Annotated in this window: 54 protein-coding genes and 4 tRNA genes (1 of these 58 cut by a window edge); 19 read left to right on the forward strand and 39 right to left on the reverse strand. The window is 62.8% G+C overall.

What is annotated here, in order from left to right:
• The 7 genes from ED21_RS12190 to efp all read right to left on the reverse strand — a co-directional run bounded on the left by ED21_RS12190 (position 1) and on the right by efp (position 5,882).
• On the reverse strand, positions 1-1,338 hold the full coding sequence (locus tag ED21_RS12190; RefSeq protein WP_034922662.1) for an amidohydrolase: 1,338 nt from the start codon (positions 1,336-1,338) through the stop codon (positions 1-3).
• 124 nt (positions 1,339-1,462) lie between these two features.
• Positions 1,463-3,262 carry an SLC13 family permease gene (locus ED21_RS12195; protein WP_006834220.1) on the reverse strand — a complete coding sequence of 600 codons (1,800 nt, stop codon included), beginning with the start codon at positions 3,260-3,262 and terminating at the stop codon, positions 1,463-1,465.
• 54 nt (positions 3,263-3,316) lie between these two features.
• Positions 3,317-3,898, reverse strand: a complete 582-nt coding sequence (locus tag ED21_RS12200; protein WP_006834221.1) for a hypothetical protein — start codon at positions 3,896-3,898, stop codon at positions 3,317-3,319.
• Between the two features lie 98 nt (positions 3,899-3,996).
• A tRNA-Leu gene (locus ED21_RS12205) sits at positions 3,997-4,081 on the reverse strand.
• Positions 4,082-4,121: 40 nt separating this feature from the next.
• Positions 4,122-4,943 (reverse strand): inositol monophosphatase family protein, encoded by an 822-nt coding sequence (locus ED21_RS12210; RefSeq protein ID WP_006834222.1) that lies wholly within the window; start codon positions 4,941-4,943, stop codon positions 4,122-4,124.
• Positions 4,944-4,952: 9 nt separating this feature from the next.
• Complete coding sequence (locus ED21_RS12215; RefSeq protein WP_006834223.1) at positions 4,953-5,306, reverse strand: hypothetical protein; 354 nt, start codon at positions 5,304-5,306, stop codon at positions 4,953-4,955.
• Positions 5,307-5,318: 12 nt separating this feature from the next.
• Positions 5,319-5,882 (reverse strand): elongation factor P, encoded by a 564-nt coding sequence (gene efp / locus ED21_RS12220; protein ID WP_006834224.1) that lies wholly within the window; start codon positions 5,880-5,882, stop codon positions 5,319-5,321.
• A gap of 142 nt (positions 5,883-6,024) precedes the next feature.
• Between efp and ED21_RS12225 the strand changes: the two genes are divergently transcribed.
• The gene (locus tag ED21_RS12225) at positions 6,025-6,387 is read left to right on the forward strand and encodes a hypothetical protein (RefSeq protein WP_006834225.1); all 363 of its coding nucleotides are present in this window, start codon (positions 6,025-6,027) and stop codon (positions 6,385-6,387) included.
• Between the two features lie 12 nt (positions 6,388-6,399).
• On the opposite strand, the gene ED21_RS12230 is transcribed toward ED21_RS12225, so the two are convergent.
• The 3 genes from ED21_RS12230 to thiE are packed head-to-tail and all read right to left on the reverse strand — an operon-like array spanning position 6,400 to position 9,084.
• Entirely contained in the window at positions 6,400-7,101 is a 702-nt protein-coding gene (locus ED21_RS12230) for a M23 family metallopeptidase (RefSeq protein ID WP_006834226.1), read from the reverse strand.
• A gap of 17 nt (positions 7,102-7,118) precedes the next feature.
• A complete protein-coding gene (locus tag ED21_RS12235) occupies positions 7,119-8,393 on the reverse strand; it encodes a L,D-transpeptidase family protein (protein WP_034922645.1) in 1,275 nt (424 codons plus the stop codon).
• A gap of 58 nt (positions 8,394-8,451) precedes the next feature.
• Entirely contained in the window at positions 8,452-9,084 is a 633-nt protein-coding gene (gene thiE, locus ED21_RS12240; protein WP_006834228.1) for a thiamine phosphate synthase, read from the reverse strand.
• Between the two features lie 77 nt (positions 9,085-9,161).
• Between thiE and ED21_RS12245 the strand changes: the two genes are divergently transcribed.
• The gene (locus ED21_RS12245) at positions 9,162-9,551 is read left to right on the forward strand and encodes a hypothetical protein (protein ID WP_006834229.1); all 390 of its coding nucleotides are present in this window, start codon (positions 9,162-9,164) and stop codon (positions 9,549-9,551) included.
• A 6-nt stretch (positions 9,552-9,557) separates the two neighbouring features.
• Here ED21_RS12245 and ED21_RS12250 read toward each other — a convergent pair whose 3' ends face one another.
• Entirely contained in the window at positions 9,558-10,445 is an 888-nt protein-coding gene (locus tag ED21_RS12250) for a fructose bisphosphate aldolase (protein ID WP_006834230.1), read from the reverse strand.
• Between the two features lie 124 nt (positions 10,446-10,569).
• Here ED21_RS12250 and ED21_RS12255 point away from each other — a divergent pair, with 124 nt between their 5' ends.
• Complete coding sequence (locus tag ED21_RS12255) at positions 10,570-11,328, forward strand: flavodoxin family protein (RefSeq protein ID WP_006834231.1); 759 nt, start codon at positions 10,570-10,572, stop codon at positions 11,326-11,328.
• Here ED21_RS12255 and ED21_RS12260 read toward each other — a convergent pair.
• From ED21_RS12260 to tkt, 5 genes are read right to left on the reverse strand one after another with little or no spacing between them, the layout of a single operon-like run.
• On the reverse strand, positions 11,325-11,963 hold the full coding sequence (locus ED21_RS12260) for a 2OG-Fe(II) oxygenase family protein (RefSeq protein WP_006834232.1): 639 nt from the start codon (positions 11,961-11,963) through the stop codon (positions 11,325-11,327). The two genes, ED21_RS12255 and ED21_RS12260, sit on opposite strands and share 4 nt — an antisense overlap.
• Before the next feature lie 3 nt (positions 11,964-11,966).
• Positions 11,967-13,037: a serine hydrolase gene (locus ED21_RS12265; protein ID WP_006834233.1), complete on the reverse strand. Its 1,071-nt coding sequence runs from the start codon at positions 13,035-13,037 to the stop codon at positions 11,967-11,969.
• Positions 13,034-14,230 (reverse strand): phosphoglycerate kinase, encoded by a 1,197-nt coding sequence (gene pgk / locus ED21_RS12270; RefSeq protein ID WP_006834234.1) that lies wholly within the window; start codon positions 14,228-14,230, stop codon positions 13,034-13,036. Before pgk ends, ED21_RS12265 begins: the two co-directional genes overlap by 4 nt.
• Positions 14,231-14,243: 13 nt before the next feature.
• Positions 14,244-15,251: a type I glyceraldehyde-3-phosphate dehydrogenase gene (gene gap, locus ED21_RS12275; protein WP_006834235.1), complete on the reverse strand. Its 1,008-nt coding sequence runs from the start codon at positions 15,249-15,251 to the stop codon at positions 14,244-14,246.
• Positions 15,252-15,266: 15 nt separating this feature from the next.
• Positions 15,267-17,246, reverse strand: coding sequence for a transketolase (gene tkt / locus ED21_RS12280; RefSeq protein ID WP_006834236.1), 1,980 nt, complete (start codon positions 17,244-17,246; stop codon positions 15,267-15,269).
• A gap of 178 nt (positions 17,247-17,424) precedes the next feature.
• Between tkt and ED21_RS12285 the strand changes: the two genes are divergently transcribed.
• The 6 genes from ED21_RS12285 to ED21_RS12310 all read left to right on the forward strand — a co-directional run bounded on the left by ED21_RS12285 (position 17,425) and on the right by ED21_RS12310 (position 21,362).
• Positions 17,425-17,607 carry a hypothetical protein gene (locus ED21_RS12285; protein WP_006834238.1) on the forward strand — a complete coding sequence of 61 codons (183 nt, stop codon included), beginning with the start codon at positions 17,425-17,427 and terminating at the stop codon, positions 17,605-17,607.
• A complete protein-coding gene (locus ED21_RS12290) occupies positions 17,604-17,948 on the forward strand; it encodes a cell division protein ZapA (RefSeq protein WP_006834239.1) in 345 nt (114 codons plus the stop codon). Before ED21_RS12285 ends, ED21_RS12290 begins: the two co-directional genes overlap by 4 nt.
• Before the next feature lie 337 nt (positions 17,949-18,285).
• Complete coding sequence (locus ED21_RS12295; protein ID WP_006834240.1) at positions 18,286-18,858, forward strand: 5-formyltetrahydrofolate cyclo-ligase; 573 nt, start codon at positions 18,286-18,288, stop codon at positions 18,856-18,858.
• Positions 18,855-19,070: a DUF2842 domain-containing protein gene (locus ED21_RS12300; protein ID WP_006834241.1), complete on the forward strand. Its 216-nt coding sequence runs from the start codon at positions 18,855-18,857 to the stop codon at positions 19,068-19,070. Before ED21_RS12295 ends, ED21_RS12300 begins: the two co-directional genes overlap by 4 nt.
• Positions 19,071-19,118: 48 nt before the next feature.
• Positions 19,119-20,543 (forward strand): MFS transporter, encoded by a 1,425-nt coding sequence (locus ED21_RS12305; protein WP_006834242.1) that lies wholly within the window; start codon positions 19,119-19,121, stop codon positions 20,541-20,543.
• A 36-nt stretch (positions 20,544-20,579) separates the two neighbouring features.
• Positions 20,580-21,362: a DNA-formamidopyrimidine glycosylase family protein gene (locus tag ED21_RS12310; RefSeq protein WP_006834243.1), complete on the forward strand. Its 783-nt coding sequence runs from the start codon at positions 20,580-20,582 to the stop codon at positions 21,360-21,362.
• A 16-nt stretch (positions 21,363-21,378) separates the two neighbouring features.
• On the opposite strand, the gene ED21_RS12315 is transcribed toward ED21_RS12310, so the two are convergent.
• A tRNA-Asp gene (locus ED21_RS12315) sits at positions 21,379-21,455 on the reverse strand.
• Positions 21,456-21,644: 189 nt separating this feature from the next.
• Here ED21_RS12315 and ED21_RS15485 point away from each other — a divergent pair.
• On the forward strand, positions 21,645-21,794 hold the full coding sequence (locus ED21_RS15485) for a hypothetical protein (RefSeq protein WP_006834244.1): 150 nt from the start codon (positions 21,645-21,647) through the stop codon (positions 21,792-21,794).
• Positions 21,795-21,806: 12 nt separating this feature from the next.
• Here the strand turns inward: ED21_RS15485 and ED21_RS12320 are convergent, their stop codons facing one another.
• The 5 genes from ED21_RS12320 to thyA all read right to left on the reverse strand — a co-directional run bounded on the left by ED21_RS12320 (position 21,807) and on the right by thyA (position 27,127).
• A complete protein-coding gene (locus ED21_RS12320; protein WP_006834245.1) occupies positions 21,807-22,385 on the reverse strand; it encodes a YdeI/OmpD-associated family protein in 579 nt (192 codons plus the stop codon).
• A gap of 18 nt (positions 22,386-22,403) precedes the next feature.
• Entirely contained in the window at positions 22,404-23,714 is a 1,311-nt protein-coding gene (locus tag ED21_RS12325; protein ID WP_006834246.1) for a dihydrolipoamide acetyltransferase family protein, read from the reverse strand.
• A gap of 5 nt (positions 23,715-23,719) precedes the next feature.
• Positions 23,720-24,781: an alpha-ketoacid dehydrogenase subunit beta gene (locus ED21_RS12330; RefSeq protein WP_006834247.1), complete on the reverse strand. Its 1,062-nt coding sequence runs from the start codon at positions 24,779-24,781 to the stop codon at positions 23,720-23,722.
• On the reverse strand, positions 24,778-26,094 hold the full coding sequence (locus ED21_RS12335) for a 3-methyl-2-oxobutanoate dehydrogenase (2-methylpropanoyl-transferring) subunit alpha (protein WP_006834248.1): 1,317 nt from the start codon (positions 26,092-26,094) through the stop codon (positions 24,778-24,780). Before ED21_RS12335 ends, ED21_RS12330 begins: the two co-directional genes overlap by 4 nt.
• Positions 26,095-26,185: 91 nt before the next feature.
• Complete coding sequence (gene thyA / locus ED21_RS12340) at positions 26,186-27,127, reverse strand: thymidylate synthase (protein ID WP_006834249.1); 942 nt, start codon at positions 27,125-27,127, stop codon at positions 26,186-26,188.
• Between the two features lie 133 nt (positions 27,128-27,260).
• Between thyA and ED21_RS12345 the strand changes: the two genes are divergently transcribed.
• From ED21_RS12345 to ED21_RS12360, 4 genes are all read left to right on the forward strand, one after another.
• A tRNA-Pro gene (locus ED21_RS12345) sits at positions 27,261-27,337 on the forward strand.
• A gap of 72 nt (positions 27,338-27,409) precedes the next feature.
• A complete protein-coding gene (locus ED21_RS12350) occupies positions 27,410-27,883 on the forward strand; it encodes a low molecular weight protein-tyrosine-phosphatase (protein ID WP_006834250.1) in 474 nt (157 codons plus the stop codon).
• Entirely contained in the window at positions 27,876-29,210 is a 1,335-nt protein-coding gene (locus tag ED21_RS12355) for an AarF/ABC1/UbiB kinase family protein (RefSeq protein ID WP_006834251.1), read from the forward strand. The genes ED21_RS12350 and ED21_RS12355 overlap by 8 nt, the downstream gene beginning before the upstream one ends.
• Positions 29,207-30,016 carry a fructosamine kinase family protein gene (locus ED21_RS12360; protein WP_006834252.1) on the forward strand — a complete coding sequence of 270 codons (810 nt, stop codon included), beginning with the start codon at positions 29,207-29,209 and terminating at the stop codon, positions 30,014-30,016. The genes ED21_RS12355 and ED21_RS12360 overlap by 4 nt, the downstream gene beginning before the upstream one ends.
• A 185-nt stretch (positions 30,017-30,201) precedes the next feature.
• Here ED21_RS12360 and recG read toward each other — a convergent pair whose 3' ends face one another.
• Positions 30,202-32,265 (reverse strand): ATP-dependent DNA helicase RecG, encoded by a 2,064-nt coding sequence (gene recG, locus ED21_RS12365; RefSeq protein ID WP_006834254.1) that lies wholly within the window; start codon positions 32,263-32,265, stop codon positions 30,202-30,204.
• A gap of 55 nt (positions 32,266-32,320) precedes the next feature.
• On the opposite strand from recG, the gene ED21_RS12370 reads away from it, so the two are divergent.
• Positions 32,321-32,599 carry a succinate dehydrogenase assembly factor 2 gene (locus ED21_RS12370; protein WP_006834255.1) on the forward strand — a complete coding sequence of 93 codons (279 nt, stop codon included), beginning with the start codon at positions 32,321-32,323 and terminating at the stop codon, positions 32,597-32,599.
• 56 nt (positions 32,600-32,655) lie between these two features.
• Positions 32,656-36,147 carry a transcription-repair coupling factor gene (mfd, locus tag ED21_RS12375; RefSeq protein ID WP_006834256.1) on the forward strand — a complete coding sequence of 1,164 codons (3,492 nt, stop codon included), beginning with the start codon at positions 32,656-32,658 and terminating at the stop codon, positions 36,145-36,147.
• Positions 36,148-36,156: 9 nt separating this feature from the next.
• Here mfd and ED21_RS12380 read toward each other — a convergent pair whose 3' ends face one another.
• The gene (locus ED21_RS12380) at positions 36,157-37,476 is read right to left on the reverse strand and encodes a GGDEF domain-containing phosphodiesterase (protein WP_006834257.1); all 1,320 of its coding nucleotides are present in this window, start codon (positions 37,474-37,476) and stop codon (positions 36,157-36,159) included.
• A 109-nt stretch (positions 37,477-37,585) separates the two neighbouring features.
• On the opposite strand from ED21_RS12380, the gene ED21_RS12385 reads away from it, so the two are divergent.
• Both ED21_RS12385 and ED21_RS12390 read left to right on the forward strand, forming a co-directional pair.
• Positions 37,586-38,383 (forward strand): NAD kinase, encoded by a 798-nt coding sequence (locus tag ED21_RS12385; protein ID WP_156787464.1) that lies wholly within the window; start codon positions 37,586-37,588, stop codon positions 38,381-38,383.
• A gap of 96 nt (positions 38,384-38,479) precedes the next feature.
• Positions 38,480-38,554: transfer RNA gene (locus ED21_RS12390), tRNA-Asn, on the forward strand.
• 70 nt (positions 38,555-38,624) lie between these two features.
• Here the strand turns inward: ED21_RS12390 and ED21_RS12395 are convergent.
• The 13 genes from ED21_RS12395 to ED21_RS15500 all read right to left on the reverse strand — a co-directional run bounded on the left by ED21_RS12395 (position 38,625) and on the right by ED21_RS15500 (position 54,422).
• A complete protein-coding gene (locus ED21_RS12395; RefSeq protein WP_006834259.1) occupies positions 38,625-39,392 on the reverse strand; it encodes a site-specific integrase in 768 nt (255 codons plus the stop codon).
• A gap of 650 nt (positions 39,393-40,042) precedes the next feature.
• Positions 40,043-40,213 carry a hypothetical protein gene (locus ED21_RS15495; protein ID WP_006834261.1) on the reverse strand — a complete coding sequence of 57 codons (171 nt, stop codon included), beginning with the start codon at positions 40,211-40,213 and terminating at the stop codon, positions 40,043-40,045.
• 162 nt (positions 40,214-40,375) lie between these two features.
• Entirely contained in the window at positions 40,376-41,119 is a 744-nt protein-coding gene (locus ED21_RS12405) for a ZIP family metal transporter (protein ID WP_006834262.1), read from the reverse strand.
• A 4-nt stretch (positions 41,120-41,123) separates the two neighbouring features.
• Positions 41,124-43,604 carry an NAD-dependent epimerase/dehydratase family protein gene (locus ED21_RS12410; protein WP_034922648.1) on the reverse strand — a complete coding sequence of 827 codons (2,481 nt, stop codon included), beginning with the start codon at positions 43,602-43,604 and terminating at the stop codon, positions 41,124-41,126.
• A gap of 99 nt (positions 43,605-43,703) precedes the next feature.
• Positions 43,704-45,098: a class II fumarate hydratase gene (gene fumC, locus ED21_RS12415; RefSeq protein WP_034922670.1), complete on the reverse strand. Its 1,395-nt coding sequence runs from the start codon at positions 45,096-45,098 to the stop codon at positions 43,704-43,706.
• A gap of 36 nt (positions 45,099-45,134) precedes the next feature.
• Positions 45,135-47,102: a protein-L-isoaspartate(D-aspartate) O-methyltransferase gene (locus ED21_RS12420; protein WP_006834266.1), complete on the reverse strand. Its 1,968-nt coding sequence runs from the start codon at positions 47,100-47,102 to the stop codon at positions 45,135-45,137.
• Positions 47,099-48,106, reverse strand: coding sequence for a L,D-transpeptidase (locus tag ED21_RS12425; protein WP_233995759.1), 1,008 nt, complete (start codon positions 48,104-48,106; stop codon positions 47,099-47,101). Before ED21_RS12425 ends, ED21_RS12420 begins: the two co-directional genes overlap by 4 nt.
• A gap of 226 nt (positions 48,107-48,332) precedes the next feature.
• Positions 48,333-49,661 (reverse strand): sorbosone dehydrogenase family protein, encoded by a 1,329-nt coding sequence (locus ED21_RS12430; protein WP_006834268.1) that lies wholly within the window; start codon positions 49,659-49,661, stop codon positions 48,333-48,335.
• Positions 49,658-50,092: a DUF2231 domain-containing protein gene (locus ED21_RS12435; RefSeq protein WP_034922650.1), complete on the reverse strand. Its 435-nt coding sequence runs from the start codon at positions 50,090-50,092 to the stop codon at positions 49,658-49,660. Before ED21_RS12435 ends, ED21_RS12430 begins: the two co-directional genes overlap by 4 nt.
• Positions 50,093-50,128: 36 nt before the next feature.
• On the reverse strand, positions 50,129-50,431 hold the full coding sequence (locus ED21_RS12440) for a hypothetical protein (protein WP_006834270.1): 303 nt from the start codon (positions 50,429-50,431) through the stop codon (positions 50,129-50,131).
• Positions 50,424-52,961: a cbb3-type cytochrome c oxidase subunit I gene (locus tag ED21_RS12445; RefSeq protein WP_006834271.1), complete on the reverse strand. Its 2,538-nt coding sequence runs from the start codon at positions 52,959-52,961 to the stop codon at positions 50,424-50,426. Before ED21_RS12445 ends, ED21_RS12440 begins: the two co-directional genes overlap by 8 nt.
• A complete protein-coding gene (locus ED21_RS12450) occupies positions 52,958-54,004 on the reverse strand; it encodes a cytochrome c oxidase subunit II (RefSeq protein ID WP_156787466.1) in 1,047 nt (348 codons plus the stop codon). The genes ED21_RS12445 and ED21_RS12450 overlap by 4 nt, the downstream gene beginning before the upstream one ends.
• Positions 53,997-54,422, reverse strand: coding sequence for a cytochrome c family protein (locus ED21_RS15500; RefSeq protein ID WP_369765980.1), 426 nt, complete (start codon positions 54,420-54,422; stop codon positions 53,997-53,999). Before ED21_RS15500 ends, ED21_RS12450 begins: the two co-directional genes overlap by 8 nt.
• A gap of 77 nt (positions 54,423-54,499) precedes the next feature.
• Here ED21_RS15500 and ED21_RS16005 point away from each other — a divergent pair, with 77 nt between their 5' ends.
• Positions 54,500-55,162, forward strand: a complete 663-nt coding sequence (locus ED21_RS16005; RefSeq protein ID WP_369766012.1) for a cytochrome c — start codon at positions 54,500-54,502, stop codon at positions 55,160-55,162.
• On the opposite strand, the gene ED21_RS12455 is transcribed toward ED21_RS16005, so the two are convergent.
• On the reverse strand, positions 55,086-55,736 hold the full coding sequence (locus tag ED21_RS12455) for a cytochrome b (RefSeq protein ID WP_006834273.1): 651 nt from the start codon (positions 55,734-55,736) through the stop codon (positions 55,086-55,088). The two genes, ED21_RS16005 and ED21_RS12455, sit on opposite strands and share 77 nt — an antisense overlap.
• On the reverse strand, positions 55,733-55,861 hold the final stretch of the coding sequence (locus ED21_RS12460) for a cytochrome c oxidase assembly protein (protein WP_233995755.1). Its footprint extends 627 nt past the window's final position; the window shows 129 of its 756 coding nt (coding positions 628-756); its start codon lies beyond the right edge, outside the window; its stop codon occupies positions 55,733-55,735. Before ED21_RS12460 ends, ED21_RS12455 begins: the two co-directional genes overlap by 4 nt.

Genomic DNA, 55,861 nt, shown 5'->3' on the forward strand with positions numbered 1-55,861 from the left:
CTAAGGGGCGGGCATCAGGTCCAGCGCCGCGCTCGCCAGCGCTTCGGCCCCGGTCTTCACCACGGCTTCGGCATCGGGCGCCCAGAATGGCGAATGAAGCGAAGGCAGCGGCTTGCCCTCTTCCTTGAGCGCCTTGAGCATGGGCGCGGGCGTGCCGCTGATCCAGAAGATCATGCTCTTCACATCTTCAGGCGCGGCGCGGCGGAACTGGCTGAAATCCTCGCCCCCCATCACTGCCGGCCATTGCATGACGCGCGCCTCGCCGAACCGCTCGCGGAAACCGGCGGCGAGCTGCTCGCTGAAGTCGGGATCGTTGAAGGTCGAGGGCGTATAGGGCTCTTCCACCGTCACCACGGGATAGAGCTCTTCCGGCAGGCCCGCGGTGATCGCCTCCCCCCGTGCCACGCGGCGGATCCCGTCGAGCAGCAGCTTGCGGCTCTCGTCCGAATAGCTGCGTACCGTAAGCTGCAGCTTGGCCTCGTCCGAGATGATGTTGTGCTTGGCACCGGCGTGGAAACTGCCGACCGTGATCACGGCCGGATCGAGCGGTGAGGAATTGCGGCTGACAATCGTCTGCAGCTTCATCACGATCGCGCTGGCGAGCACGACCGGGTCCCTGGTGGTGTGCGGATAGGCCCCGTGGCCGCCCACGCCCTTCACCAGGATATCGACGCTGTCGACATTGGCCAGCGCATAGCCCGGCGTGAAGCCGATCGTCCCCGCCGGCGCGGGCGCGGCGGCATCGTGGAAAGCGATGGCGTAGTCGGGCTTGGGGAAGCGGGTGTAGAGGCCGTCCTCCAGCATGGCGAGCGCGCCAAGCCCCAGCTCCTCCGCCGGTTGCAGGATCATTACCAGCGTGCCCTGCCACTCATCCTTGCGCTCGGCCAGGAGCTGCGCTGCACCGATGAAGCCCGCCATATGCGTATCGTGCCCGCAGGCGTGCATTACGCCCGTGGTGACGCCGCTGGCCGGAGTCGCCGTTTCCTTGCTCGCATAGGGCAAGCCGGTCTGTTCGATCACAGGCAGCCCGTCCATGTCGGCGCGCAGCAGCACGGTCGGCCCCTCGCCGTTCTTCATCACCGAGACCACGCCGGTCTGCCCGACCCCCTCGGTCACTTCGAAGCCGAGCGCGCGCATCCGCGCGGCAAGCTTGGCGGCGGTCTTGTGCTCTTCGAAGCTGAGTTCGGGATGGGCGTGGAGATCGCGGTAGAGCTCCATCAGGCCCGGCATGTCCTCTTCGAGGCTGGCGCGCAGATCGTTGGCCGAGGCGGGCGCGGCGAAGGCCGAAGCGGCGAGCGCGCAGGCGGTGAGGACAAATGTAGGACGCAGGTTGGACATCGGCTCGGGTTCCCCTTCAGGATGGAACAGGTGGAACACGGTCCTGGCGGGAAATTCCCCCGCCGGTCCCGGCCCCGTGATTATCCCGCGAGACTGGCAGAGCCGGGCGGGTTAGGAAAGCGCCTTACAACTGGTAGGTCAGCACCAGCCCGACGGACAGCGCGGTGACCATTATCGCCACCAGCGGCACGCCGGTCTTCACGTAATCGCCGAAATCGTAGCTGCCTTCGGCCATGATCAGCATGTTGGTCTGGTAGGCGATGGGCGTTGCGTAGCTGAGGTTGCAGCCGAACAGCACGGCCAGCACCAGCGGCTCGGGCGGCAGGCCCAGCTGGGCCGCAATGGCAAAGGCGATGGGCGTGCCCACCGTGGCCGCCGTGGCGTTGGAGGCAAAATTGGTGAGGAAGGTCACGAAGACCATGATCGCGGCCAGCACCAGTGCGGGCGAGAGATACTGGAGGCCGTAGGACAACACTTCCCCGAGCCAGCCCGCCGCCCCGCTTTCGAGGATGATCCGCCCAATGGCGATGCTGGCGGCAACCAGCACGATCACCTGCGCCGACAAGGCCCGGCCCACGCGGTCGAACTTCACGCATCCGGTCAGGAACATCAGGATCGCGCCCGCCAGCGCGGCGATGGCGATGGGCACGAGACCGAAGGATGCAAGCGCCACCGAGCCCGCCATGATGGTAGCGGCCAGCACGGCCTTCGACCGTCGGGGAAGCTCGCGCCGCCCTTCCAGCTGGAGCAGGCTGTCGGCACTTGCAAAAGCTTCCAGATCATCGGACAGGCCCATGACCAGCAGCACGTCGCCTTCGCGGATGCGAATGTCGCCGACATCGCTGAATTCGTCCTTCTGACCGATCAGCGTATCGGGCCGGTGGATGCCCACGACCGCTACACCGTAAAGGTCGGCGATGCCCGAGGTCGGCAAGGTGCGGCTGTTGAGGCGGCTGTCGGCGGTGACGGTCATTTCCACCACCTGGATGTCCTCGCCGCTTTCGTCATGCTTGCGCTTGATGCGTTCGAGCACCCAGCTGGGCGCCGCCTCGCCGCGCATGACGGCAATCGCTTCCTCGATGGCCTCGTGCGTCCCCGAGACCTTGATCCGCTGGCCTGGGCGGAAGAGGCCTGGCTTCATGTCATGGAACTCGATCCCTGCCGGAAGTCGCGAGGCGATCTGCGACAATTCGCGCCCGTTGAGGAGGCTGTTCTCGGTGACGCGCAGGCGCGTGTAGAAGCGCCGCATTTCGTGTGTCTGCTCGATCCGGTTGTCCTCGAGCATCTTGGGCATGACCAGCCAGAGGTAGGGCAGTGCCACTAGTCCGGCGGCGAGCACGATGGGGGTGTAATGGAACACGCTCATCATCGGCATGCCGAGATCGACCGCGATGGAGACGACGAGGATATTGGTCGAAGTGCCGATGGTCGTCGCAAGGCCACCAATCAGCGAGGCTGCGTTGAGCGGCATCAGCGTCTTCGATGCCGGCATGGCGCCGCGCGCAGCCAGCGTCACGAAGATCGGGATCAGCAGCACCAGAACCGGGGTGTTGTTGACGAACATCGACAGCACGAAAGCCAGTATCAGCGACACAAGGAGGCCGATCTGGAGGTTGAACTTGAAAATCCGCTCCAGCACGCGTGCCGCCGGTTCGAGCGCGCCAGTGACGATCAGCCCCCGCCCGAGGATCATCAGCGCGCAGATGGTGATAAGGGCGTAATGGCCGAAGCCGCCAAAGGCGATGGCAAGGCCATCGGTCGGCGACTGGCCTTCGAGCGGAAAGAAATAGAGCCCCACTGCGATCACCGCGATAGTCAGCAGCGAGACGATCTCGATGGACATGCGCCCGCGCGCAAAAGCGATGAACATCGCCACGGTCAAGACCATGGCGGCTATCGCGTGGTAGGACGGCATCCCGATCATGCGGGATGATGAATTCCATCCCTGCCCTTCAATATCAAGCGCTTTTGCGCGCGGTCACTCCGATCGGGCCAGCAGGAGGGCTGCCAACAAGGCGGTGACGGCGGTCCCGGATGCGCCCGCGACGAAGGTCCAGCTTTCGGCGTCGACCATGGCGAGAAGCGACAGGGGAAGCGAAACTATACCGGCAAGTGCGACAAGTCCGCCAAGCGCCTTCGCCAACCCGCTACCGGCCTTGAGCGCGCCGGCGCCGAGCAGGATCGCCGCTCCACCGAGCAGGAATTTCGCGAGGAAATAGAAGAAGAAGGCACCGGCAAGCACGGCTGCGAAAAGCTGCGGCACGGCCTCGCCCGCCTCCATCGCCGGTCCGAACATGGAAAGACCCATGGCGACCTGTATCGTGTTGAGCGTCCCTGCGAGCGCGATGGTCGCCCAGATTGGGGCTTGCTGCGGTCGGCGCGCGGCCAGAGACAGGGCGAGCACGGTGGATATGGCAAAGGCGAAAAGCTCGGTGAACCAGGTCAGCGGGCGCAGCATCTCGTTTTCCGAGCCCGAGACGACGGCGGTGTAGAAGATCTGGCTGGCAACCGTCAGCAGCAGCAGGGCGGCAAGCCCCCGGATCAGGCGGCGGTCGGTCATGGTCGGTCCTTTGCTAAGCGTGGGCGCTGGATGCGCCCTCGGGTCTCCTTTCGCGGCGGTTCGCGAAAGGTTACATGGAACCCGACTATCTCAAAGGCTGGTACCCCCGGCCGGACTCGAACCGGCACTTCGTAAGAAACTCGATTTTGAGTCGAGCGCGTCTACCAATTCCGCCACGGAGGCCCATGTGGAGCGCGGGGCTTAGCCGCGCTCCGGTAATGCTTCAAGCCTTCAGAGCGCCGGCGAGAATCTTGTGCAGGCGCGAGTGCAGCTGATCGTTGGCGGCCAGAACCTGCTTGGAATGGATCGGCTGCGAGCGACCGCGGAAGTCCGACACGAAACCGCCCGCCTCGCGCACGATCAGGCACCCTGCGGCTGTGTCCCAGTCGCTCAGGCCGCTTTCCCAGAAGCCGTCATAACGCCCGGCCGCGAGCCAGGCGAGATCGAGCGAAGCTGCTCCGAAACGGCGGATGCCCGCCACATTGGGGCCGATGGCGTTGAAGATTTTCGACCATTCGGCAAAATCGCCATGGCCCGCGAAGGGGATGCCGGTCGCGATCAACGCTTCGGACGGGCTGCGGCGCGATGAGACACGCAAGCGCGCATCGTGGAGCCATGCGCCACGGGTCTTTTCGGCCCAGAAGGTTTCGTCGGTGGTTGGATTATAAACTACACCGGCAGTCACATCGCCCCACTCGTCGCTGCCGAGCTTGCGCTCCTGCACCGCGATGCTGATCGCGTAATGCGGGATGCCGTGCAGGAAATTGCTGGTGCCGTCGAGCGGATCGACGATCCAGCGCGGGGCGCCTTCTGCGCCTTCGATCGTGCCGGCCTCTTCCATCTCGAAGCCCCAGTCGGGGCGCGCGGCGAGAAGTTCATCATAGATCGTGCGCTCGGCGCGAAGGTCGGCCTTCGACACGAAGTCGGCGGGGCCCTTGCGGCTTGCCTGCAGGTGTTCGATCTCGCCGAAGTCGCGGCGCAGGCGGCCACCCGCCTTGCGCGCGGCCTTCTCCATCACGCGGATCAGTCCGGAAATTGCGGCCATTGTGCTCTCTTATTCGGTGAGGACGCGGATCGAACGGGCGGCGAGGTGGATGTCACCCCACTCGCATTCCATGTCGAACTTCGTGCCCTCGATATTGAACTTCTGGATGGCGAAACGGCGCTGGATGCCATCCTTGTCGGTCTCGCGGCGGTCGAGCTGCAGCTTGCTGATACCTGCAAACTTGAGGAGGCCGGGGTGCCAGCAGCATTCCTCGTCCTCGCCCGGCTCCTCGTAATCGGGATGCTGGGGTTCGAGGCAGAAATCCATCTCCAGCGTTAGTTCGTCATCGTTGATGATGACGGCACGCAGAGTGCTCTTCTCGATGTCGATATGATCGAAACGGCTGGCGATGGATTTGCCCATGGACGCGACTCCCTAATTGGCCTTACCGACGTAGCTCTGCTCGTACACGTCGACCACGATCCGCGTGCCGCTTTCGATATGCGGCGGGACCATGATGCGCACGCCGTTGTCGAGCACGGCGGGCTTGTAGCTGGAAGAAGCGGTCTGGCCCTTCACCACGGCGTCGGCCTCGACGATTTCGGCTTCGATCTGCTGCGGCAGTTCGACCGAGATGGGCTTTTCTTCCCACAGTTCCAGCTTCACCTGCATGCCGTCCTGCAGGAACGGCCGGGCATCGCCCAGGAGGTCGGACGGGAGCGTGATCTGTTCATAGGTCGACTGGTCCATGAAGACGAGCATATCGCCGTCCTCGTAGAGGAACTGGTAATCCTGCGTATCGAGACGCACCTTTTCGACCGTGTCGGCGCTGCGGAAGCGCACGTTGGTCTTGCGGCCATCCTGCAGGTTCTTCATCTCGACCTGCATGTAGGCGCCGCCCTTGCCGGGCTGGGTGTGCTGAATCTTGGCGACTTTCCAGATTCCGCCTTCGTATTCGATGATGTTGCCCGGACGAATGTCCACGCCGCTGATCTTCATGGGAGTTTGCCTCGATGTGAAAGAGCGCCGCCCGGCATCGGACGGTCGTGTGGAGCGCGCCTTACAGCCAAGCGGTGCCAACGGCAAGGCGGTGGAAATTTTGGCGCGAATTCCCTATATGGAATGACCGGAGGGTATTGATTTGAAACCGCTTGGCTACACCATCCTTGCCGCCGCGGCGCTCGCCGCGACGCCGTCGCTCGCCCAGGGCCGTCTCGGCCTGTTGCAGCAGGGCGAATATGTCTGCGCGCTGCCCGGCACCGCCGATGGCGCGGCGTGGAACGAGGTCGAGGGCCACGGCTTCTCGATCACCGGCGCGTCCAGCTACAAGACCGACAAGGGTTCGGGCACCTATCTCTATGAAGGCCGCCGCGTCACCTTTACGCGCGGTCCGCTCAAGGGCCATACGATGATGCGCGTCTCGTCCGGCCTGCTCCAGGAGCTGGGGCGCGACGGGAAGCTCGGCCGCCTGCGCTGCCACCGTGCAGGGCCGGTCCGCGACTAGACCCTTTTGCGCCTATCGCCCGCTGAGCAGCGGGTAGGGATTGACCGCGTTCGCAGGCTCCCACCATGCCGCATCGGGTGTAGTCTGCAATATCGCAAAATGAAGGTGCGGCGCGTCGGGCGAGGCGTTTCCGCTCGATCCGACCGTCCCCAGACGCTGGCCGCGACGGATCTTCTGGCCTTCGCTCAATCCCGGCGCATATTCGTCCAGATGGGCATAGTAATGGACCGTCCGACCATCGTCCGAGCGTATGTAAATCGTCTGCCCGCCAGCATCCGATTGGAAGAGCTTTTCAATGGTTCCGGCTGCGGCTGCGATGACGCTGGTCCCGCGTGGTGCCATGATATCGATCGCTTCATGTAACCGCCGACCGCCTCCGCGCGAGTCGGTGTAAGTGTCCGACAGTTCGCCCGGACGGACGTTAAGCACAGGTATCATGAGATTTCCGACCTTGTCTTCATCGACCGGCTGAGCGAATTGCGTATCAAGCGCTTCCGCGTTGCGCGCTTCGTCGGAAACCGGTGTTTCTGTGCCCGGCTCGGCAGGGCCGGTACTTGTCGGCGCCGGACTGGGCGCTGCCTCGGCGGGACGCGTCGAGGCTCTTTGTCCCTCGCCGGTCGCGTTCTCGATAAGGCTTCCGCCGGCCACGATCCAGATTGCGCTGGTGATCGTGGCCGTGATGACGATGGTGAGCAGTCTGTCTACGAAACCCATATCCCTCCCCTAGCCGCTCAGGCCTCGAAAATCACCTGCGTGGACTGAGAGACCATCCGCGCCAACCGCGCAGCGTCCCAATTCGTCAAACGCACGCAACCATGGCTCTGAGCGCGACCGATAGTCTGCGGCTCTGGCGTGCCGTGGATACCATAGTGCTCCTTGGATAAGTCGATCCAGACTACGCCGACGGGACCATTGGGGCCCGGCGGCAGGGTATAGCTTTCCCCTTCGGCATCGTCGTCCCCCTCGAGCACGCGCGGATCATAGTCGAATGGCGGGTTTTGCGCGATCCCGAGAATGTCCCATTCGCCGATGGGCAAGGGGAACTCGCTGGAACCGGAACTCACCGTGAACAGCGCCACGAGCTTGTCGTCCTGATAGGCGCGCAGCGTATCTTCCGATTTGCTCACAACTATGCGGTCGACTTGGGGCTGATCGCTGCCGACCCCGAGGCTGGCAAGCGTCTGCTGCCAGCCGCGATCCTCGATCGAGCCCTTCTCGATCCGGTCCGCGCCGATATTGGGCACGCGAATCTGCTGTCCGGCAGTAAAATAACTGTCGCCGGAGGTTTCGCTGTCGGCCTGATCGGAAGTCGCACTCGAGGTTGGCGTCGGCGCAGCTGAAGAGCCTGTTGGGCCGCTGGACGTCGAATTCGAAGTCGAGTTGGCAGCCTCCATTCCCGCAGGGCGACCATTAGGATTGAGCCGTTTCAACACATCCACGGTCGTATGGAAACGCTCGGCCAGTCGCTCGTCGAGCGATTTGTAGCCCATCCGCTCCAGTTCGGCCTTCGCGCTCGTTTTCTCGGGCATGTCGACATACTCGGCATCCGACCAGCTGGCCGGTATCGTCACGACGCGCGTCGCAGGGATCGAATCCCAGTCGCTGAGCGCAGTCTTGGTCGCCTCGTCCAGCTCGCCGGTGACTTCGAGATCGTTGGCTTCCTGAAACCCGTTGAGCGCGTTCTCGGTGCTCATGCCCATTTTGCCGTCGATCACGCCGGGGCCGAAACCGATCCGGTCGAGCACGACTTGCGCCTGCATGACCGGGCGCTCTTCGCTGTCGGGAATGGCCGCATCCTCGTTCGCGACGCTGTCGCCCATGCCATTGGCATCATCGTTGGATGCCATGGAATCGGCGAGGTTGTTCTCGTCATAGGTCTCGTAGCCGTAGTCGTCGGACGGCTGGGCCTGCGCGGTGGTGTCGGCCTCGGTGTCTTCTTCGGCTCCGTTCATCCCGCAAGCGGCAAGGGCGAGCGAAGACACGGCGGCGAATAAAAGGTTACGCATGGGGACCTCTCTTGAATACAATCGGGGAAGGCGACCCGCCCCGTTCAGGAAAGATAACTCACGTCCGCGCGATTTGCTCCGCAAAGCCTTTAACCGCGGCTACTTCGTCGCCCGACCAGACCGCGCCCGATACGGCAAGGAAGTCCGCTCCCGCCTCGATCAGCGGGCGGGAATTTGCAGGCGTGATACCGCCGATGGCGACCGAGGGGATTTCCACCAGTCCGTGCCACCATGCGAGGATATCGGTATCCGCGCGGTGTTCGCTGTCCTTGGTCTCGCTGGGGAAGAAAGCACCGAAAGCGACATAGTCCGCCCCCGCCTCGCCCGCTTCCAGAGCAAGGTGGCGCGAGGCGTGGCAGGTAACACCGATCTGCGCCTCGCGGCCCAGTTCCTCGCGCGCCTCGCGCACGTCGCCGTCCTTCTGGCCAAGGTGCACGCCGTCGGCCTTGAGCCGCTTGGCGAGCGCGATGGAATCGTTGACGATAAAGGCCACCTCATGCGCGGCGCAGATTGCCTGAAGCGGCTCGGCAAGCGCCGCCGCTTCGTGCTGGTCAATACCTTTCACGCGGAACTGGAAGGCGGTGACGAGGCCCTTGCCGGCCTCCAGCGCCCGTTCGAGCCGCTGCGGGAAATCGCCCGACACGTCGAGCGGCGAGATCAGGTAGAGCTGGGTGGAAATGTTTTCGTCCATGCGCGCCCTCTATCGCGGCTCACACGGTTCGTCACGCGTTCAGCCATGCGAAAGCGCGCCGGGCGTCTAGCGACGACATGAAAACGCTTCTCTCTGCCCTCGCCCTGCTCTCCCTTTCCGCCTGCGCCGTGATCCCCGATACGCCGCGTGTGAATGGCGATGCCGCAGCGCAGGGAACGCCCGTAGCGATAGGCGATCCGGTATGGACCAGCGATGCCATCCTCACACCGCTCTCGGTGGTCGAGGACAGCCGCTGCCCCGAGAACGTCCGCTGCGTCTGGGCGGGCAAACTCACCGTTTCGACGCGGATCACCTCCACCCACTGGGCGCAGACCGCCAACCTCACGCTGGGCGAGCCGCATGAAGTTCTCGGTCGCACCTATATGCTGGTCTCGGGAACGCCGGAAAAGCGCGGCGAGGAAGCGATCCCCGCCGACGCCTATCGTTTCACATTCGAGAGACGCTGAGTCCGATCAGGTGATGCTGGCGGCGTGGATCTGGTCGATCGCACCCGACAGCGTACCGTCGAATTCGGCATCGTCCTGCTGCTTGCGCAGATCCTGCAGCAGGCCGCGGCTGAAGCTGGCGATCATGCCGGGGTTCTTCGCCAGTTTCTCGCACGCCTCGTCGGTCGAATAGCCGCCCGAAAGCGCCACCACGCGCAGCACCTTGGGGTGCTTGGCAAGCCCGGCGTAGAGCCCGGCTTCGACCGGGATCGACAGCTTGAGCATGACCTGCTGGCCTTCGGGCAGTGCGTCCAGACCTTCCTCGATTGCGGCTAGCATGATCTTTTCGCCTTCCGCACGATCGGCGGCGGTGATGTCGTATTCCGGCTCCAGCATGGGCATCATGCCACAGGCAAGAATGCGCGCGCCTTCTGCGAACTGCTGGCGAACCGTTTCCTTGATGCCGACCGGATTGGCCGACTTGATTACGCTGCGCATCTTGGTGCCGAAGACGCCCAGTTCCTTCGCCCGCGCGCACATGGCTTCGAGGTTGGGATTGGGCTTCATCAGTTGCGCGCCGTCGCGCTCGTCCTCGAGGCCCTTGTCAACCTTCAGGAAGGGCACGATGCCGCGATCTTTCAGGCGCGCAGGCACGCTCATGCCGCCGCTCGTCCCTTCCATGGTTTTTTCGAACAGGATCGCGCCGATGACCTTGCCGTTGCCGAAGCAGGGCGCTTCGATGATGCGGCTGCGCATTTCATGGATCAGCGCGAACATCTGGTCTTCATCGGACCATTCGCTGTCTTCCACGCCATAGCCGCGCAGCGCCTTGGGCGTCGAACCGCCGGACTGGTCGAGGGCCGCGACAAAGCCCTGCCCGTGTGCAATCCGCTCGCGCATTTCATCGAAAGTCATCTGGCCATCCCGTGTTGGTGCAATCGTATGCGCAGCCAATAGCCGGGCCCCTTCGCACCTGCAACACCCGCCGGGTAACTTATCGCCTGCCGGGACGTATGTTGTGGGAGGAAGAGGAGAATTCATGCTCGACGCGACACAGGAACGGCTTTGCGAGGAGAACACGACCGACTTCTCCGACCTCAGGGCGCTGACGATCAATTGCACGCTCAAACCTACGCCGCAGGGCTCGCACACCGACAAGCTGCTGGGGGTGGTCGAGACGATTCTCGTGCGCAACAAGGTCGCGCTGGAACAGGTGCGGCTGGTCGATCACGACATCGCCCCCGGCGTCTATCCCGATATGACCGAACACGGCGCGGACAAGGACGGCTGGCCCGCGATCTGGGAAAAGGTGCAGGCCGCCGACATCCTCGTCGTCGGCACCCCGATCTGGCTGGGCGAGAAAAGCTCCGTCTGCCAGCGCCTGATCGAACGGCTCTACGGCCATTCGGGCCAGACCAACGAGGCCGGGCAATACGTCTTCTACGGCAAGGTCGGCGGGTGTATCGTCACCGGCAATGAGGACGGCATCAAGCACGTCGGCATGGGCGTGCTCTATTCGCTCCAGCACGTCGGCTACACCATCCCGCCGCAGGCCGACGCGGGTTGGATTGGCGAGGCCGGCCCCGGTCCCAGCTATGGCGACGCGAAGGCGGACGGTGACGGCTATGTCGGCTTCGACAACGACTTCACCCGCCGCAACACGACCTTCATGACCTGGAACCTGATGCACATCGCGCGCATGCTAAAGGACGCGGGCGGCATCCCGGCCTGGGGCAACTCGGTCGATCTATGGAAGGAAGGCCGCCGCTTCGACGCGCCCAATCCCGAGCACCGCTAGCCCGGCTGCTTCAGCACCGGAACGAGATTAATCGCCACGGAGATACGCGTTCCTTCGCCGTGGAACGGGCGGACCGCGTGCTGGAGCCAGCTGGGAAACATCACGATCATGCCGGTCTTGGGCCGCAGCAAAACCTCGCTGTGCATGGGTTGGCCGTTGGCCTCTTTCATGCGCAGGTCGGGCGCCGTCATGCGGACCATTGGCATGCGCGGATCCTGCAATTGCAGCTCCCCACCGAGCTTGGGATCGGTCGCCCCGTCATAACCATCATCGATATACGCAACCGCTGACCAAAAGCTGCCAGGATGAAAATGGTATTGATTTGCCGACCCTTTGACGCTGACGTTGGCCCACATCTCGGGGTGCCAAGTAAATCGACTACCCTCCGGCTTCTTAATATCGATTGTCTGCTCGTCCGCCAGTGTCATCGCCTTGTAAGCGAGCGCGCGTGCGGCCTCCCCGCCCCATTCCAGCATCTGAGTGTTGGAATGCCAGCCATCGATGTTTGAAATTTGAATCCCCTCGTCGCGATCCTGCTGGTCCCGGATTGCCTCGCGTAGCAGGCGTAAGCCTTCCTCGCTTTGAAGGGTGTCTGCGATGAAAGGCGTGGCGAAGAGGTGTCGGGTGGTCGGCATTCGTCAGCGTCGCGCGAAGGTTTCGAGGAAGCGGCGGGCAACCGGGCTGTCCTCGATACCGGCGCGCACGATCGAATTGCCCCACCAGAGCAGTTCGGTGTTAGCCAGAACGATCAGCGCAAGGTCCTGTTCGGGGACCTTGAGGTACATGGCGGAATACTGGCCCGGCTCCCAGCCGGAATGCCATTGCAGGCGCTGGCCTTCCCAGTCGGAGAGCCACCAGCCGTGGCGGTAATCGCCAAGCTCGGGCAATTCGCGCTCCACAAGGTTGCGCCGTTCGGCATCGGACACCAGTTCTCCGCCCTCATAGGCGATTTCGAAAGCTGCCAGATCGCGAACGCTCGCAAGGATGCCGGCTGCCGCGCGAAAATCGTCGTCGAACAGCGCAGCTTTCTGCGGCCCGTCTTCCGTAACCGTGAAGGGAGGTGCGAGATTGCGCAGCGCCGCCCCGCCCTGCGGATCGCGCCAGCCAAGCGCGACATCGGTCATGCCGACCGCATCGGCGACATGCTCGCGGACGATGTCGCGCAGTGGCCTGCCGCCTGCCCCCTCGATGGCGCGATCGATGCGCGCGTAGGCAATAGGGTTGTAGACGAAGGCATCGCCATTGGCGCGCATGTCGAGCATCTGCTCGAGCGTTGTCGGCTTGCTGCAATCCATGGCGGGAATGGCGTTGCCGAACTGGTCGGTACCGCCCGCGCCGAAGGGTATCTGCGACGTGGATAGCCAGTCGCACGTTCCGGCCCACCCATCTTCCGATGCCATCGGCAGCGAAAGGTCGAGCCCCTCTTCCTGCGCCTCGAGAAGGATTGCCGTGGCGGCAATCGGCTTGGTGACCGAGGCGATGTAGTATGTGGTTTCGGGCGAGGCCCTGACATCGCCCTCATCATCGGAAACGCCGAAATATCCCTCCCAGACGATCTCGCCATCACGCACGATGGCCGCGCTCATGGATGGGGTACGCTGCTCCTTCCGGTATTCGTCGAGGAATTCGGAGAACGCGTCGAACTCGTCCTGCGCCAATGCCGTGGTCGGGACGATGGCAAGGCAGGCAGCCAGCAGGGTACGGATCATTTTAGTGCTGCGACTCCCGGAAGGTCCTTGCCCTCCATCCATTCGAGGAATGCGCCTCCGGCAGTGGAGACGAAGGTGAAATCGTCCTTCACCCCGGCATGGGCGAGCGCGGCGACCGTGTCGCCTCCGCCTGCAACCGAAGTCAGCGAGCCGCCTTCCGTGAGCGCGGCGGCCGTCTTGGCGAGAGCCACCGTGGCGGCGTCGAACGGCTCGGTCTCGAAGGCTCCCATCGGGCCGTTCCATACCAACGTGCGGCAGGTCTTGAGGACGTCGCCCAAAGCTTCGACCGCCTGCGGACCTACGTCGAGGATCATCTCCTCTTCGGCGACCTCGTGGACGTTGCAGACCCGCAGGCTGTGCGGGTTGGCCGCAAATTCCTTGGCCACCACCACGTCATAGGGCAGGTGCACGGTGCACCCCGCATGGTCGGCCTGGTCCATGATGCGGTTGGCGGTGTCCTTGAGGTCGTGCTCGCACAGCGACTTGCCGACATCGACTCCGCGCGCGGCGAGGAAGGTGTTGGCCATGCCGCCGCCAATGATGAGGTGCTGGACCTTGCCGACGAGATTCTCGAGCACGTCGAGCTTGGTCGAAACCTTGGCCCCGCCGACAACGGCCGCAACCGGCTGTTCTGGATTGCCCAGCGCCGCGTCGAGCGCCTTCAGTTCCGCTTCCATCGCGCGGCCTGCGTAGGCCGGGAGGTGATGCGCGAGCCCCTCGGTCGAAGCGTGGGCGCGGTGCGCGGCGGAGAAGGCATCGTTGACGTAGAAATCGCCATGCGCGGCGATGCCGCGCGCGAATTCGGGATCGTTCGCTTCTTCGCCTGGCCAGAAGCGGACGTTGTCGAGCAGGCCGATGTCCCCGTTACGCAGGATGCCGATCGACTGTTCGACCACGGGGCCCATGACTTCGGGGATGAACATGATTTCCTTGCCCAGCACCTTCTCGACATCGCCCTGCACGAAGCTGGTCGACATGGTCGAATGGCGCTGTCCCTTGGGACGGCCGAAATGGGCGAGCAGCAGGACCTTCGCGCCCTTGTCGGCGAGTTCGAGGATGGTCGGTTTGACCGCCTCGACACGGGTGACGTCGGTTGCCGAACCATCCTTCATGGGAAGGTTCAAATCGACGCGCACCAGCGCGACCTTGCCGGTTACGTCGCCAAGATCGTCGAGGGTCCTGAAGCTGCTCATATCGGGGCTTTCCTTAGAGGAATTTCGCCATCACGCCGGCGGTGTCGATCATGCGGTTCGAGAAGCCCCATTCGTTGTCGTACCAGCTGACGACGCGGGCAAGTTTGCCTTCCATCACGCTGGTCTCGAGGCTGTCGATGGTCGAGCTGGCCGGATAGTGGTTGAAGTCGCTGCTGACGAGCGGCTGGTCGGTGTAGTCGAGCACGCCCTTCATCGGGCCTTCCGCAGCGGCCTTGAGCGCCGCGTTCAGTTCCTCGGCGCTGGTGTCGCGGCCGGGCGTGAAGACGAGGTCGACGAGGCTGACATTCGGCGTCGGCACGCGCACCGAGCTGCCGTCGAGCTTGCCGGCGAGTTCGGGCAGAACGAGGCCGACCGCGCGGGCTGCGCCGGTGGTGGTCGGGATCATGTTCTGCGCGCCGCCGCGGGCACGGCGCATGTCGCCATGCATCTGGTCGAGCATGCGCTGGTCATTGGTGTAGCTGTGGATCGTGGTCATGAAGCCACGCTCGATGCCGACCGTGTCGTGCAGCACCTTGGCCATCGGCGAGAGGCAGTTGGTGGTGCAGCTAGCGTTCGAGACGATCACGTCTTCCGCCGTCAGCGTCTCGTGGTTCACACCGTAAACGATGGTCGCCGAAACGCCCTTTGCGGGGGCCGAAATCAGCACGCGCTTGGCGCCTGCGTCGAGGTGCGGACGGCAGGCTTCGTCGGACTGGAAGAAGCCGGTGCATTCGAGCACGATATCGACGCCCTGCTTGCCGTGCGGCAGCTTGCCGGGCTCACGCTCGCTGGTCACGGCGATCGACTTGCCGTTCACGATGATCGCGGTGTCGCCGACTTCCACCGTGCCGGGAAAGCGGCCGTGCGTGCTGTCGTACTGGAACAGCAGCGCGTTCGACTTGGTGTCGGCGAGGTCGTTGATGGAAACGAGTTCGAGATCGTGGTCCTCACGCTCCAGAATGGCACGGGCGACGAGGCGACCGATGCGTCCGAAACCGTTGATTGCAACCTTGGTAGCCATGCGAAGAGCTCCTGCTTAACCGTTTAATTTGTTCATGATTTGCGGCACGATGGCGTCCGCAGTGAAACCGAATTTCTTGAAGAGGTCGGGTGCCGGCGCACTGGCGCCGAAGCGGTCCAGACCGATATTGAGGCCATTCTCGCCGGTGTAGCGTTCCCAGCCGAAAGTGGTGCCCGCCTCGATGCTGACGAGCAGGCTCGATGCCGGGATCAGGTCCTTGCGGTACGCCTCGTCCTGCTCGTCGAAGAGCTGGGTGCAGACCATCGAGACGACGCTGGCGCCGACACCCTGCTTTTCCAGTTCCTCGGCACAAGCCAGAGCGAGGTGTACTTCGGAGCCGCTGGCGATGAGCGTGACCTTGTGCGCGTTGCCGGCCTCCTTGAGGCGGTAGGCCCCCTTCAAACACATATCGATCTCTTCGGGATGGTTGCGCACCTGTGGGAGGCCCTGGCGGGTCAGCGCGAGAACCGTCGGGCGGTCCTTGCTGCGTAGCGCGATGTCCCAGCACTCGGCGGTCTCGACCGCGTCGGCGGGGCGCATTACCAGCAGGTTCGGGATCATGCGCAGGCTCTGCACATGCTCGACCGGCTGGTGGGTGGGTCCGTCTTCGCCGAGACCGATGCTGTCATGCGTCATCACGTAGATGGCGCGCGTCTGCTGGAGGGCCGAAAGACGGATCGCGGCGCGGCAGTAGTCGGTAAACACGAGGAAGGTGCCGCCGTAAGGGATAACGCCGCCGTGCAGCGCCATACCGTTCATCGCGGCGGCCATGCCGAATTCGCGGATACCGTAATAGATATAGCGGCCCGAGTAATCGTCCGCCGTGAACGGGCCGATCCCGCCAGCCTTGGTATTGTTCGAGCCTGTGAGATCAGCGCTTCCGCCCAAGGTGTCGGGCAGCATGGCGTTGATCTGCTCCAGCGCCATTTCGCTCGCCTTGCGGGTGGCGACCTTGACCGGGTCCTTCATCAGCGACTGGATGTAGTTGTCGAGGCTGAACTTGGCTGGGAGATCGCCCGACATGCGGCGTTCGAAGTCGGCCTTCTGGTCGTGACCTGAGAGGCGGTCCGTCCATTGCGAATGTGCCTTCGCCCCGGCGTCCGCCGTGCCCCGCCAGTCGCTAAGCACCTGCTCGGGAATTTCGAAGGGCTTGTAATCCCAGCCCAGCACGTCGCGCGCAGCGGAAATTTCCTCGTCGCCGAGCGGCGCGCCATGCGTGGCGCTGGTGCCCTGCTTGTTGGGCGCGCCTTTGCCGATGACCGTACGGCAGGCAATCAGCGAAGGACGTTCATCGGCCTGCGCTTCGTCGAGCGCGCGGCGGATGTCGTCGAAGTCGTGGCCGTCGCAGCTGGTGACGTGCCAGCCGGTCGCTTCATAGCGAGCCTTGATGTCTTCGCTGGTCGAAAGGTCGGTCGACCCATCGATGGTGATCTGGTTGTCATCCCACAGCACGTTCATCCGGCCGAGCTTCAGATGCCCGGCAAGGCCGATGGCCTCGTGATTGATGCCTTCCATCAGGCAGCCGTCGCCGGCGATGACCCAGGTCTTGTGGTCGACGATGGCGTCACCGAAGTCGGCGTTCAGCTTGCGCTCCGCAATCGCCAGGCCGACCGCCATCGCAAGGCCCTGACCCAGCGGGCCGGTGGTGCATTCCACACCGTCGAGAAGGAAGTTTTCCGGATGGCCGGCGCAAGGGGATTCGAGCTGGCGGAAATTGCGGATGTCTTCCATCGTCGGATGGGCGTAACCGGAAAGGTGGAGCAGGCTGTAGATCAGCATCGAGCCGTGACCTGCCGACAGCACGAAACGGTCGCGATCAGCCCAGTCGGGGGCGGCAGCATCGTGCTTGAGGTATTCGGTCCACAGCACGGTGGCGACGTCGGCCATGCCCATCGGCATGCCGGGGTGACCCGAATTCGCCGCCTGCACCGCGTCCATCGAAAGGGCCCTGATTGCATTGGCCATCGGGACCATGCGCGGCGTGTCGAGACTCATGCTTGTGCCTTTCGGAAATATGGTGCGATTCGACGCGGGCGCACCCATCGCGGAAGGGCTGCCCGAGGTCAACCGGAGCAAGGCGGCGAAAATGGCCCCTGTTCGGCTGCGGCGAGTTATCAACAGCCGCCCCCAAACCTTTGCCAAGGCGCGTCAATATCGTTAATTCCTTCGCCTCATGAGCGAGCAACGAATTTCCGGCGCTGTCGACAGGATCGAGCGGGCGCTTGCGCGGATCGAGGCGCAGGCGGCCCATCCGCGTGGCGATACCGCTGCATCGGCTCGTCACGACGCGCTGAAGGCACGCGTCGCGGCCAGCCTGTCCGAGCTCGACACGCTGATCGAAAGCCTCGAGCAATGAGCGACGTCAAGCTCAAGGTCGGCGGCCGCCAATATACGGTGGCTTGCGCCGACGGGCAGGAAGACAGCGTGCGCCGCCTCGCCGGGGTGGTCGACGAAAAGCTTACCCAGATGGGCGCGAACCTTTCGGGCAACGAGGCCAAGAACCTGCTGTTCGCCTCGCTCCTGCTGGCCGACGAACTGGACGAAGCGCGCAAGAAGGCATCCGCTCCGCCGCCTCCCTCACCTGCGCCCGCTTCGCCCGCCATCGACACCGATTGCGTCGCCGACAAGCTCGAACGACTGGCCCTCGCGCTCGAAAATGCCGCATCAAGGCTTGAGAGCGGCCCCGAGGCCTCCTAAATAGGTAACTGGCGGGGCTGCCCGGCACGAGCCGATCGAACATCCCTGAGGCTATAAGCAATCCAAGGGAGCTGTCCCTACCGGATTGGCGGGTTCGTCCCGGCGGTTCGGATATACGGCGCCCACCTGACGTGAAGGCGTCAGAGGATTTCAAGGCAACGACCCATGGTGGTCCCGTCACTTTATTTATTGCGCTACCGCTTCGCTGCTTGAGCGCGTTCGGGGTAGTGCAAACCTCTCAATCCGTTCGGGCTGAGCTTGTCGAAGCCCTGCACTTCACTTTTGCATGACCAAAAAAGAAAAGGACGGCCCTTTGACAAGCTCAGGGCGAACGGACATGGACAAAGACACTCTTCGCAAACAGCTTCGCAGCGCCCGGCGCGATCATGTCGCGGCGCTGCCGGACAGCATGCGTGCGCTGGTGTTCCATCGACCGCCTTCCCCGCTCCTGGACCTCGTCCCGGAAGGCGCCGTGATCGGGCTCTACCGCGCCAATCCCTTCGAGGCTCCGGCGGCCTCCTACGCCAATTTCTTCCTCGACCGCGGCCACGAGATCGCCCTGCCCCGCTTTGCCAGCCGCAACGCGCCGATGGAATTCGCGCATCATTCGGATCCCTTCGACGAGGAGGATCTCGAAGTCGGCCCCTTCGGCCTGCTCCAGCCCTTCCTGGATGCGCCGGTGCTGGAACCCGACGTACTGTTCGTCCCGTTGGTCGGCTTCACGGCAGATGGGAAGCGGCTCGGTCAGGGCGGCGGGCATTACGACCGCTGGCTGACCGACCGCCCCGGTGCAACGCCCATCGGTCTCGCATGGGATTGCCAGCTCGCCGAAGAGCTCCCTCATGAAGAGCACGACCAGTCCTTGCGCGCCATCGTGACTCCCACCCGGCTTTACGGACCCCTGCCATGAGAACCGAACCCACCTGGCGCATCCCCGTCGGCCTACTAGGCCTGTTGCTGGGCCTGCTCGTCTACGGGATCGTGATCGCGCGCTATGCCCCCGAGCTTATCGGCGAATGGCCAACACTGGCGCAGACCGTGATCTACGTATTCCTCGGCCTCGCCTGGCTGCTCCCGCTCGGGCGCTTCCTCAAATGGATGGAAACCGGTCGCTGGCGCTGATTGCCAAGCATTCGCACCTGTTCTAACCTCGGTCATGAGGGAGAGGACATGGCGAGCATTGCCGCGGTATCGGAGAAGCCGTCGACCGGGTTGAAGCTGGCGCACGGCATCGGAGCGGCGGCCTTCGGCATCAAGAACAACGGCTTCGACTATTTCCTTCTGCTGTTCTACGGCACCGTGATCGGGCTGGAGCCGGGCCTCGTCGGCCTCGCCATCTTCATCGCGCTCGTCTTCGACGCTGTCTCCGATCCGCTGGTCGGCTACTGGTCCGACAACTTTCGCAGCAAATGGGGGCGTCGCCACCCCTTCATGTACGCCGCCGCCCTGCCGGTGACGCTGAGCTATTTCCTGCTGTGGAACCCGCCCGACTGGGGCCAGACCGGGCTGTTCCTATACCTAACCGGCCTTGCGGTGCTGATCCGCACTTTCATCACCTTCTACGAAACGCCCAGCTCCGCGCTGATCCCCGAACTCACCAGCGATTACGAGGAGCGCACCAGCCTGCAATCCTATCGCCTGTTCTTCGGCTGGACCGGCGGCAGCATGATGAGCATCGTCATGTTCGGAGCCTTGGCGACAGGCCCGCTGGGCATCCTCGACCGCGAAGCCTACGCAACCTACGGCATTATCGGATCGCTGCTGATCCTGGCGGCAATCCTTGTATCGGCCATCGGCACGCATCACCGAATACCCCACCTCCACCGTCCGGTGACCACGGGCGAGAAGTTCAGCCTGCGGCGGATATTCCGCGAGATGGTCGAGACGCTCAGCGAGAAAAGCTTTATCGCACTTTTCTTCGCCACGGTCCTGTTCGCCATCGCCTCGGGTCTGGCGGCTGCGCTGTCCTTCCTCATGCTGCGCTATTTCTGGGGCTTCGTGGAGTTCCAGCTGTTCATCTGGACCTGCGCGGTGCTTCTCTCCGCCCTGCTCGGTTTTCTGATCGCGCCCCGGAGCGTGCGGCGGCTGGGCAAGAAGCGGGCGGTGATCGTACTCGGCCTGCTCGCCTTCACGATCCAGCCCGCTCCGGTGCTCCTGCGGCTTGCGGGTCTGATGCCCGAGAACGGCGATCCGGTCCTTTTCCCGCTGGTCATGGCGATCAACGTCATCGATCTTGCGCTGATCATCGCGACCCAGGCGGTCGCCTATTCGATGATCGCCGACCTTGTCGAAGCGAACCAGCTGAGGACCGGGCGGCGCAGCGAGGGCGTCTATTATGCCGCGACGACCTTCACCCGGAAGGTTACGCAGGGCATCGGCGTGGCGGCAGCCGGCGCGATCCTGTCGGGAATCGACTTCCCGGAAGGGGCGGACCCGGCCAGCGTCCCCGCCGATACCTTGTGGAAACTCGGCGCGCTTTATGCGCCCTCGCTCCTCATCCTCTATCTCGGCGCGCTCTACTGCATCGCGCGCTACCGGATCGACAAGCAGGGGCACGAGGAAAACCTGCGGCGGTTGCGCGAAGCGGCGGGTTAGGCGGAACCGGCGGTCGGAAAGCATCGTTGTCCGGCCATGCCCGAATTGCCTGAAAACGAAGCGCAGCGCCTTACCCTCGAGCGTGAATGCCTCCACCGCACGATCGAGGCGGTCGAGCTGGGCGAGGATGTCACCTATATCGAACTGCCCGGCGACAATGAGCGCGCGCGGCTGGTCGGTCGGCAATTCACCGAGACCCGCCGTCACGGCAAGAACATCTTCGCCGGATCGAAGACCGGCCCGTGGATGACAGTGCATCTCGGCATGACAGGCAAGCTCGTGCCCTTCGACGCGCCGGACGATCCGCCCGATCATACCAAGCTGCTGATCCGCTTCGAAGGAGACCGTCGCCTGGCCTTCCAATGCCCGCGAAAACTCGGCCATGTGCGCGTGATCGACGATCCGGCAAGCTATTTAGAGGACGAAGGACTTGGCCCGGATGCGCTGGAGGTGTCGTGCGAGCAATTCGTCCAAACCTTCGGGAGCACGCGCAGCGCCATCAAGTCCGCGCTGATGAAACAGGACAAAATGGCAGGCATCGGCAATCTGTGGTCCGACGAAACCCTGTTCCAGACCGGCATCCACCCAGAAGCGCGCGCGAACGCGCTGGGGGAGGACGTGCTTTCGGATATCCACGCTGCGATGCGCCGCATCCTGAAAGGCGTTGTTCGTGTGGAAGCGAGCTACGAGGACCTGCCCGAGGCCTGGCTGATACGGCACCGGAAAAGCGGTGCGGAATGCCGCCGCTGCGGCGGCACGATCGTCAGCACCAAGGTAGGCGGACGGACCGCCTACTTCTGCGACAAGCATCAGAAATGAGGTAAAAATCCCAAGGTGGCGCGAGTGACGGGACTCGAACCCGCGACCCTCGGCGTGACAGGCCGATACTCTAACCAACTGAGCTACACCCGCGCATTGCGCTGTAGCGCCCCCTTGGGAGCCGCGCATCTAAGGGAGCCTCCTATTCCTGTCAACGCATATTCAGCGGCTTTTTTCGTACTTTTTCGCCTTTCAGACCATGCTGTTGAAATTTACCCGAAATTTACCTTTTGAGCCGACTCTCCGGTGAGAAATCGCGTGGGGCTAAACGGGGGTTTCGCTATGATGCAAAAGGCTTTTCTCGCCTTGTCGCTGGCCATGCTGGGCGGCGGTACACTGGCAGCCAAATCGGCGATCGATATCCAGAATTCAGCCTTCGACGGCCATGCGCACGCGTCGGTTACCGAATTGCCGCGTCTTGCCGCGCAATAGGCGCGCCGCGATCTAGCATTTCTCGTATTTCCAATTGCGGCGTTTGCCCTCGGCGATCCACGCCGCAGCGGTTGCGATACGCTTTTCCCGTGTCGCTTCGCGCTTCGCCGAAACGACCCAATCGAGGTAATCGCGCCGCTGGGCGTCAGTGAACCCGTCCCACACGGCTTGTGCGCCAGCGGCTCCGGCAAGGGCCGCCGCGAAGTCGTCCGGCATGGCAATTCTGGGCTTGGCTTTTGGCTTCGCTTTCGCCGCATTGTCCTCCCCCGACCGGATACGCGCGGCCTTGTCGCGGAGCAGCCGGGTCAGGTCCTCGTCGGGAGGCAGATCGTCGAGCGAAGCAATCCGCCCGAGATCGCCCATCGCCTCCCCGCCTCCGGGACCTTCGACCACGAAGGCGCAATGCGCCTTGAAGGCCGCCATTCCGCAGAGCTGCCTACCCTCGAGGATCCAGAAGGGCGCGCCCCATCGCAGCGCTTCCTCCGCTTCGGGCTCCGCTGCGGCGGCTACGCCGCGCAGGTGCGTCAGGATCGGGCGCGCAAAGGGCTGCGCCTTGGCGATGTAGTCGTCAACTCGGCTGTCACGCGTCATGCGCGACAGCCTATCAGATCAGTCGACGAGGATCAGCGCGGGCGTTTCGAGCAGGCGCTTCAGCGCCTGGATGAAGCTCGCCGCATCCCAGCCATCGACAACGCGGTGATCGCAGCTGATCGAGATATTCATCAGCTTGCGCTTCTCGATCCGCTCCACCCCGTCGCTTCCCGTCACATACATCGGGCGCTCGATGATGCGGTTCGGGCCGATGATCGCGACTTCAGGACGATTGATGACCGGCGTCGTCGCCACGCCGCCGAGCGGCCCGAGCGAGGTGACGGTCAGTGTGCCGCCTTCCATCTCTTCCTTCTTCGCCGTGCCACCCCGTGCAGCATCGGCGAGGCGCGAAATCTCGTTGGCGAGCTGCCACAGGTTCTTGGCCTGCGCGTTCTTGATGACCGGGACCATCAGCCCCGCATCGGTCTGCGCCGCCATGCCCAAATTGACCGCGCCGTGCCGCGTCACCACACCCGCTTCATCGTCATAGCGCGCGTTGATCATCGGGAAGTCGGGCAGCGTCTTGCAGATCGCGGTGATCAGCATCGGCAGGATGGTGAGCTTCGGCTTGTCGCCACGGTTTGAATTGAGCTGTGTGCGCAGGATTTCGAGATCGGTAACGTCGCACTCCTCGACATAGGAGAAGTGCGGGATGTTGCGCTTCGAAGCCGCCATGTTCTCGGCAATGCGGCGGCGCATGCCGATGACCTTCTTTTCCTCGTCCTCGCGAGTCTTGGCAGCCGCGCCGTAACCCGAATTGTAGGACAAGAACTGGTCGAGATCGCCGTGGCGCACGCGGCCTTCCTCGCTAGGCTTCACCTGCGAAAGATCGACGCCCAAGTCCTTGGCGCGCTTGCGCACGGCTGGGGTCGCGAGGACCTTGGCCGAAGGAGCCGGCTCGGGAGCAGGCGTCGGCGCAGGAGCGGGAGGCGGCGACGGGTCGGCCGCCATCGCATCGTCGGCATCGCTCGCATCCGAAGTCTCGACCTCGATACGCTCCTCGACCGTCTCGGCCTTCGGTGCGGGAGCAGGAGCAGGAGCAGGAGCAGGAGACGCAGCTTCCTCTGCTACATCGTCAGGCACTTCGCCCTCGACCTCGATCACCACCAGCATCGAGCCGATCGAGACCATGTCGCCTTCTTCACCGGCGATCTCGAGGATCTTTCCGTCGACCGGGCTTTCCATCGGCACGGTGGCCTTGTCGGTCATCATGTCGACGAATTCCTCGTCTTCCTGAATCCGGTCGCCGACCTTCTTGTGCCACTGGACGATTTCCGCCTCGGCAATGCCTTCGCCGATGTCGGGCATGTTGAATATGAACTTTGCCATGTCGGTTACTCGCTCAGAATCTTGTCGAGGGCCTCGCCGATGCGGATCGGGCCGGGGAAATAAGCCCATTCGAGGCTGTGGGGATAGGGCGTGTCGAAGCCGGTCACACGTTCAACCGGAGCTTCGAGATGATAGAAGCAGCGTTCGGTCACCAGCGCCGACAGTTCGGCACCGAAACCGGCGGTGCGGGTCGCTTCGTGGACGATCAGGCAGCAGCCGGTCTTCTTGACCGATTCCTCGATCGTCTCGATGTCGACGGGGACGATGGTGCGCAGGTCGACGATGTCGGCCTCCACGCCCTTCTCGCGGCAGACCGCCTCGACCACGTGAACCATGGTGCCGTAGGCAAGGATGGTGAGTTCATCGCCCTCGGTCGCATAACGCGCCTTGCCGAGCGGGATTTTGTAATGGCCTTCCGGCACAACGCTCGCATCGAAGCGCTTCCACGGCTCGACCGGCTTGTCGTAATAGCCCGAGAACGGGCCGTTGTAGATGCGCTTGGGCTCGAAGAAGATGACCGGGTCGTTGTCCTCGATCGCGCTGATCAGCAGACCCTTCGCGTCATAGGGCGTCGCCGGGATGACCGTCTTCAGGCCGGAGACGTGGGCGAAGATCGCCTCGGGGCTCTGGCTGTGCGTCTGTCCGCCGAAGATGCCGCCGCCGAAGGGGCTGCGCACGGTGATCGGCGCAGTGTATTCGGCTGCCGAACGATAGCGCAGGCGCGCGGCTTCGGAGATCAGCTGGTCGAGGCCGGGGTAGATGTAGTCCGCGAACTGGATTTCCGGCACGGGACGCAGGCCATAGGCCCCCATCCCCACCGCCGCAGCGATGATGCCGCATTCGGAGATCGGCGTGTCGAACACGCGGGTCTTGCCATATTTCTGCTGGAGCCCGGCTGTACACCGGAACACGCCGCCGAAATAGCCGACGTCCTCGCCCATGATGACGATGTTCTCGTCGCGGCCCATCGACACGTCGAGCGCATCGTTGATCGCTTCGATCATGTTGAGGCGGCGCTCGGTACCTTCTTCCGTCTTGGGTGCGGGTTTGGTTGCGGTCTCGCTCATGCGCCCTTCCCTCCGTTCGGAAGTCCTTCGGGGAATTTGGTTTCGCGTTCGTGGATCGCCTGCTGGGCCTGCTCCTTGAGATGCCAGGGCAGCTCTTCGAACACATCTTCGAACATGGTGCGGAACGGATGGTGGAGGCCGTGGCCGAGGATGCCGTTCTCTTCGGCTTCCTTGGTCGTCTTCTTGACGTATTCGGCCGCCTCGAGGTCCATCTTTTCCTGACGCTCCTCGTCCCACTCGCCGATTTCGATGAGGTGGTTCTTGAGGCGCATGACCGGATCGCCCAGCGGCCATTCGTCCCGTTCCTGCGCACTGCGATATCCAGACGGATCATCGGACGTGGAGTGCCCTTCGGCGCGGTAGCTGAAGAACTCAATCAGCGTCGGCCCGGCGTTGGCGCGGGCGCGGTTGGCAGCCCATTGCTCGGCTTCGTAGCAGGCCAGCGGATCGTTGCCATCGACACGCAGCGAGGCGATGCCATAGCCCACCCCGCGCGCAGCAAAGGTCGCGCGCTCCGCCCCGGCGAACCCGCTGAAGCTCGAAATCGCCCACTGGTTGTTGACCACGTTGAGGATGACCGGCGCGTTGTAGACGGTCGCGAAGAGGCAGGCGGAATGGAAGTCACCTTCCGCGGTGCTGCCTTCGCCCACCCAGGTCGCCGCGATCCGGCTGTCGCCCTTGATCGCCGAGGCCATCGCCCAGCCGACCGCTTGCGGGGTCTGCGTGGCGAGGTTGCCCGAGATGGTGAAGAAGCTGTGCTCCTTGCTGGAGTACATGATCGGTAGCTGGCGGCCCTTCAGCTTGTCGCCCCGGTTCGAGTAGATCTGGTTGATCATCTCGATCATCGGATAGCCGCGCTGAATCAGGATGCCCTGCTGGCGGTAGCTCGGGAAGACCATGTCGTCCGCCGCAAGGGCCATCGAGGCTGAGACGCTGGTCGCCTCTTCACCGGTGCACTTCATATAGAAGCTGGTCTTGCCCTGCCGCTGGCCGCGGAACATGCGCTCGTCGAAAGCGCGCGTCATGGCCATGTGGCCGAGCATTGTGCGCAGCGTTTCAGGGTCGAGCTTGGGGTCCCAAGGACCGTGGGCCTTGTTGTCCTCGCCCAGCACGCGGATCAGCCCGTGGGCGAAATCCAGCATGTCTTCGGGTTTGGTCGTCTCGTCCGGACGCGGCTGCGCACCGGCTTCGGGAACCTGGATATGCGAGAAGTCCACCGCGTCTCCGGGGCGGAACTTGGGTTCGGGTACGTGGAGCGAGAGCTTGGGGCGATTGTCGCCCAGCTTCGCATCATCGTGAGGCCTGTCGGCCATAGAATCGTCTCCCAGACGGAATCTTACGCTTGCGCGTTATTTTATTTCGCGTCGGGAAAACGGTCAAGTACGCCTGTGCATACGATTTCGGTTATACCGCGACGGGAGCCTTGATTGGCCCGTGGGGCGTGTAGTCGTGAACCGCGAAATCCTCAATCCGGTAGTCGAAGATAGTCGGCGGACGCCGCACAATCTCAAGCGTCGGCAGGCCGTGCGGTTCCCGCGAGAGCTGTTCCTTCACGAGGTGCTCGTGGTTGAGATAGAGATGCGTGTCGCCCCCCATCCACACGAATTCGCCCGGCTGCATGTCCACTTGCTGAGCGATCATCCGCAACAGGAGCGCGCCAGACCACAGGTTGAACGGCAGGCCGAGCGCGACATCGCAGCTCCGCTGGTAGAGAATGCCGTTCAGCAGCGGCTCGCCGTCGATCCCGGTAGAGACATGATACTGGTAGGTCTTGTGGCACGGCGGCAGCGCCATGCGCGGCACCTCGGCCACGTTCCAGCCCTCGATGATGTGACGGCGGCTGCCGGGGTTCTCGTTGAGCGATTCGACAACCTCGGCGACCTGGTTGATACCCCTACCCTTGCGGAAGAGCCCGCCCTTCACCGGCTGATAGGTCGGCCAGTCGACCCATTGCTTGCCATAGACCGGCCCCAGATCACCCCACATGGCGGCGAATTGTTGGTCGTCGGCGATTTTCTGGACGAAAGCCTCGAGTTCGATCTCGTCCCCCGTCTGCTCGACATAGCGGGCGTGCGGCCACTCGTTCCAGATCTTCACGCCCTGCAAGACCAGCGGACGGATGTTCGTATCCCCGGTAAGGAACCACAGCAGCTCGCGCGTGGCGGTCTTCCAGTAGACTCGCTTGGTGGTCACCAGCGGCATCGCCCCCTCGGCTAGGTCGAAGCGCAATTGCGCGCCGAACACCGAGCGCGTGCCGATACCCGTGCGGTCGCGGCGCTCGTCCCCCTCGAGCCAGATGAGGCGCATCAGGTCGAGATATTGCTGTTCGAATTGGGTTTCAGGCACCGGAAATCGTCACTCTTGTCTGTCTTGCCGACCCTAGGCACAAAATACTGGAAAAGCGCGCTTGCACCAGTAGCAATCCACACCTATAGGGCGCGCCTGCCTCGCGGGGGACCTCCCCCGCAACGCATCCGGTCGGGGAGTAGCTCAGCCTGGTAGAGCACTGTCTTCGGGAGGCAGGGGCCGGAGGTTCGAATCCTCTCTCCCCGACCATTTGCACTCCTCAATAAAGCGATTTTGCGCCGCTGGCACGAAACCAGCGCGCGCCTGCCTCGTTGGGCGGGCATGAGCTCCCATTCCGTTTTGTTCGTCTGCCTCGGCAATATCTGCCGTTCCCCCCTTGCCGAAGCCGCCTTACGCCGCGCCGCGGAAGAAGCCGGGCTCGACGTGACAGTCGATAGCGCTGGCACTGCCGGCTATCACGTGGGCGAACCGCCCGATATGCGCAGTATCCGCGAAGCCGAGCGGCGCGGAGTCGACATCGCTGGCTCTCGCGGGCGCCAGTTGGTACCTTCCGATTTTCACGAGTTCGACTTTATCCTCGGCATGGACAAATCGAACATGCACGACATCGCTCGCGTCAATCCGGGCGATGGCAAGGCGAAGACCGCCATGCTGCTCGACATCGTGCCCGGACAGGAAGGGCGCGAGGTGGGCGATCCCTATTACGGCGGCGAAGACGGCTTCGCGATCACCTGGAACGAGGTGGAAGCGGGAGCCAGGGCGCTGGTCGCAGTGCTGCTCGACGAAAATGGCTGACGACGACGAGCCTTCCCGCCATCGCTCGGTCCCCTCTTCCCGCATTGGGCGGCTGGGCGGTTTTACGCGGCTTGCAGGCGGCCTTGCTGGCGGTGTCCTGTCGGAAGGAGCGCGCAGGCTGGCCAGCGGCGAGCGTCCACGGCTCGACCAATTGCTGCTCACACCGGCGAACGCCCGTAGGCTGACGGACCGGCTCGCGCACTTGCGCGGCGCAGCGATGAAGCTGGGGCAGATGATCTCGATGGACGCGGGCGACATCCTTCCACCCGAACTGGCCGATATCCTCGCGCGCCTGCGCGAGCGGGCGGACTTCATGCCGCCGCGCCAGCTCGACAAGGTCTTGGCAGAGGAATGGGGCAAGGACTGGCGCCGCCAATTTCGTCGCTTCGAACCCCGGCCGATTGCCGCCGCCTCTATCGGGCAGGTCCACCGCGCCTTGACGCCGGACGGGCGGATGCTGGCGATCAAGGTACAGTACCCCGGCGTCGCGCGCAGCATCGACAGCGATGTCGACAATGTCGCGAGCCTGCTCAAGCTGACCGGCCTGCTGCCCCCGGAATTCGATATCGCGCCATTGCTAGCCGCTGCAAAGGAGCAACTCCGCGAGGAAGCCGATTATCTACGCGAAGGCCGTATGATGGTGCGGTTTGCGCAGATGGTCGAAGGGCGCAAGGTATTCGTCGTGCCCGGACTGGTCGAGGAACTGACGACGCCGCGCGTACTGGCCATGACCTATGAAGAAGGCAGCCCGATCGAGACGCTGGCTGACGAAGACCAGGCCCTGCGCGACGAGACCTTTGCCCATCTGGTCGAGCTTGTGGCGCGCGAGCTGTTCGACAGCCAATTGATGCAGACCGATCCCAACTTCGCGAATTATCGCTGGCAGGGGAAGACAGGGCGCATCGTCCTGCTCGATTTCGGCGCGGCGCGCGAGGTTTCCCAAGGCATTTCGCAGGATTATCGGAAGCTCGTCGAAGCAGGTCTGCGCCAGGATCGCGAGGCGGTGCTGGAGGCCTCTATCGAAGCGGGCTTCGTAAATCCCCGCGCGCTCGAGCGACACCCGGAAGCCATGCGACGCGCGGTCGACATCGTCGTCACACAGATGGCGAGTGACGAGAAGCTCGACTTCGGCAATCGCGCCTTCGTGCCCGAAATCCGCGAGACGGTGATGCCTATCGCCCGCGACCGCGAGAGTTGGCATCTGCCGCCCGCCGAAACGCTGTTCGTCCAGCGCAAGGTCAGCGGCACTGCCCTGCTCGGCGCCCGGCTCGGCGCGCGCGTCGATGTGCGCGGGATCGTCGAGCGCGTGCTGGCGGAAACCGCGTGACGGGCGATCTTACCGCAGCGGCCGAGCGCATCTGCGGCCAGCGGCCGGTTTCCATCCAGCGTTTCGCGGGCGGCGACATATCGGGCGCGTCTCGGTTGACCTTTGCCGACGAGTCGATCGTGGTCGGAAAAACCGGTCCGGCGGTCTCTGTCGAGGCGCGTATGCTGGAGGCCATGGCAACCTCCGGCGCACCTGTTCCAAAGGTGCTCGGTTATGACGAACAGCGTATGCTTATCGAACATCTGCCTGCGGATGGTGCGCTATCCGGCAAGGCCTGGGTGTCTCTCGCCGAGGCTCTGCACGCGCTGCATGCGGTAACGGGCGAGAGCTACGGCTGGCACGAGGATTACGCGTTGCGCCACGTCCGCGTCGAGAACGAGGCGCTCCCCGATTGGCCGAGCTTCTGGGCCAAGCGGCGTCTGCTCTGCCACGCGTCGCATGTTGCTGCCGACCTTGCGCGGCGGATCGAGGCGCTCGCGCAAGCATTGCCCGAACTCCTGCCTCGCGCCCCTGCCCCGTCCCTGCTCCACGGCGACCTGTGGGGCGGCAATGTACTGGTCAGTGGCGAGCGTATCAGCGGGCTGATCGACCCTTGCGCCTATTGCGGCGACCGCGAAGTCGACGCAGCCAGCCTTACCGTGTTCGACTCACCGCCGGATAGCTTTTTCGACGCACTTGAACTCAACGCCGGTTGGCGCGAACGCCAGCCGGTCTATCGCTTGTGGATGTGGCTGCTCCACGTCCGCCTGTTCGGCGACAGCTACCGCCCCGCGGTGGAGCGCGAACTGGCCGCGCTCGGGTTTTAAAGCCCTTTGCGCCCGAAGTCGCCAGCGCACGGTGCGCCCGGACCTTCGCCGATCACGCCGCTCGGCGCGTTGCGGGCATCGCTTGACCGAAGCCGGCCGCAAGTGCCGAAGTTTCGAGAAAGGCGACGATTTGTTCGGCAGGTTTCTCGACAGGGCCGTCGCGCAAAACTTTCCAAAATGCTGCGCTATCCGCCGCGCAGGGTTTTCACGCCGAAGTCGCGTTCGAAGAGGTAGAGAAGAACGCGCGCCGCCTCGGCGCGAGCGCCTTCCAGCCCGCCGTCGCGTTCCATCAGAAGGCGCGCGTCGTCATGCGCCTTGGGGAGGAGTTCGGTGATCTGCTCGAAGCTGGCGACCGTGAAAGGCGTATCGCCCGACTGGCGCGTGCCGAGCAATTCGCCGCCACCGCGCAGTTTCAAATCCTCCTCGGCCAGCAGGAAGCCGTCCTGGCTCTCGCGCATCAGGGCGAGGCGTTTTTGCGCGGTTTCCGACAGCGTTTCGCCGTGCAGGAGGACGCAGAAGCTCTTCTCGCTCCCCCGCCCCACGCGGCCGCGAAGTTGGTGCAGCTGGGCGAGGCCGAAACGTTCGGCCTGCTCGATCACCATCAGCGTGGCGTTAGGTACGTCGACCCCGACCTCAATCACGGTCGTCGCCACGAGAAGCCGCGCATCCCCGCGCGCAAAGCGTTCCATCGCCGCGTCCTTTTGCTCGGGTGCGAGCTGGCCGTGGACCATCACCACGTCATCGCCGAACCGCTCCTTCAGCGAGGCATAGCGCGCTTCGGCAGCGGCAATTTCCTCCGGCCCATCCATCTCGCGCACCATGGGACACACCCAGAAGGCCTGCCGCCCCTGCTCGAACTGCGCAGCCAGCCGCTCGACCAACGTCGGGATCTTGTCCTGCCCCATCACCACCGTGTCGATCGCCTGCCGGCCGGGCGGAAGCTCGTCGAGCTTGCTGACGTCGAGCTCGCCATATTGCGCCAATGTCAGCGTGCGTGGGATCGGCGTGGCGGTCATGGCGAGGACATGCGGAGCGCGCCGCCCCTTGCTCGCCAACATCAGCCGCTGGCCGACGCCGAAGCGGTGCTGCTCGTCGATCACCACCATGGCGAGATTGCGATAGGCGACCTTGTCCTGGAAGATCGCGTGCGTGCCGACGACGATGTCGATGCTGCCGTCGAGCAAGCCCATCAGCGTCCCCTCACGCGCCTTGCCCTTGTCACGCCCCGTCAGCAGCGCGACCTCAGCCCCGGTCGGTTCGGCCATGCGGCGCAGGCTTTCGTAGTGCTGGCGGGCGAGGATCTCGGTCGGAGCAAGCAGCGCGGCCTGCGCGCCCGCCTCGACCGCAATCAGCATGGCTTCCAGTGCCACCACGGTCTTGCCCGCGCCGACATCGCCCTGCAGCAGCCGCAGCATGGGCGCTTCCTGGGCCATGTCGCCCTCGATCTCCCCAATCGAACGCTTCTGCGCGCCAGTCAGCGGGAATGGCAGGTCGAGCTTGCCCCGATAGCTGCCATCGCCCTGCAGCGGCTGTCCCTTGCGCTTGCGATTGTCCGCGCGGACCAGCATCAGCGCGAGGCCGTTGGCGAGAAGCTCGTCATAGGCCAGCCGGTCGCGCGCCGCCTTGTCCTCGGCCTTATGCGCGCGCTTCAGCGCCTCGCGCCAAGCGGGCCAGTCGGCCTTGTCGAATTGCGTGGGCTCGATCCATTCGGGCAGCTCGGGAAGCTTCGCGAGCGCCTGATCTACCAGCCCCCCTATACGTGGCTGCGTCAGCCCTTCGGACAGCCGATAGACCGGCTCGCACAGGCGCTGCAGCGTGTCGCCACCTTCCTCCACGACGTGGTCGGGATGGACGATCTGCAGCATGTCGCCATAGCGTTCGAGCTTGCCCGCCACCCAGCGCGTCTCGCCGACAGGCAGTTGCTTCTTCGCCGTGTAGGAGGCGCGCCCGAAATAGGTCAGCGATATCACGTTCCCGACCGCATCCTGGGCCAGCACGCGATAGGGCGCGCGCGGGCTGCGGCCGCCGCGATGCTCGGTCACGGTGAGCTTGAGGAAGATCTGCTCACCCTCGCCCGCCTCGTCGACATTCTCCACCGCACGCCGCGTCACGAAGCGTTCGGGGAGGTGATAGGCAAGGTCCTTGATCCGCGTCAGCGCGAGCCGGCCCAACGGCTTCTTCAGCTTCGGACCCACGCCATCGAGCGTTTCGGTCTCGGCGAACAGCGGGTTGAGGAGGTCGGGACGCATAAGCGCACCGCTATAGCCGCTTGCACGGCTTTGGCGAGTGCCCTACCCGCCCCCCATGCCCGAAATGCTCACCACCGAAGGCCGTCTCGCCCGCGCGAAGTTCCGCAGCTGGCACCGTGGCACGCGCGAAGCCGATTACATGATCGGCGGCTTCTTCGATCGCTATCACGCGGATTGGGGCGCGGAAGAACTGGCCTGGTTCGAGGCGCTGCTGGAAGAAGACGACGTGGACATCATGGCATGGGCTCTGAAGACCCAGCCCACGCCGCCGCGTTTCCAGGGCGAGCTCATCGAAAAGATGCAATTGCTCGATTACGTCGACATTCCCCGCTGACGGGACAGAAGGCGTATTGACGGGAACGCGAGGGAGCTTACGGCGCTGAACCCGTAATGCCCGACCTCTCCCGTATCCTCAAAGCCGACCATCCTCTCACGCTGGCGCAGGTTGCCCGCGGCGCGCAGCCGCTTGTCATGGCCGATCTCGCGCGCGCCGGAACCGGCCGAGCCGTCTTCATCGCGCCCGACGATGCGGCGATGCGTTCGGTGAGCGAGGCGGCGCAGTTCTTCGCCCCCGAACTGGACGTGATCGAATTCCCGGCATGGGATTCCCTGCCCTACGACCGCGCCAGCCCCGCGCTGACCGTCAGCGCCAAGCGGCTTTCCTCGCTGTTCCGGCTGCAAACGGGCAAGGCCAAGGCGCAACTGATCGTCACCACCGCCAACGCGGTCCTCCAGCGCGTGCTGACCCCGTTCCGCATCCGCGAGAGCGTGCGCGAGTTCAAGCCGGGGACCGAGATCGGGCGCGACAGCCTCTCGCTACTGCTGCAGAAGCAGGGCTACAGCCGCACCGACACGGTGATCGACAAGGGCGAATACGCTATTCGCGGCTCTATCGTGGACGTCTTTCCCAGCGGCCTCGACGAAGCGCTGCGGCTCGATTTCTTCGGGGACGAACTGGAAAGCCTGCGCAGTTTCGACCCCAATACGCAGATGAGCACGGGACGGCTCGACAGCCACCTTTTGCTGCCGGCAAGCGAGGCGCTGCTCGATGAGGACAGCATCAAGCGCTTCCGCAGCCGGTACCGCGAAATGTTCGGCGCCAACGCCACGCAGGACCCGCTTTACGAAGCTGTAAGCGAAGGCCGACGCCTTGCCGGAATGGAGCACTGGCTGCCGCTGTTCGAAGAACGGCTGGTGACGCTGTTCGACCATCTCGACGACAAGGACACCGTCGTCATCGACAACGCCAGCCTCGCCGCGGCGGACGAGCGGATCAAGGATATCACCGACTATTACGACCAACGCAGGGCGGCGAGCGGTCAGGCCAAGGGCAGTTATCGTCCGCTGAAGCCCGACGCGCTCTATTTGACCGACGAGGAGTTCAAGGCCGCGCTGGCCGATACCCCCGCCCATCGCGCGACCGGTTTCGACGAGCCGGAAAGCGATACGGTCATCGACTTCGGTTTCCGTTCGGGACGTGATTTTGCGCCCGAGCGAGCGCGCGGGGACAACGTCTATCCGGTGCTGGCCGAGCACCTGAAAGCGCTGGGCAAGGCGGGCAAGCGTCCGCTGCTCGCCGCCTATTCGACCGGCAGCCGCGCGCGCATTGCCTCGATCTTGTCCGAAGCGGGCGCGCCGGTGCAGCTGGCCGAAAGCTGGCAGGAAGCGCTGGGCCTTTCCGCGAAGGGCAAGCCTGCGGCCATGGTCCTGCCGCTGGAAGCGAGCTTCGCCAATGACGAGATGGAGCTGCTCACCGAGCAGGACATCCTCGGTGACCGCCTCGTTCGCCGCAAGAAGAAGCGCAAGGATGCCGACGCCTTCCTCGCCGAATTGCAGACGCTGAGTGTCGGCGATCTCATCGTCCATACCGAACACGGCATCGGCAAATATCTCGGCCTCGAACCCGTCAGCGTGGGCAAGTCGAAGCACGATTGCGTGCAGCTGGAATACAAGGGCGGCGACAAGCTGTTCATTCCGGTCGAGAACATCGATGTGCTTAGCCGCTATGGCAGTAGCGAAGAGGCGGTCATGCTCGACCGGCTTGGCGGCGAAGCCTGGCAGAAACGCCGCGCGCGCCTGAAGGAGCGTATCCGCGAGATCGCGGGCGAGCTCATGCAGGTCGCCGCCCAGCGCGCGCTCAAGAAGGCGCCGGTCCTCGAAGTCGACGAGCCGACCTACAACCAGTTCCTCGATCGCTTCCAGTACGAAGAGACCGACGACCAGGACCGCGCCATCGCCGATGTGCTGTCCGACCTGGAGAGCGGCAAGCCCATGGATCGGCTGGTTTGCGGCGATGTCGGTTTCGGCAAAACCGAGGTCGCGCTGCGCGCCGCCTTCGTCGCCGCGATGAACAGCCAGCAGGTCGCCGTGGTCGCGCCCACCACCCTGCTCGCGCGCCAGCATTTCGAGAATTTCCGACAGCGGTTCTCCGGCTTCCCCCTGACGGTCGGTCGTCTCTCGCGCCTCGTCCCCGCCAAGGAGTTGAAGGAGACGCGCGAAGGCCTGGCCAAGGGTGATGTCGACATCGTGGTCGGCACCCACGCGATCCTGTCCAAGCAGACGAAGTTCAAGGAACTGGGCCTCGTTATCGTCGACGAGGAGCAGCGCTTCGGCGTCACGCACAAGGAGAAGCTCAAGCAGCTGCGCGCCGACGTGCACATGCTCACGCTCACCGCCACGCCGATCCCGCGCACCCTGCAGATGGCAATGACCGGCCTGCGCGAACTCTCAACGATCCAGACCCCGCCGGTCGACCGCCTCGCCGTGCGCACCTACGTCATGGAGTGGGACGACATGGTGATGCGCGAGGCGCTCTTGCGCGAACATCATCGCGGCGGGCAGAGCTTCATCGTGGTGCCGCGCATTTCGGACATGGAGGCCATTTCCGACTGGCTGCACGAGAACGTGCCCGAGGTGAAGTTCGTAGCCGCGCACGGCCAGATGGGCGCAGGGGAAATTGAAGAGCGGATGAGCGCCTTCTACGAGGGCAAGTACGACGTCCTTCTCGCCACCACCATTGTCGAGAGCGGTCTCGACCTGCCGAGCGCAAATACGATCATCATCCACCGCGCCGACATCTTCGGCCTCGCCCAACTCTACCAGCTGCGCGGACGCGTGGGCCGTTCGAAGCTGCGTGCTTATGCCTATCTCACCTACGAGAAAGACGTCGCGCTTTCCGAGGTGGCCGAGAAACGCCTGAAGGTGCTCGGCGATCTCGACAGCCTCGGCGCGGGCTTCCAGCTCGCGAGCCATGACCTCGATATTCGGGGTGCGGGCAATTTGCTGGGCGACGAGCAGTCGGGCCATATCCGTGAAGTTGGCTTCGAGCTCTACCAGTCGATGCTGGAAGACGCGATCCTCGCCGCCAAGGCTGGTGAACTTGGCCTGGAGGCCAAGCCGGAAACGGTCAGCCCCCAGATCACGGTCGATGCGCCGATCATGATCCCCGAAGACTATGTTCCCGATCTTGCCGTGCGCATGGCGCTCTATCGCCGCCTCAACGATGCGGAAAACATGGGCGAGATCGAGGCGCTGGCCGCCGAGATGATCGACCGCTTCGGTCCCCTCCCCTCGGCAACCGAGAACCTCGTCCGCCTGATCCAGATCAAGCTGCAGGCGATGGAGGCCAATATTTCCAAGATCGATGTGGGCGCGGCCGGTACGCTGGTTACCTTCCACAATGACGATTTCGCCGACGGGCCGGGCCTCATCGCCTATGTCGACAAGCTCAAGGGCACGGCAAAGCTGCGCCCCGACATGAAGCTGGTCATCAGCCGCGCGTGGAATTCGCCGGAAAGCCGCCTCAACGGGCTGTTCCAGCTGACCAAGGGGCTGTCGGGTATCGTGCGGAAAGCGAAGAAGCGCGAGAAAGCCGCGGCCTGATCTAGTGACCTAGTGGGCCACCTTTGCGAGGAAGTTGCGCGGGGCCATCGGCTCGGCCCGCAGGAATCCCTGGTAATATTCGCAGTCTTCGGCGGCCACGAAATCGCGCTGGAGTTCGGATTCGATCCCTTCCACCAGCACGCGCAGGTCGAGCGCCCTGGCCATGCCCATGATTGCGCGAAATACCGCCCGGTCACGCTCATCCTCAAGCACGCCTTCGACCATCGAACGGTCGAGCTTGATGCAATCGATCGGGAGGACCTTGAGATAGCGGAAGTTGCAAAAGCCTGCGCCGAAATCGTCGAGCGCGATGCGCACGTCGAGCACTTTCAGTTGCTGCAACACATGGCTGACACGGTCCAGATCGGCGAGCAGGACCTGCTCAGTAATTTCCAGCGTTATCCGTGAAAGCGGGAAGCCGACACGCTCGGCCATCCGCGCGAACTCGATCGCGAAATTGTCGACGGCGAGATCGGTCGGCGTGATGTTGATCGACAGCCGCAGTTCGTGCGGCCATTCCATCGCCGCCTCCAGCGCGCGTTGGGCGATATGCCGTGAAAGATGCGCGACATGGTCGGCTCGTTCGGCAATCTGGAACAGGGCCGCGCCGCCGATGCGTCCCACGATCGGGTGGTGCCAGCGGGCCAGCGCCTCTGCGCCAAGGACCCGGTCGCTGACCAGCGAATATTGCGGCTGGAATAGAATCTCGATCTCGTCGCGGTCGATAGCCGCCAACAGATCGGCTTCGAGCTCCACATTGGAGCGCGGCGCGGAGGCGACTTCGCCACTCGACCAGTCGATCCGCCGACCGCGCGACTGGCGCATGTTGGACGCGACGTCGGACAGGCGGTCGAGCATCTTGTCGACATTGTCGTTAGGGCCCGCCCGCATGAGGGCAATGCGCGGCCACAGCCGCAGCGAACTGTTGCTGTCGGGACTGGAAATCGGGGAGGCCAGCGCGTCGGCCAACGCTTCGGCCAGCCATTGCCAGCGCTCGCGGCTGCACTCGCTACGCGTGGCGAGCATGAAGTTGCCGCCACTCAGGCGGACCGCGAGCCAGGGATCGCTTTCCAGCTCGTCATTGGCGAAATGGCGGATACGATGGGCGACTTCGACCAGCGCGCTGTCGCCAGCAGTTTCCCCGAAAGCAACGTTGACCGTATCCATCCGGCCCAGCGAAATAAGCATGGCGTTGACCGGGCACGGCCCGTTCTTTTCAGGCCATCGATCGCACCATGACGTAACGGTTTCGCGCAGTTGTGAGGCATCCCCCAAACCCGTTAGCACGTCTTGCGAATCGGTCGCCATATGGTCCGAAGCGGTTGCCATTTATGAACCCTAGCATTGCTTTACGGTTTATTAACCGCAAAATCGACCTTGTTGCCAAACGGGACAGTGGTCCATAGGGATGCGGCCAACCCCGCCATACTGGCGACGGATGACAGGGCAGCTTATGGCCGAATTCGAGCGACTTGCACTCTTGGTGTCCGATTCCGATCGCGCACGCGAGGCGGCCGCGCAGGTGTTCGAACCGCTCACCGACTGGGTCCCACTGGCGGAGGCGGATGCGGTGGTCGTCGTGGGCGGCGACGGTTTCATGTTGCATGCCCTGCATGCAATGCTTGACGAAGGGCGCATCCTGCCCGCCTACGGTGTCAATCTGGGTACCGTCGGTTTCCTGATGAACCGCAACCGCCAGCCGGACAAGCTGCTGGGCCGGATTGCCCGCGCCAAACCGCACACGATCGCGCCGCTGGCGATGGAATCCGTGACGCAGGACGGGAAGACCCACCGTTTCTGCGCGATCAACGAAGTCTCCCTGCTGCGCGAGACGCGCCAGACCGCGAAGATCGAAGTGTCGGTAGACGACAAGGTGCGGATCAAGGAACTGGTATGCGACGGCGTGCTACTCTCCACCCCGGCCGGGTCGACCGCTTACAACCTGTCCGCCGACGGCCCGATCCTGCCGCTCGATTCACAGCTGCTCGCGCTCACGCCGATCTCGGCCTTTCGCCCGCGGCGCTGGAAAGGCGCGATCCTGCCCGACCGCAGCCGGGTGACCTTCCGCGTGATGGAGTGGAACAAACGCCCGGTCAGCGCCGTGGCCGACCAGCGCGAGATCCGCAATGTGTCCGAAGTGCGTCTCCAAATCGCGCGGGAAAACGAGTTGACCCTGCTCTTCGACCCCGGCCACGCGCTCGACGAACGCATCGTTTCGGAGCAGTTCGTGGTGTGATTGCAACAGGGCTGCGCAATGCACCCGATTTTTTCCAAAAACCCGGTTGCAAAACCCAAATCACGTCCATATACGCCCGGCCTGCCTTCGGGTTGCTCCCCGATAGCTCAGCGGTAGAGTAGGTGACTGTTAATCACTTGGTCGTTGGTTCGAATCCAACTCGGGGAGCCATTAATTTCAAACACTTAAGGTGAAATCCAACGCAGTGAATTGTTTCCTGTGTACTTTGCCTGTGTACTCCTTAGCCTGATTGACCGCCCTCGATAACGGCAATCCTCGGCTCCGACACCAGCTCCATCGCGGCCCGCACGTCTTCCCAGTTCGTGTTGGCGTACTTCTGCGTGGTCTTGATGTCGGCGTGACCAAGGAGCTGGCGAGCAAGCTCCAAGTTAGGAACAGCTCGGACAAGTCGCGTAGCACCGGTGTGTTGCAAATCATGGAATCGAAAGTCTCGCAAGCCCGCCTCCTTCACGACGGCATTCCACGGCTTGTAGATGCCATGTTGAGTCCAAGGATATCGCTCGCCCTTTCTATGATTGGTGGCGCGGCTCGATTTTCGACACTTGTAGGTGAAGACGCGGTTGCAGTTTTCGACCTTGGGCTGAGCCTGTAACAGTTCCACCATAGCTTTGGTGAGAGGAATTTCATGGACGATGGGCCTGTCGCCCTCGCCCTTGAGGTGAATGAACGCCACGTTCTCCTCGAAGTCCACATCATCCCATGTAAGATTAAATACCGCAGTCTTGCGTGCTGCGGACAGGATCGCGAACCGCACTGGCCCATCGAGGTCCGGATGCAGTTTCTCGATAGCCGCGAAAAGCTTTACCTGCTCTGCATCGCTGAGTGTTCGAGTACGATGTTTTTCAGCCTTGTTCTTTATCGCTGCCGACCAATCGATCTGCGGGGCGCTGAAGTTACACTTGCTAGCGTAGCGAATTGCGGCGCGTAAGTGTGCCAGGTCGCGGATAACGGTAGTATCTTTGACCGCTTCCCCTTTCTGATTTTTCATCAGTTTCCGTTGCGCGCGAAAAGTGATCAGGTCGGGCTGCTCGCGCCCCGCCTTGGCAAACAGCGTATCGAGTCAATCCTGGTCGTATCGGGGAGCATTGGTGGCAATGATAGTATCGGTGCCAAGCAAGCCATTAAGCCAGTCACAAACATCTTGCACGGGTTCGCCGTCACGCTGAACGCGCTCAATTGGAATGCCGTGTACTGCTTCGGAAGACTGCCACCACACGCCCGTCTCAAGCCATTCATTAGTCGGTCGGATCAGTTTCGCAGCGACGCCAATGGCCTCGGACGGCCCGCCAATAAGCGCCACACACACCTCGATCCGATAACTTCCCGCTTCCAGCGCTAATGCTTAAACGTCGAGGATCGCAATTCGCCGATCGCTTCGGTTCAGGAGGTTCTTCATTTCTCTTATTCTCCTTCCTAAGTCACGGGAAAGCTTCTGCTGCTCAGCCCCAGTCCGTTTGGCTGAGATACAGATGCTGCACCAAGCTTCTCAATCCATTATCCAACGCCACTTTTCAAAGGCGCCGTAATTGCGGTTTCCTTTGGCGCTCAAAGTCGGCTTCGCGCGCCCATGGCGGTCATTCGCAGATTGCGCGTACTTGCTTAGAAGTGACCAGTCCGCTTTTGGCGTCGTGCGCAGGCTCATTTGCCCTCTTGAGAAACGGGCGGAGCGAGGATCTCTAGGACGAATTCCCCGCCATAAGAATCCGTGTCGTCCAGCGCGACGACAGCCGCACCCGACTGCGGATCGAAGGCAACGAACCCCCCGTATCCGCCGGTGCCCCCCACCGTGCGTGTCGATTCTCCGACCATTCCTCTCCCGCATCTGCCAGAGCATGCCGATCTTCCACACGCCTTTGCCGATGTCGCGTTGAGGGAACTGCGCCGCGCGCATTGCTCTCCAGATCGCTCCGCGCAGGTCCGATATGCGCATCGAGATAAGTGGAGCGGGTCGCCAGGCTGCCAAGGCTCATGTCACCGTCCAAGATAAGCCGACGTCAGCAGAAGTGCCCCGAAGCCCAGCGCGAAGGACGGGCTCGATATACGGCGCTTGGCCTTGGGTTGGTCGGCCTCAGGCACGATATCCTCAATCGTCGCAGTCAGCAGCAGGCCCGCGAACACCGCGAGCACGAAGCCCGTCAGCACATCCCCCGCTCCGGCCAACACGGTATAGCCCGCGAGCGCGCCGATCACCGGAAGCAGCGGATAGATCGCCAGCGCGCTGAGCCGGTGCCAGCGCGGAATCTTGGCCGAGCGGAAAGTGGCAGCGATGGCGAAGCCGCCCGGCAAATTGCCCGCGACCTGCGACAGGGCCAGCAGCAGTCCCAGTTCGCGCGCCACCGCTCCGCCTCCGCCGGTCATCAATCCATCGGTCAGAAGATCAACGCCCACCGCGGCGTAGGCCCCCCAGGTGGTTGCCCGGCCTGCGGTGCTGCCCATGCGGTGGCGGATGGCGCGCGTAGCCTTGGCGATGCCGGCCGAGCAGATCGCGCCGACGAGCAGCGCCACCGCCAAAAGCCAAACTTCGATCCGCTCCTGCGAGCGAGGGATGAGCTCAATCGCGGCGACCGCCGTGGCAATGCCCGCCGCAGCATGGAGCGCACTGCCGATCAGCCATTCGGGCGGCCTGCGCCATTCGGCCAGCGCCACGCCAAGCAGATTGCCCAGCGAAGGCAGCAGCGCGAGGGCGAGTACCGCGAGAAGGCCGGAGGACTCCATATCGTCAGCGGATCATTCGCTCGAGCGAGCCATAGCGCTGCGTGATGCGTCCGCGCGGGAAGGCGAGTATCGCAATGGCTAGCCCGCCGACCACGCTGACGGCGACATGTGCGGTGTTCCCGCCCAACACCAATGGAGCCCCCACAATGGCGAGGCCCAGCGGGACCAAGAGATAGCGTGCAGCGCGCAGCACTTCGGCGGAGGCAATGGCGAGTACGGTCAGAACCAGCGCGCCGAGAAGGTGGTCGGCATGCGCCAGCGCTCCCTCGGCCCCCAGCGTCAGGCGGGTGAACATGAAGCTCGTCGCGATCAGTCCGGCGAGCCAGCAGGTCCAGGGCAGGTTGACGCCGCCGGTCCACATATCCCTCAGGATCGATCCGGGCGCCCGTTCGAATTCGCGGCGCGGCTCGGTCATTCCGCGCCCCTCGTCGGTATCGCCGAACAGCAGCACGCGCAGCACGCTGCACCCGGCCTTGCGGCGGCGATTGAGGAAGGACAGGCTCGCGGCGAGTTCGTCGACCGAATAGGGTATCTGCACCAGCATTGCCGCCGCGCCGATCAGCGCCAGCGTGCTCCATGTCCCGATCACGATGGGCTGGATAATGATGAAGCCGATCGAAACGATGCCGAGCGGCACGATCATCACGCCGAACAGCAGCACCATCCACGGCATGGTCCGCCAGCGCGCCCGGCTGCCTATGATTCCGGTAAGGATTTCCAGCGCATAGGTATACGCGCCCACCGCCGCGTCTGGTACCGGCCAGGCTTCGCTGACCGAGGAGGTTACGATCTCTTCCGTGCCGTTCTGGGGATCGGCGGGCGAGCCTGCGAAGAACGGTTCCCACACGCCGTCCACATGGCCCATCTGGTAGGCGGCGAGGTAGCGGGAGAACAGCAGGCCGACGACAGCGAGTACGATGATCGGCAAGCGCTGGGTCCAACTCGAAGGATTGAACGTCCAGCCGGGAGGCACTTCCGGCTGGCGAACGCGTGCGACGACCTGCGGCCCGACTTGTGGCGGCGATGCAACGGCAAAGCCGAGGATCAGGGCTCCCACCAGCGTATCGGACAGGTAGGCGGCGGCATTCGGCGTCACGAACAGGACCGGCAGGGCCATGACCAGCGCTCCGATGCCCGCCGAGAGCCATCGCGCGAAAGGCATGCGCCAGCTCAGCGACAGAGTGGCCGTGACCAGTAATCCCGCGCCCAGCGCCACTTCGGACCAAGCGTGGAACGGATCGGCGATCCCGATCATCGGCGGCTGGGTGATCAGCCACACCGCCAACAGCATGTTGATCATATGCGTCCAGCGGGACTGCTGGTGGAGTTCGATGCGGCGTTGTTCGACTTTCTCGCGCAGCGCCTCCGGCTCGGCGAAGTGTGCGCTTTCGGCTTCCTGCAACCAATGTGGCGGGGTAATGCCGTTGCGTCGGTACCAGCCGAGCGTATCGCGTTTCAGACTGGCGACAATTGCGGGAAGCTCGTCCTCTAGGCGGTGCTTCGGTCGCCAGCCCAGCCAGCTCTCGGCCCGCTTTGTATCAAGCGCATAATGATCGTCGGCCATATCGATCATGAACGGCTGGATGAAAGGCTTTTCGCCCTGGTCGATCGCGTCGGGCACGACTGGCTCGGCCTTGTTCTGCGCCCAGGCACCGAGCTTGGCGAGGGGAGTAGGAACCTTGATCGTCGCCCATTCCTCTTCGCCATGAATCAGCGTGCCGATACGGTCCTGCAGATCGTCGTAACCCAGCGCGAAAGGCTCGCCGATCAATATCTCGGCATCGGGTGGAAGTGTGCCACGCTTATCGATTACCAACTGCATCGCCTCCACCATATCGTCGCGATGCAGCATGGATTGGCCCGCATTCAGAGGTCCAGCATAGAGATGCGACTGGAAACTGCGCTCGTAGATCCGGGCGATCTGCTGCGATAGCGTGGGCACCGCGCTCTCGCTGTCATATACCCCCGCAAGGCGCAGGATGGCGTAGGGCATAGCCGCCTCGGCGCGGATGATATCCTCGACCTTCTTCTTCGATTTCGGATATTCCCAGCGTGGATCGAACGGCGTTTCCTCGCTGATCCGGCCCCCCGGCTCGGTCGGTTCGTGAACCAGCATGGTGCTGGCATAGATGAAGCGCTCGATCTCCATCTGGTCGAGTGCCTTCAACAGGTTGCGAGTGCCTTGCTCGTTGACCTTTTCATAGAGCGGATTGGGCTCACCGCTGAAATCGAAAAAGGCCACGAGATGGACGACGGCCGCCACCTCGCGACCATACTCGCCGGCTATCCGGCCGATCGCGTCGCGAACCGAGGCCTCGTCGGTTATGTCGAAAGTGAAGACGTCTCGCTCGCCTTTTTCCTTGTCCCTGTCCAGTCCGATGACGCGAAAGTCCCGCTCCAGCGCATCGCATAGCGAGCCGCCAATATTGCCAGTCGCCCCGGCAACTAAGACCAGCGGCTTTGTTTCGGTTTTCGCTCCGGGCAAGCCTTCTCCCCTTGGTCGCCTCAGCCAATCAACAGATATCGCTGTGCAAGGTTTCCCGGGGCAAAAGGGGAAGCTGGGTTGTCACACCCCTTCACTGTATCAATCGGTGGGACCGACCATATCCTGTGGTCGTATCATGCGGTCGTAATCCACCTCATTGACCCAGCCGCTCGCCAATGCCGATTCGCGTAGTGTCGTGCCATCTTCGTGCGCCCGTTTGGCGATTTCGGCAGCCTTGTCGTAACCGATCTCCGGCGCGAGTGCAGTTACCAGAATTAGCGAGTTCTCCACCCCCTCGGCGATATTTTCGCGGCGCGGCTCCAGACCTTTCAGAAGGTTGTCGGTGAAACTGCGGCAGGCGTCGGCTACCAAGCGCACCGATTGCAGGAAGGTGTAGGCGACCACCGGGCGATAAGCGTTCAGTTCGAATTGCCCCTGGCTCCCGGCGAACGTGATCGCCGCATGGTTTCCGAAGACCTGCACGCAGACCTGCGTCAAGGCCTCGACCTGGGTGGGATTGACCTTGCCTGGCATGATCGAGCTGCCGGGCTCGTTCGCAGGCAGCGACAATTCGCCCAGGCCGGCGCGCGGTCCCGATCCGAGCAGGCGGATATCGTTGGCGATCTTGTAAAGACTTGCCGCAAGCGAGTTCAGCGCACCATGCGCGAAGACCAGCGCGTCCTGCCCCGCGAGCGCCTCGAACCTATTGGGCGCGCAGGTGAAGGCCCAACCGGTCTCCTCCGCCAGTTCATCCGCTACAATCCGCCCGAATTCCGCCGGTGCGTTGAGACCGGTGCCCACCGCAGTGCCGCCCTGCGCGATTTCGAGAAGGCCGGGTAGAACCTGCTCGATCCGCATGAATCCGGCGCGCAATTGCTGGGCGTAACCCGAGAATTCCTGACCTAGCGTCAGCGGCACCGCATCCTGCGTGTGGGTGCGGCCGATTTTGACTATGTCGCTCCATGCGCTCGCCTTCGCATCCAGTTCCGCGAGCATCGCCGCGAGTGAAGGCGCGAGCGACGATTTCAGCGCCGTGACCGCCGCGACGTGGACTGCGGTGGGGATCGTGTCGTTCGACGACTGACTTTTGTTGACATGGTCGTTGGGGTGGACCGGAGACTTGCTCCCGACCTCGCCGCCAAGCGCCCTGTTGGCCAGATTGGCGATTACCTCGTTGGCATTCATGTTCGTCTGCGTGCCCGATCCGGTCTGCCAGACAGAAAGGGGGAATTCCTCGTCCAACTCGCCTGCAGCGATCCTGCTGGCGGCCTGTTCGATCGCATCGGCCAGCGTCTCGTCGAGCACGCCCAGTTTTCGATTGGCGAGCGCCGCGCCGCGTTTCACTTGGCCAAGGGCATGGATCAGCTCGCGAGGGATGCGCTCTTCCCCGATACGGAAATTTTCTGTCGATCGCTGCGTCTGAGCGCCCCATAGGCGGTCGGCGGGGACGCGGATTTCGCCCATGGAATCGGTTTCTGTGCGGGTATCGGTCATGGCTGTCATCCTCGGCTGCACCCTATAGCGTTCGGCTCACAGCCCGAAGGGAAAGGTGTCTGCCGCGCCCTCGTGATCTTCATGCTCTTCCAGTGGTTCGAGCGCGCTGGTCTCGTCGAACCAGCAATAGGCATCGAATTGGTGCGGCAGCACGGCTTCACTGTAGTGGCTCCATCGCTCGGTCTCCGGGCGGTAGATGACACCGATGAAGCGTTCAATGAGCGGTTCGGCGAGCCGCTCCGACAGCGCGGGATCGGCCGCGAATTCCAGCAGGAACCGCTCCATCCCGCTATCGTGGCACAAGCGCTCATAGCTATCGCGGCGCGAGGGTACGACGGACTTCACTTCGCGCTTGCCGTCCCAGTCACTCGCCGCGCTGACGGTGCCGCTATGCGTGCCGAAACCAACCAGCGCGACATCATCGCCCCAGCGTTCGCGCGCAAGTTGGCCGAGATTGTGCTCGCCGCGCACCGCGCCCATATCCGTGGCGCGTGCTTCGCCGATATGGCTATTGTGCGCCCAGACAAGCGCCTTGCTGTCGGACCCACCTTGATCGAGCAGATGTTCCAGCGTGTCGGTCATGTGGCTGTCACGCAGGTTCCAGCTATCGGCCCCGCCGTAGTACATGACGCGGTAATACCGCTCCGCCGAGGCGACCAGCCGCGCGTTCATCGCCGCCGAAAAACTTTCGCTATCGAGGGCCTCGTCTAGCAGGTCACGGCATTGCCGCACCACCGCCTCCTCGCATGCGGCGAACCCCTTGCGCAGCGCCACCCGGCCATAGACGGCCGGATCGGACTGCCAAGGATGAAGGCAGCCATAACGCTCACGCGCGGTTTGTGCTGCCTCTGGATCTTTCTCGTCGAGATAGGTCAGGATCGCCTCGATCGAGTCCGACATGTTATAGATGTCGAGACCGTGGAACCCGGCTTTCCTCGGCTCCGGCAAGTTCGCGTTTATGGCGCGCAACTTATGCAGGAATGACGGCATGACGGTGTTGCGCCACATCCAAGTCGGAAAGCGCCGGAAAGGCGCCTGCGCGCCTTCGGGCTGATCCTGCCCGAGGATAAATCGGTGATAGGCGGCGGCATCGGGCCAGTCGCCCTCGACCGCGACGATCGTAAATCCGTGGCGTTCGACCAGCCGCTGCGTGATAGCTGCTCGCGCCGCGTAGAACTCGTGCGTGCCGTGGCTGCATTCGCCCAGCATGACGACGCGCTTGTCCGAGAACCGGTCAAAGGCGGCGGCGAAATCCTCGTCGTCGATTTCGGGAAGCGGCTCGCACGCCCTTGCGATCGCTTCGGGCAACGGCACATTCCGCATGCTACGATGATCGCTGGCCGAACGCGACCCGTCTTCGGCCACCACCCCGTCGAGCAACGGGACAAAGCGCACCGGTGTTATGGCTTGGCTGGTCCATTCGTCCTCTCCAGTACGCATGATCGCGGTGAGTTGCTGGACTTCCTCCTCGCCGACAGGAATGACCAGCCGCCCGCCTACCTTAAGCTGGCGCTTGAGCGTCTCGGGTACGCTGTCAAACCGCGCCGCGACCACAATCGCGTCGAAGGGAGCCTCGTCCGGCAGTCCGTTCAGACCATCGCCCGCAATGATCTCGCAATTGTCGTAGCCGAGTTGCTCGATCCGCGCCGCCGCTTGCCTTGCCAGCGCCTCGTGCCGCTCGATCGCATGGACATGACCGGCAATGCGGGAGAGGACGGCTGCGGCATAGCCCGATCCGGCCCCGACTTCGAGCACGCGGTCGCCTGTCCCGACTTCCGCCGCATCCATCATGCAGGCGACGATGAAGGGCTGGCTGATCGTCTGGCCCGAAGGGATGGGTAACGCGGTATCCTCATAGGCGAATTCTTCCATCCCGGGGTCGACGAAGATTTCGCGCGGGACTTCTGCCAAGGCGGACAAGATCGCTTCGTCGCGAATACCGCGCGCGGCAATCTGGTTGCGGACCATCAGCTTGCGCTGGCCGGCATAGTCAGCGCCGCTCAAGATGCACCGCCAGCCTGGTTGACAAACACCACGTCCGTCCCCTGGCCGACTGCGTCCGCCAGCTCCTTGGCATCCCAATTGGTGAGTCTTACGCAGCCATGGCTGGCGGTCTTGCCGATCAGTTGCGGGTCGGGCGATCCATGGATGCCATATCCGGGTTTGCTCAGATCAACCCAGATGCCGCCAACCGGATTGTTCGGCCCGGGCGGAATGATCAGCTTTTCGTCGGGACCCCATTCGCGCCCGGTCGGATCGAAGGTGTAGTTCGCATCAGGCGCTACCGCGACCACTTCCATCGAACCGGACGGGCTGGGAAACTGCGCACTGCCCACCGTCGCGGGATAGCTGGCAAGGACATTGCCCCGCTCGTCGAAAGCGACGACCGAATTGTCCGACTTGCGGACCTCAATCCGGGCGACCTGCGAAGGAAGCGTCTCATCGCCATGCGCAACAATAGTGATCCGCGTCCCGACGCGGTTGAAATCGGCGTCGGGATTGAGCGCCCGAAGCAGGTCCTGATCCATATGGAAACGGTCAGCGATCAGCTCCTGCGGCGAGGTCCAACCAACACGCTCCAGCGCTGCCATCGCTGACATAGCACTTGGCACACGGAAGAACGGTCCGTCCACGTCGTCGCGCGTAATCGTGTAGGTCTCGAAGATCTCACCGCGCTGCGACTTTATCAGTGATCGTATCAGCTGTGGATCGAGGCCTCCCTCAGCGGGAAGCCCGCGGGCTTGTCGGAAATGCTGGATCGCCCGCATCGTGTTGCCGCCCATGTAACCATCGATCACGCCAGGCGAATGGCGGCTTCGATCAAGCATAACCTGCGCGGCAAGCACTACGCGCGAACGCGAGCCCGAAAATGCGGTTTCAGGCACCAAGGGTGGGATTTTTAGATCAAGGCTTTCGCTTTGCGTCGTCTCGGGGCCAGCTATGGCGTCGGTTGACTGGGCACGCGATAGTGATGGCATACAAAACACCGGGGTGGCGATCAGCACCACCAAGGTTCGGTCCATGCGAAGAAATGCAGGCATCGTTAACTAACTGGGCTGCCTGCGCGGAAGTTCCGATCTACTCAGTCCCAAGAAGGCTGTTAAGCATACGATTTGATGTTTAAACCAAAAGGCCCGCATCCGACGACACAAGCGGCATCCCCGTTTCAGGCGGCTATCAAACCGGATACCTTGTGGTGGACGTTGTGGACGGCGGCCGTGTCTCGCCAGACACCTAGGTCGTCTCCTGCGGGGAAGCGCGGCGTGCTGCACCGCGGGGGGCGATACGCCAGACGGTGTTCGACACATCATCCGCGACATATAGTACGCGACGCGCTTCATCGTATGTCACGCCAACCGGGCGCCCCCTCGCGTGCCCGTCTTTCAGGAAACCTGTGAGCAGGTCGATGGGCTCGCCGCTCGGACGCCCCCCCCGGAAGGGTACGAAGACAACCTTGTAGCCCGACGGATCGGCACGATTCCAACTTCCGTGCATCCCGACAAACGCACCTTCGCCGAACCGGCCACCCAAGCCACCCTCGGTGGTGAAATCGACACCAAGTGCGGCAACATGGGAGCCCAGCGCGTAGTCAGGCACAACGGCGTTCTTGACTAGGTCGGGCCTCGCCGGCTTGATCCTCGGATCGACGTTCTGACCGTAGTAACTGTAAGGCCAGCCATAAAAGGCACCGTCGCGCACGGAAGTCAGATAATCAGGCACGAGTTGCGGTCCGAGTTCGTCACGCTCGTTGACGACCGCCCAAAGCTGCTCGTTCCACGGGTCAAAAGCGAGTGCGGTGGGGTTGCGGATGCCGGAGGCAAAAATCCGGCTGGCGCCCGTTTCGCGGTCTATCTCCCATATCACCGCACGGTCTTCTTCGACGTCCATGCCGCGTTCGCCGACATTGCTGTTAGAGCCGATGCCCACATAGAGCTTCGAGCCATCGGGGCTGGCGGTCATCGCCTTGGTCCAGTGGTGATTGATCTTGGCGGGAAGCTTTGTGACTTCGGTACCAGAGCCCGCGATACTGGTCGCTCCTTCGGTATATTCGAAGCTTACCAGATTACCCTGATTGGCTACGTAGAGCGTGCCATCGACGAAGGCTAAGCCGTACGGAGCGTCGAGACCCTCGATAAAAGTGGTCTGGAGATCGGTCTGCCCATCTCCGTCCTCATCGCGTAGCAACGTTATCCTGTTACCCCCCTTGACCGAACTTTTGCCGCGCTTCTTTATCCAACCTGCAATGACATCCTTGGGCCTCAATTTGGGCGCTTTGCCGCCAGCCCCCTCTGCGACCAAAATGTCTCCATTGGGCAGGACTAAGGTCTGCCGAGGAATTTTCAGATCCTGCGCAATTGCAGAAACGGTGTACCCTTCGGGCACGGCAGGCAGTTCGTCCCCCCAACCCTCCGGCGTCGGGATTTCCATCGCCGGCACCAGAGAGTCGTTCTGTTCGGGAAGTTCGGGCCGCTCACCGGTTTGATGGAGATCGGGATCGCTGCTGACCTGGCAGGCGGTAAGGGCGAAAGTTAGCGGGAAAGCAAGATGAGCTAGGCGATTCATGCGCGTTGCACCACTGCCTGAGTGCCGTAGGCAATAAACGCCGCGATCAAGGCCAAGATCGAGCAAAGGACCGAAAGCACGAGTCCCAAAGTTCCAACGGAATGCCAGCCGTCACGAGCGTGCTGGAAAGCATTCAGGACACCGAGGCCGAACATTGCGGCGATGATAATCACATAGACCGTACCTCGACTTTTCGCGTGGCGAGCTCTTCCGAAGAAGAGGCCGAGCAATGCCCATGCGAGCACCAGACCGGCAAAAAGGTCCGCCCCGGCAATCAGCCATGATGAGAAGTTGGTCCACTGGATTTCGGCCGTATTCAGATAGGTAATGTCGGTAAGTAGCGCGGCAGGATAAAGCGCCACAGGAAATGCAAGCAGGATCGCGTGCAAGGGATTTGCAAAAGAACGGGAATTAGTGACTCTGCGGTCCATGCGGGCAATCTCCTCTGGCGGCTTTGCCTCCCTGACCTAACCCACAATGGCAGGGATAGTGCCGCAGATTATACCTGCCCCAGCCAGGCCGAGGGCGCCGAGGGCAAGCGACGAGCGGGGAGCAGGTAGCGTCCGGACTTGTACCAGCAATACGGCGATTGCGATTAGACCAGCAACTATCGCGATGATCCGTGCAATGTCGTCATCGGGGAAAATTAGCACCCCGGCGTAGCTGACGGTGAAATGCGCCGACCAGATCACGAAGGCGATCAGAAGCGTGCGATAGATCGAAGGACGGTCGATGGGGTCGCCAATCTCGCTGTTATTCGCTTCAGACACCGGGGAACACCCTCGGCAAGAGAGTAAAGATCATGCCCTGCAGCGCGCAGAACATTTTGAAACGTGCGACGATATCCATGGTCACGTTTGTCGGAGTGGTCATGATGCCTCGTGCTTCGCGAAAGGCGAGATAGGCCGCCATGATGACAGCAACTACGACCACCTGTCCCTGAAGCACCGAAAGCATGAAGACAGTCGCACCCATGCCATTCGCAGTGGGTTCAAGACCCGTAGCGAGCCAACCAGTCACATCGAGATATAACGCTCCGACCAACAGTGCCGCAGCAAGTGCCTCCAGCATCCAAGGCAGGTCTTCGGCAAGCCGCCCTTCTTTCGTTGCGAGAAACCGACGCCCGCCCCAAGCCGCAAGAAGCGCCGTCGCTTCTATCCCGACAATCATTACGGTTTCACCGAGGGGCGGAGGCGCGCTCCAGACTTCGGGATTGATTCCATAGAGATAGAGATAGGCAAATACGGCCATGAAGCCGATCATGCCGATTACGACCATCAAAGTGTTCAACGCCCACCAGCCGTGGCTTTTCGGCCCGGTGATTGCGATCGGCACCTCGATACCGCCACCGATGTCGGCGCTTTCCTGTTTGATTGGACGGTCGGTTTCCCATAGCCATCGTAGCGTGCTCAGCACCGCTACAATCCCGCAGAAAACCGCAAAGGCATAGCCCTGCACCGTCAGCGAAAGGAAGAAAAGAGCGGTAAACACAGCAGCCGACAACGGCCATGGCGACGGGCCGGGCATGAGCTGAACATACTGAGGTTCAGCCATCACGGTGGAGGTGATCAGTGTCTCGCGCTGGCCGGTGGCAGAGTTCGGAAGGAAATAGCGCCCTTCTTCGACTTCCTTCGAGATCTGGGGGCGGTCCCACAACGGCTCACGCGACGTGACCAGCGGAATGGAGCGCGTGGAATACAGACCGGTCGGAAGCCATTCGAGCGTGCCGCCGCCGTAGATATTGCCCGCATCGTCATGAACTGTGAAGCGAAAGCGGCGTGCGAGATCAAACAGGAATAGGAGTATCCCTGCTGCCAATACGAAAGCGCCGATGGTAGACACCAAGTTGAGCAGATCAAGATCGCGGCCGGGCAAATAGGTATAGACCCTGCGTGGCATGCCCATGAGGCCGGTCAGGTGCATCGGGAAGAAAGTGATATGAAGACCCGCGAACATCAGCCCGAAGACCCATCTGCCAACTCGCTCGGACAATGACCTGCTACTGGTCATGCCGTGCCAGTGATAAAACGCGGCAAACATCGGAAAAACCATACCGCCCATCAGCACATAATGGAGGTGGGCGACAATGAAATAGGTATCATGCGCCTGCCAGTCGAAGGGCACCATGCCCACCATCACGCCGGTCAACCCACCCATCGTGAAAATTACCACGCTCCCGACAACGAATAGCGCGGGTGTGGTCCATTTGATCTTGCCGCTGGCGAGCGTCGCAATCCAGCAGAACACCTGTATCCCGGCAGGCAGACTGACCGCCATGCTCGCGGCGGAGAAATAGCCTGCAGAGACTCGCGGCATGTCAGTAGTGAACATGTGATGCGCCCAGACGCCAAAGCTGATGAACCCGGTAGCAACCAGTGCCAGCACATTGAGGCGGTACCCAACGAGCGGCACCTTCGCGACTGCTGCCACCATCATGCTCATCAGACCCGCGGCAGGGATGAAGATGATGTAAACTTCCGGATGACCGAAAAACCAGAAGAGGTGTTGCCACAGCATCGGATCGCCGCCGCGAAGTGCATCGAAGAAAGGCCAATTAAACGCTCGTTCGATCTCCAACAGCATGGTGCACAGGATCACGCTCGGAAAAGCGACCACAATCATTACTGCGAACACCAGCATCGCCCATGCAAACATCGGCATCTTGTCGAGGGTCATTCCCGGCGCGCGGGTGCGCAACACACCCACAATGATCTCGATCGCTCCAGCTATCGCCGAGATCTCGATGAAACCGATGCCGAGCAACCAGAAGTCGGTGTTGATACCGGGACTGAAGGCAATGCTCGTCAGCGGCGGATACATGAACCAGCCACCGTCAGGCGCCAGCCCGACGAATAGCGAGAGAAAAAACATCGTCCCGCCTACGAAATAGGCCCAGAAAGCGAAGGCCGACAGTCTGGGGAACGGTAAATCGCGTGCCGCCAGCATCTGCGGCAAAAGCATGATCCCGATCGCCTCCACCATCGGCACGGCAAACAGGAACATCATCACCGTTCCGTGCATCGTGAAGAACTGGTTATAGGTGTCGACGCCAAGGAAATCCTGCATCGGAGCGGCGAGCTGTACGCGCATGCCCAGCGCCAGAATTCCTGCTGCAAGAAAGAAACCAAAAGCGGTGACGACGTACCAGAAACCGACGTAGTTGTTATTGACCGCGGTAAGGCGTGCCCATCCTTGGGGCGCGCGCCAGATGCGGTTCAATTCCTCTACCTCGCTGTCGGGGCGCTTCTCGGTTGGAAAGCGCTCGTAAAGCGCATAATCGAAACCCGTCTCGGATCTCATTTCTGCTGCTCGAGCCAGAGGGCGATAGCTTCGAGCTCATCGGCATTGAGCATGTCATAGCTCGGCATACGATTGCCGGGCTTGAGCGATTGGCTGTCGCCTATCCAGCCGATGAGGGTACCGCGGTTGTTGGGCAATATACCCGCACCTAACGTCCGGCGCGATCCTACATGAGTGAGATCCGGTCCAGCGAGACCGTTCGCCTCTGTCCCGGCAACACGATGGCACGCAGCACACCCGGACTGCATGAAAAGTTCCTGCCCGGACACTTGGCCAAAATCCGCATTTGCGCCTGCAACCGGACGCGGGTCCGCTGACTGCTCCGAACCGACCGTCCTTGAGGCGAATAGTGGTTCTTCTGGCGTGGTTGCGCCCAGTCCCGCCGGAATCAATCGGTCGTTCCGCTCGGCATACCATTCTCGGAAATCACCGTCGTCATGTGCAACAGCTACGAAGCCCATCAGCGCATGTTGCCGCCCGCAATACTCTGCACATACTCCGCCGTACTCACCTGCGCGATCGGCTTCTATCCGCAGCAGGGTGCGCCGCCCGGGGATCATGTCTTTCTTTCCCGATAGATGCGGAACCCAGAAGCTGTGAATCACATCGGCGGATTCCAGCTCGAGCACCACCGGACGTCCGACAGGAATGTGAATCTCGTTCGCATCTTCCATCAAAACCGCGCCCGACGCATCCAGATATTGAACACGGAACCACCACATCTCGCCGGTAATGCGAATACGCATTTCGTCCCCGCGGATCGGCTCAGTCAGACTGGCGGTCAGCGTCAGTCCCCACACCAGCAACGCGGTCAATACGATGCCTGGAAAGGCCACACCGCCAAGCCAGATCGCGCGTTCGCCTCCAAGCTTCGTTTTCCACTTGTCCGGTCCCTTGATGGCGACCCAGAGAGCAAACACCACGACCAGTGTGACAAAAGCCCCCAAACCGAATAGCGACCAAGCCAAGGTTGTGACCTTGCCCGAATAGGGGCCTGCCGGATCGAGTACCGGAGGTGGCCAACCCCAGAGTGCGTCAATCATGGTCGAGCCCATACAGATAAGCCGCGATGTCGGCGGCCTCCGCCTCGCTAATTGGCATTGGCGGCATGGAAGAGCCCTCTTTCACGGTAGGTGCGTTGCGGATGAAGGCTGCCAATACGTCCGGGCGGTTCGGTAACTGGCCTGCTATCAAGCCGACATCATCGAAGCCCTCCAGCGATGGCCCCAATCTCCCGGCAGGCCAGTCCAGTCCTGGGATTTCGTGACAAGATCCACAGCCTGCGCGCTTGATTGCTGCTAAGCCCCGATCCTTCGGTCCGGTAGCCGGCTCCCGCCGCGTCTCAACCGGGTCCTTGCATCCGGCAAGCGGTGCACAAGCGGCTAAGACTACGTAAGTCACTATGGCCTTCCAAGACCGATGCCGATGCCGATGCCGATGCTCCACACTCCCCATTCCCATGGGAACCGGACAATCGCACGCTTCGTTCCCGCCAGACGATGCTTTTCCGCTTCAACCAGTTCGTCGCCGCCCTTTCAATGGCGGTGGCGTCATGCAGTCCTGCCTCGATTGAGGATCCATTCGACGACACCGGCGAATTGATTGCCTTATCGGGCGGGGACGCGGGTCCGCAGGCTGCTTGCCATACTTGTCATGGGCTGGACGGTCGCGGTGACGGAGCGTTGGTACCGAGGATAGCGGGCATGGATGCCGGATATTTGGTTCGTCAGCTGGGCTTTTACGCGGACGGCCAACGTAGCCATCCCCAGATGACTTGGCTTGCAGGCCGTCTAAATTCCGAGGAGCGGCTGGCTGTGTCAGCCTATTACGCGGCCATGGATTTTCCGAAGGACGTGCAAGGAAGCAAGGGTGGACCTGAACCCTCGTGCGAGATCGCGAAAGCATACGAGATCTATCATGCAGGGTTACCCGAACGCGCTCTATCGTCTTGCGCGTCTTGCCATGGAGAAACCGGTCTGGGCTTAGGTGCTGGCAATCCACCCTTGGTCGGTCAGAGCGCGGCGTACCACGCCGAACAATTGCTCCGTTGGCGCAACGGTGAGCGATACGGCGATGGACTAAACGTCATGCACGATGCGGCCAGCAAGCTGAAAGAGGACGAGATCAGCCCACTCGCGGCGTATATTGCGTATGGTCCGGAGCCGTCTCGTCGTCTCGGATTTCCGGTAGAATGCCCCTGACTGTATCGTCGCGATCCCAGAAATGATGTTTCAACGCGGCAATGACATGCAGCGGCACCAGCAAGGCGAGGCTGATGACGCCGAGTACATGAAGGCTCTCCGCCCAGTCGAGCACCTGATACTGCCACGCTGGGGAGAGTGAATGAAAGGGCATTGGGGGTATCGCGACCAATCCGGCAAGCCGCAGAGGCTGCACCGGCTGGATCGCGGACCACATCGCCCATCCGCTCAGCGGAAGTAGCGCGAACAAGCCGTAAAAAAGGTACTGTGTGATATGTGCTGCCCTGCTCTGCCAGCCGGGCGCATCAGCGTCATTGACCGGATCGGGGACGAATAGTCGCCAGCCAAACCTCAAGATGGCGAGGAACAAGATGGTCAGCCCCAGCTCGCTATGCAGTTCGTAGGTGGCAAGCTTGCTGGCCCCGACCGGATAGCGCGACATCATCCAACCTGAGCCGAGCTGAAAGAGCACCAGCCCTGCCATGATCCAGTGGAACCAGACACCGACCGGCGAATACTTCCCCTGCTCGGTATAGCTGACCGCCCATCTACGGATCAGGTCATGAAGCCTCATGCAGGCGCTCTACTATCAAGCGATCGATAAAGTATCGTCAAAGCGGCGATGAGGTAGACCAAGCTCGCCGGGGCCCACATGACGATGCCCGCGATCTGCTGATCTTCCATGGGTGAGAGCCCCCA

Source organism: Erythrobacter sp. SD-21, assembly GCF_000181515.1.
Classification (GTDB): Bacteria; Pseudomonadota; Alphaproteobacteria; order Sphingomonadales; family Sphingomonadaceae; genus Qipengyuania.

Excerpts from the sequence above, each read along its gene's own strand:
- recG (WP_006834254.1), bottom strand. The coding sequence starts at position 32,265 with ATGCGTCCCGACCTCCTCAACCCGCTGTTCGCCGAGACCGAAACGCTC.
- ED21_RS12210 (WP_006834222.1), bottom strand. The coding sequence starts at position 4,943 with ATGGCCGCAATTTCCGGACTGATCCGCGTGATGGAGAAGGCCGCGCGC.
- ED21_RS12335 (WP_006834248.1), bottom strand. The coding sequence starts at position 26,094 with ATGGCCGACAGGCCTCACGATGATGCGAAGCTGGGCGACAATCGCCCC.
- mfd (WP_006834256.1), top strand. The coding sequence starts at position 32,656 with ATGCCCGACCTCTCCCGTATCCTCAAAGCCGACCATCCTCTCACGCTG.
- ED21_RS12385 (WP_156787464.1), top strand. The coding sequence starts at position 37,586 with ATGACAGGGCAGCTTATGGCCGAATTCGAGCGACTTGCACTCTTGGTG.
- ED21_RS12350 (WP_006834250.1), top strand. The coding sequence starts at position 27,410 with ATGAGCTCCCATTCCGTTTTGTTCGTCTGCCTCGGCAATATCTGCCGT.
- ED21_RS12300 (WP_006834241.1), top strand. The coding sequence starts at position 18,855 with ATGAGAACCGAACCCACCTGGCGCATCCCCGTCGGCCTACTAGGCCTG.
- pgk (WP_006834234.1), bottom strand. The coding sequence starts at position 14,230 with ATGAGCAGCTTCAGGACCCTCGACGATCTTGGCGACGTAACCGGCAAG.
- ED21_RS12285 (WP_006834238.1), top strand. The coding sequence starts at position 17,425 with ATGAGCGAGCAACGAATTTCCGGCGCTGTCGACAGGATCGAGCGGGCG.
- ED21_RS12435 (WP_034922650.1), bottom strand. The coding sequence starts at position 50,092 with ATGGACCGCAGAGTCACTAATTCCCGTTCTTTTGCAAATCCCTTGCAC.
- ED21_RS12245 (WP_006834229.1), top strand. The coding sequence starts at position 9,162 with ATGAAAACGCTTCTCTCTGCCCTCGCCCTGCTCTCCCTTTCCGCCTGC.
- ED21_RS12195 (WP_006834220.1), bottom strand. The coding sequence starts at position 3,262 with ATGATCGGGATGCCGTCCTACCACGCGATAGCCGCCATGGTCTTGACC.
- ED21_RS12260 (WP_006834232.1), bottom strand. The coding sequence starts at position 11,963 with ATGCCGACCACCCGACACCTCTTCGCCACGCCTTTCATCGCAGACACC.
- ED21_RS12325 (WP_006834246.1), bottom strand. The coding sequence starts at position 23,714 with ATGGCAAAGTTCATATTCAACATGCCCGACATCGGCGAAGGCATTGCC.
- ED21_RS12450 (WP_156787466.1), bottom strand. The coding sequence starts at position 54,004 with ATGATTGACGCACTCTGGGGTTGGCCACCTCCGGTACTCGATCCGGCA.
- ED21_RS12405 (WP_006834262.1), bottom strand. The coding sequence starts at position 41,119 with ATGGAGTCCTCCGGCCTTCTCGCGGTACTCGCCCTCGCGCTGCTGCCT.
- efp (WP_006834224.1), bottom strand. The coding sequence starts at position 5,882 with ATGAAGATCAGCGGCGTGGACATTCGTCCGGGCAACATCATCGAATAC.
- ED21_RS16005 (WP_369766012.1), top strand. The coding sequence starts at position 54,500 with ATGGCGGTGGCGTCATGCAGTCCTGCCTCGATTGAGGATCCATTCGAC.
- ED21_RS12255 (WP_006834231.1), top strand. The coding sequence starts at position 10,570 with ATGCTCGACGCGACACAGGAACGGCTTTGCGAGGAGAACACGACCGAC.
- ED21_RS12290 (WP_006834239.1), top strand. The coding sequence starts at position 17,604 with ATGAGCGACGTCAAGCTCAAGGTCGGCGGCCGCCAATATACGGTGGCT.
- ED21_RS12305 (WP_006834242.1), top strand. The coding sequence starts at position 19,119 with ATGGCGAGCATTGCCGCGGTATCGGAGAAGCCGTCGACCGGGTTGAAG.
- ED21_RS15495 (WP_006834261.1), bottom strand. The coding sequence starts at position 40,213 with ATGGTCGGAGAATCGACACGCACGGTGGGGGGCACCGGCGGATACGGG.
- ED21_RS12250 (WP_006834230.1), bottom strand. The coding sequence starts at position 10,445 with ATGACTTTCGATGAAATGCGCGAGCGGATTGCACACGGGCAGGGCTTT.
- ED21_RS12370 (WP_006834255.1), top strand. The coding sequence starts at position 32,321 with ATGCCCGAAATGCTCACCACCGAAGGCCGTCTCGCCCGCGCGAAGTTC.
- ED21_RS15485 (WP_006834244.1), top strand. The coding sequence starts at position 21,645 with ATGATGCAAAAGGCTTTTCTCGCCTTGTCGCTGGCCATGCTGGGCGGC.
- ED21_RS12445 (WP_006834271.1), bottom strand. The coding sequence starts at position 52,961 with ATGAGATCCGAGACGGGTTTCGATTATGCGCTTTACGAGCGCTTTCCA.
- ED21_RS12295 (WP_006834240.1), top strand. The coding sequence starts at position 18,286 with ATGGACAAAGACACTCTTCGCAAACAGCTTCGCAGCGCCCGGCGCGAT.
- ED21_RS12310 (WP_006834243.1), top strand. The coding sequence starts at position 20,580 with ATGCCCGAATTGCCTGAAAACGAAGCGCAGCGCCTTACCCTCGAGCGT.
- fumC (WP_034922670.1), bottom strand. The coding sequence starts at position 45,098 with ATGACCGATACCCGCACAGAAACCGATTCCATGGGCGAAATCCGCGTC.
- tkt (WP_006834236.1), bottom strand. The coding sequence starts at position 17,246 with ATGAGTCTCGACACGCCGCGCATGGTCCCGATGGCCAATGCAATCAGG.
- ED21_RS12355 (WP_006834251.1), top strand. The coding sequence starts at position 27,876 with ATGGCTGACGACGACGAGCCTTCCCGCCATCGCTCGGTCCCCTCTTCC.
- ED21_RS12200 (WP_006834221.1), bottom strand. The coding sequence starts at position 3,898 with ATGACCGACCGCCGCCTGATCCGGGGGCTTGCCGCCCTGCTGCTGCTG.
- ED21_RS12265 (WP_006834233.1), bottom strand. The coding sequence starts at position 13,037 with ATGATCCGTACCCTGCTGGCTGCCTGCCTTGCCATCGTCCCGACCACG.
- ED21_RS12230 (WP_006834226.1), bottom strand. The coding sequence starts at position 7,101 with ATGGGTTTCGTAGACAGACTGCTCACCATCGTCATCACGGCCACGATC.
- ED21_RS12320 (WP_006834245.1), bottom strand. The coding sequence starts at position 22,385 with ATGACGCGTGACAGCCGAGTTGACGACTACATCGCCAAGGCGCAGCCC.
- ED21_RS12235 (WP_034922645.1), bottom strand. The coding sequence starts at position 8,393 with ATGCGTAACCTTTTATTCGCCGCCGTGTCTTCGCTCGCCCTTGCCGCT.
- ED21_RS12455 (WP_006834273.1), bottom strand. The coding sequence starts at position 55,736 with ATGAGGCTTCATGACCTGATCCGTAGATGGGCGGTCAGCTATACCGAG.
- ED21_RS12395 (WP_006834259.1), bottom strand. The coding sequence starts at position 39,392 with ATGAAAAATCAGAAAGGGGAAGCGGTCAAAGATACTACCGTTATCCGC.
- ED21_RS12330 (WP_006834247.1), bottom strand. The coding sequence starts at position 24,781 with ATGAGCGAGACCGCAACCAAACCCGCACCCAAGACGGAAGAAGGTACC.
- ED21_RS12380 (WP_006834257.1), bottom strand. The coding sequence starts at position 37,476 with ATGGCAACCGCTTCGGACCATATGGCGACCGATTCGCAAGACGTGCTA.
- ED21_RS15500 (WP_369765980.1), bottom strand. The coding sequence starts at position 54,422 with ATGGGAATGGGGAGTGTGGAGCATCGGCATCGGCATCGGCATCGGTCT.
- gap (WP_006834235.1), bottom strand. The coding sequence starts at position 15,251 with ATGGCTACCAAGGTTGCAATCAACGGTTTCGGACGCATCGGTCGCCTC.
- ED21_RS12215 (WP_006834223.1), bottom strand. The coding sequence starts at position 5,306 with ATGGGCAAATCCATCGCCAGCCGTTTCGATCATATCGACATCGAGAAG.
- ED21_RS12190 (WP_034922662.1), bottom strand. The coding sequence starts at position 1,338 with ATGTCCAACCTGCGTCCTACATTTGTCCTCACCGCCTGCGCGCTCGCC.
- ED21_RS12430 (WP_006834268.1), bottom strand. The coding sequence starts at position 49,661 with ATGAATCGCCTAGCTCATCTTGCTTTCCCGCTAACTTTCGCCCTTACC.
- thiE (WP_006834228.1), bottom strand. The coding sequence starts at position 9,084 with ATGGACGAAAACATTTCCACCCAGCTCTACCTGATCTCGCCGCTCGAC.